The organism is Oceanicaulis sp., assembly GCF_051859625.1.
Lineage (GTDB): Bacteria > Pseudomonadota > Alphaproteobacteria > Caulobacterales > Maricaulaceae > Oceanicaulis.
This window is the reverse complement of sequence record NZ_JBHYFH010000003.1, coordinates 221,401-275,329: the sequence shown is the minus strand read 5'-3', so window position 1 is coordinate 275,329 and position 53,929 is coordinate 221,401. Positions and strand designations below refer to the sequence as shown.

The window sequence follows — 53,929 nt, the reverse complement described above, 5'->3', positions numbered from 1 at the left end:
TTTCGCGGTCAGCCGCGACTGATCATCCACGGTCTCTTCTGACAGCCAGCCATACTCAGGGCGGGCGGCCTTGAGCCGCTCCTGTAGCAGCGCGTCAGAGGCGAGGTCAGCCTCGGTGACCGGATCGCCGGGCAGCTTTTCCCAGTCGCGCATGCCGCGCGCCCTGAACGCGAGCACCAGCTCGCCCGCGGCGCGCGCCGCATCCGCCAGCAGGTCCCGGTCTGCGCGCGGATCGTACATCAGCGTCCGCCGATGGACAGCGCATCCACCAGAACGCTGGGCGCGTTGATCGAGCTGTCAAACTCCAGATCCGAACCCGGGACCAGCCGCGCGAAGATGTCCAGCAGATTGCCCGCCACGGTGATCTCGCTGACGGGACCGCCCAGCTTGCCGTTCTCGATGGCGTAACCCGCCACGCCCACCGACCAGTCGCCAGTGTTGGCGTTCAGCGACGGGCCGAACATTTCACTGACCAGAACGCCGGTTCCGGCGGCCTCGATCAGGCCGTCGCGGTCCAGCTCGCCGGGGCTGAGATGCACGTTGGAGGCGCCGACGCCCGGCGCGCCTCCGAGATTGCGCGACGCGTGCCCGGTCAGCTCCAGCCCCAGCTGGCGCGCGCTCGACGCGTTCAGAAGCCAGCTGGTCAGCACGCCGTCTTCGATCAGGGCGCGCGGCGTGCAGGCGATGCCTTCCGCGTCCACCGCACGGGCGCCGAAGCTCCAGTCGCGCAGCGGATCCTCGATCACGTCCACGCCTTCGCTGAACAGGCGCTCGCCCATCTTGTCGCGCAGGAAAGACGTGCCGCGCGCAATGGCCGGGCCGGAAATCGCGCCCAGAAGCGAGGAGATGAAAGTGGTGGAGACGCGCTTGTCAAAAACGACCGCCATCTTGCCGGTGGCGAGTTTTTCCGCGCCCACACGGCTGACGGCGCGTTCGCCGGCGCTGAGGCCGATCTCCTGCGCCGTCTTGAGGTCCGAGCGGCGGCGGGCGGCGTGGGTGTCGTAATCACGTTCCATCGCACCGGACGCATCTCTGGCGATGGCGGCGACGCCCAGCCCGCAACGCGAGCCCAGACGGGCGCGCTCAAATCCGGTGGAGGTGACGAAGGCCGAGCCGCCGACGCCGGCGCTGGCGCCGCAGCCTGACGTCATCGCCACGCCTTTGACGCCGAGCGCGGCCGCTTCCATCTCAAGCGCTGCGGCTTCGAGCTGCTCGGGGGTGAAGTCCGACGCTTCATAGGTGGCGATGTCAGGCAGGTTGCGCGCCAGTTTGTCAGGCTCGACCAGCCCGCAATAGGGGTCTTCCGGCGCGGCCTTGGCCATGGCCACCGCGCGTTCGACGGCGAGGCTCATCCCCGCTTCGGAGAGGTCTGAGAAGGCGACGCCCGCCTGGCGTTTGCCGATCAGAACGCGCAGGCCCGCGTCGCGGGTCTCGCTGCGTTCGACGGTTTCCAGCTTGCCCTCGCGCACGCCCGCCTCGATGGCGCGCGATTCAGAGAGCAGGGCTTCCGCGTCCTGGGCGCCGGCCGCCTTGGCGCGGTCGACCAGCTCATGAGCCAGGGACAGAAGCGAAGAAGTGTCGGGCGCGCCCAAGCCGGCGCTGGCGTTTTGATCGGTCATACCGATCCCATAACGTCAACACGACCCTTAGCGCAACGCGTCAGAACGGCTAAGGGCTCAGCCCGTGACCGCGTGAAGGATCAGACCGACCGCCAGAACCGCATAAATGGTCATGGTCAACAGGGCGCCCAGAAAGCGGCCGATATTGGGGCCGTCCTGGGTGGCGACGCCCCAGCCATGAATGCCGCGGGCGACGGTCAGGGTCACGCCGATGGCGTGAAGAGCCATGATCGGCGCGCCGATCAGCGCCATCACCACCAGAGCGATCAGAACGCCCGGCGTCCATTCCGCGCCATTGGCGTGCGCGCGGCAGGCGCGTTCAAGCGCCGGGTTCTCGCCCATTCCCAGGCTGGTCTTGGTGCTGACCCGGTAACGGACCACATTGGCCCCCAGGATTAGTAGAATCAGTAGGTTGAGGCCAACATAAAGGCTGACGACTTGAATTGCGGTCATGGAGTTCCCCCTGCGGCGCGCCGGTTATCCGGCGTCGTCATTGTCCTGAGGCAGGCTGGCGGCCTGCCGGATCGCGTCCGCCAGCACCTCGGGCGCTTCCGCGCCGGAGACTGCGAACTGTCCGTTGAAAATAAAGCACGGCACGCCCTGAACGCCTAGCCGCCGGTAGAATTGCTCTTCGTCCAGAACCGCCTGGCGGTCCTGATCGGTTTGCAGCAGCGAGGCGACGATGTCGGCGTCCAGCCCGATCTCACCCGCAAGCTGGGTGAGAACCGCCAGATCGCCAATGTCGAGATGGTCTTCAAAAAACGCCTTGTGCAGACGTTCTGACGCGGCCTCGCCCAGATCCTGGCCCTGCGCCCAGCGGATGACACGATGGGCGTTCAGCGTGTTGGGCCGCATGGGGATGCCGGAAAAGCGGAAAGTGATCCCGGCGGCGGGACCGGCCTGTTCGAGATGCTCGCGCATCATCTTGAAGCGGTCGTCCGGGCCGTCGCCGAACTTCTTTTTCATATAGTCCTGATAGGCGACGCCGCCGGGCGGGACGGCGCCATCTAGCTGGAAGGGGCGATACAGGGTTTCGGTCTGAATCTCGGGCACAAGCGCGCGGGCCTGATCCCAATAGCGCAGGCCCAGCCAGCACCACGGGCACACAACGTCAGAGACGATATCAACGGAAACTTGGGTCATGGCCGGACCCTAGAGCGTTCGCGTCAGCTCGAAAAGATCAAGCGATGCAAACCTGATTGCGGCCGCCTTCCTTGGCGTCGTAGAGGCCGCCGTCAGCGCGTGCGAGCATGTGCTCGCCCGTTGAGTTGAGATCGCCGGGGTTCAGCACGGCGAGCCCCAGAGAGGCGGTGACGGCAATGTGCTGTCCCACATCGTTTTCCACATACATGGCCTGAACGGTCTCGCGCAGGGTTTCGCATGTCTGGCGCGCCTGCTGTTCATCCTGACCGGGCAGAACGACCGCGAACTCCTCGCCGCCCAGCCGGCCCAGCATGGCGGGGGGGCGCAGTTTGGTCTTGAGCTGGCGCACGGTTTCAATCAGCACCCGGTCGCCGCTGGCGTGCCCGTGTACATCGTTGATCTTTTTAAAGAAGTCGAGATCGACCATGGCGACGCTGAAGGGCAGCGCCTGATCGAGCGCTTTCTTGTGTTCGCGCTCCAGCGTGCGCATGAAGATCCGGCGGTTATACGCCCCGGTCAGGGCGTCGGTTTCCGCTTCGTTGCGCATGCGCTGGGTCAGACGCACAATGCGCGATGCGGCGCGCATGCGGGCTTTCAGCTCGTTGGGGTCGAGCGGTTTGGTCAGATAATCGTCGGCGCCCGAATCCAGCGACTCAGCGAGTTTGTCCTCCTGGCCTGACGCGGTCAGCACCATGGTGTGTATATGCTCGGTTTCGGGATTGGCCTTGACCAGCCAGCAGCTCTCAAGTCCTGAGAAATCCGGCAGCTCGATCGCCGTCATGAAGATGTCGGGCGGGGTGTCGGCGAGTTGTTTGAGGCTCTCTTCCGCATGCCCGGACGCGCTGGTGACAAACCCGGCCTCGCCCAGCATGCGGCACAAAATGGCGCGCTGAACCCGGCTGGCCTCGCAGATATGGATATGCAGCCGGTCTTCGCCCGCATCCAGGACGGGCGACGACACGTGGGGTGATGCACCCGCAGTAGGGATGGATTCTGACACAGCCATTTCAGGAACACTAGATGTGAAGCCTTAACGGCTTCCTTTTCATCGGTGCAATTGCTGTGGTCTGGACGAGCGGATTACGCTTTCGCGTCCAGCAACTTACCGATCATCTCGTCGGCCGTGCGGATGACGCTGACGGCGGCGGAGGCCTGGGTTTCAGCTTTGATCATATCGACCATCGCGGTGACATAGTCATCGTCAAAAGAAGAAACGCGCCCGCCGGGTCCGGCGGGTGGTGGGGGGGCGTCGGATCGCCCGGCAGGCGCGTTAGGAGCTGAAGCGCTTTGGGTCAGCGCGGCAGGGATAGTCGATGGGCGAACGCGGTTGACCATGCCTGCCGCAGCATCCAGCCGCGCTGTGGCGGCTTGGAAGGCTTGTACGCCGGATGAGAAAACCGAGTTCATGATCAAACCATGCGCTCAACATCCGGAAATTGCACGCGGAACTGGTAATGTGAGTTACCGGGGCGTTAAGCGGGTGCGCGCGTTCTGTTTCTGATAGTCTTTAGGGGTCAGCCCGGTTTCACGTTTGAACGCCTTGTAGAAGGTGGAGCGTGAATTGAAGCCGACATCGAGGGCGATGGTCAGGACCGAGGCTTCTTTGGCCAGCAATAAGGGCTGGGCCGCTTGAACGCGCCATCGCGCCACATAATCAAAAAATGTCGTACCCAGATGCCCGTTCAGGGTTTGGGAGACATGATTGTGGGGTGCGGCCACATGCTTGGCCAGTTTTTGTAGCGACAGCGTGGGGTCCAGATAGAGCGCCTCGGCTCGCATGGCCGTTTCGAGCTTGCGGGCGATGAGTTCAGTGCGTTCGGATGATAACGCCGAGCGGGCGTACTTGTCAGGCTCCGGGGGAAGTGCAGGCGGGATGTCTTGGGCGGGCATTTGTCCGGTGGCGAAGACCACAAGCATCAGCACGGCCAGGCCGACAGTGAAAACAATCCCTTCAGCCGGCACGATCAAACCAGGCCCCAGATTGTCACTGATCACTGAGAGGCCTGAGAGGCCCCAGCTGATGACGAGCATGAGGATGAACCCATCCATCCAGCGCAGCTCGAACGCTTCGGTATTGGAAAAGAGGGCTTTGAGCCGGGCCCGGTAGCGCGACAGGTGTTTCACGATCACGGCCAGGTAAATCAGGGACGTCACGGCCCAGATCAGAATGAGCGCAAAGGTTGTCAGCGCGAGCAGGGCCGGGAACCAGCCCGCTGGCAGATCGCCTTCGATCAGCAGGGTTCGCCGGACCGGCCCGGGCAGGGCCCAGTAGCCGATCATGACAATCACGCCGATGAACGGGAGCCCCAGATGCCGACGCCGCCAGGGCCTGTGGTCGATGGCGTCAATCCGCTCTGTGACATACCGGAAAAGACAGGCCGGCAAGAGCATGAGACAGGGCAAGAGCGCGGGCAGGTACAGATCATACACGGGTCTGGCGAAACGCGCGATCAGCGGCAGTGCGGCCAGACCCAGAAACAATCCGAACACGACGATCAGCGTATGGCGACCGGGCGCCGGTGCAGACCCGCGCAAGGTCATGACTACGCCGGTCAGGGAAATGCCGACCAGTACGGAAGAGATCACGAGCAGTGCGTCAGTTTGCATGGCTTGGGTCTAGTTCAGCGCATTGCCCCGTTCAATCGCTATCCCTGCCTGATTGTGTCCTCGCCCTCACGCGCGGACGACGTTTGGCCGTCTCGCCTCCTATGCCGATGAGACATATGCGCGGCGTTCGCGCGGACACGTCATGGAAGTGCGGGATGATGACTGAGCCTGATCTGTTGGGGACCGCCCATTTTGGAGTGGGATGTGTGGCCGTGTTGGCTGGGCTGGCGGCCTTGTCATCTCGCAAAGGGCAGGTCTGGCACCGTGCCTCGGGGGCCATATTTGTGATCGCCATGCTGATCCTGGCGCTCAGCGGTCTCTGGCTCAGTCTGGCGCGAGACATTCTGTTCACGGTGTTTCTGTCGGGCATAGCGGGACATGCCGTCTTGACCAGTTGGGCTGCGGCCCGACGACAGGCCTGGCTCTCGATCTTTCTGGCGCGATGGTCCGGCCTTGTTTCAGGCGGGCTGTGTCTGGGGGCTGTGTCGGGCGGGCTGATTGCCGCGTCTTCCCCAGAGGGAATGCTCAATGACCTCCCCCCGGCAGCCTTCTACCTGCTTGCGGGGGTGAGTTTCGGGCTGTTCGTGCTGGATCTGTTTTATGCCCGACACACGACGCCGCAGCGCGTGAGCTGGCTCAGTCGTCATCTCTGGCGGATGGGTTTCGCCTTCTTCCTGGCCACAGGGATCTTTTTCTTTGGCAATAACCATGTGCTGCCCGAAGCGCTTCGCACTCCGCTTGTTCTGTCTGTCCCGGTTCTGACCGTGATCGGTTGGACCCTGGTCTTCGGGGTGAAAGTCAGACTCGAAGCCGGTGGAATGCAGCGCTGATGTCCACGCCGTCACGCGGACACACATGGCAAGCCTCAACGGGCTAGACCGAGTTCAAACTGACTTTGAAGGAAGGGAAGACGGATGTTTCAACGTCTCGGTGGAGTGGCCGCAATCGCGGCGGGCCTGACCTACGTGATCGGGTTCTGGGTCTATTTCAGCATATTGGGGCCGGTTCAGTATGGCAGCCTGTCCGTGCCTGCGGAGCAGCATGTGGGGTTCCTGGTTGAAAATGCGACTCTGATGTCAGCCTGGAATCTGGTGATCTATGTGCTCAACGCCGTGCTCATGGTGGTGTTGGTCATCGCCGTGCATCAACGGGTGAAAGCGGCTGCGAATGGATTGGTGCAAACCGCGACGGCGTTCGGACTGATCTGGGCGGGATTGATCCTGGCCACGGGCATGTTGACCAATGTGGCCACCAGCCAGATCGTCCAGCTTGCCGAAACCGATATGGCCGCCGCCGCATCCTTGTGGCGGAGCACGGTCGTGGTGGCGGCCGGACTGGGCGGCGGGAATGAGATCACCGGCGGGATGTGGATCGTTCTGCTGAGCCTGGCCGGTTTTCAGTCCCGGACCCTCCCCATGCCGGTCAATCTGTTGGGACTCGTGGTGGGCGGCGCGGGCATTGTGTCCACAATCCCCGTGCTCTCGGACGCCGCCATGATTTTCGGTCTGGGCTTTATTGCGTGGTTCTTTGTGGTGGGTGTGGCGCTGATGGTGATGAAACCGGAACCGGCGACGGCCTAAGCTGTTGCACCGGGCGCTGGGGCCTAGTCCAGCCCCAGCTCGCTCCACATCGCGTCCACGCGATCAATCACATCCTGCTCCATATAGAGCTTCTCGCCCCATTCGCGGTTGGTCTCGCCCGGCCATTTATTGGTGGCGTCGAGACCGATCTTCGAGCCGAGGCCTGACACCGGCGAGGCGAAGTCGAGATAGTCGATGGGGGTGTTCTCGATCGGGGTGATGTCGCGCACCGGGTCCATGCGGGTGGAGATCGCCCACATCACATCCTTCCAGTCGCGCGCATTGATGTCGTCATCCACGACGATCACCCATTTGGTGTACATAAACTGGCGCAGATAGGACCACGCGCCCATCATCACCCGCTTGGCGTGGCCCGAATAGGCTTTCTTCATCGAGATGACGGCGATGCGGTAGCTGCAGCCTTCGGGCGGCAGCCAGAAATCGACGATCTCGGGGAATTGCTGGCGCACCAGCGGGATGAACACCTCGTTCAGCGCCTCCCCCAGCACGGACGGCTCGTCCGGCGGACGGCCGGTGAAAGTGGTCAGATAGATCGGGTCCTTGCGCATGGTGATGGCGCTGATCTTGAAGACCGGGAATTTCTCGACCGAGTTGTAATAGCCGGTGTGATCGCCATATGGGCCTTCATCCTCGTACTCGTCCAGCATCACATGGCCTTCGAGCACGATCTCGGCCTCGGCGGGCACTTTCAGCGGCACGGTCTTGCAGTCCACCAGCTCGGCTTTCTGACCGCGCAGCAGCCCTGCGAACTGGTATTCGCTCAGCGTGTCTGGCACGGGCGTGACGGCGGCGAGGATGGTGCCGGGATCGGCGCCCAGCACGCAGGCCACGGGCAGGGGCTCGGGCTTTTCGTTCTTCCAGCGCTGGAAATGCTGGGCGCCGCCGCGATGCTTGAGCCAGCGCATGATCGCGCGGTCCTTGCCCAGCTTCTGCATCCGGTAGATGCCGAGGTTGAAGTCGTCCTGCTTGTCGTCGGACGGGCCCTTGGTCACCACGAGCGGCCAGGTGATCAGCGGATCGGGCTCGCCCGGCCAGCAGCCCTGGATCGGCAGGCGATCAAGATCAATATCCTCGCCTTGCAGCACGACTTCCTGGCACGGCGCCTTGCGCACATTGGCGGGGCGCATGCTCATCACGGTCTTGGCCAGCGGCAGCATGCCAAGCGCATCTTTGAGGCCGCGCGGCGGTTCGGGCTGACGCAGGAAGGCCAAGAGCTCGCCCACTTCGCGCAGGTCAGACGCCGTCTTGCGCGGCTCGCCGCCCAGGGTCACCGCGCGGGCGACGCGGCCCACCGTGCCGAACAGGTTGGCGAGCGCCGGCATTTCGCTGGGGCGGCCGTCTTCATGCACCGGATTTTCAAACAGGACCGCCGGACCGCCGGTTTTCAGAAGCCGGGTCTGGATCTCGGTCATTTCCAGATGGGTGGAGACCGGGCGGGAGACGCGCTTGAGCTCACCCTCCGCTTCCAGCAAAGCGATGAAGTCGCGCAGAGATTTGTACGCCATCCGGCCCTCCTGTCAGATGGAGTGCAAACTAGGCCCGCCCGGCAGGCGGGCCAAGCGCGAAGCTGCGTTGTGCAGCGAGGCATGAGAGATAACTTGCCCAATTTTGCAATTAATTCTTATAAGCGCGGCTGGGCGGGCGGCCGCTGCGCGGCGGACTGACGCACCACGACAGATGAGGATGACGGCGGGCGTAGCACTCCCATCGACACACCGGGGAACAGCATGAAAATCCGTAGCATCATCTTCTGGCTCCATCTGATCGTGGGCATGAGCCTGGGCATGTTCATCCTGCTCATGTCGGTGACGGGCGTGCTGCTGACCTATGAGCGTCAGATGATCCGCATGGCGCAGAACAGCGCCATCACTGCGCCCGCCGACGCCGAACCGCTCAGCTATCAGGGCTTGGCGGACGCGGCGATTGCGGCGGGCGGCGCGCCGGGGCATGTGATGACAGTTCCGAACGGTCGCGAGGGCGCGGTCAGCGTCTCGGCGGGGCGTCGCAACAGCTTTCTGATGAACCCTTATACGGGCGAGCGCCTGGACGGGGCGGGCGAGGGCGCGACCGCCTTCTTCCGCCGGGTGATGTATATCCACCGCTGGCTGGCCTTTACCGGAGGCCGCAATGAGGTGGGCGCCCAGATCAATGGCGTGTCCAACCTGTTCTTCACCCTGCTCTGCCTGACGGGGATGTATCTGTGGCTGCCGAAACTCTGGCGCTGGGCGTTTTTGAAGCCGCGCCTGACGCTGATGGCGCGTCACCCCAACGCCAAGGCGCGCCATTTCAACTGGCACCATGCGCTGGGCCTGTGGTTCGCACTGCCGCTGGTCGCGATCACACTGACGGGCGCGGTGTTCTCCTATGGCTGGGCGGGGGACTTTGTGAGCTGGGTCTTTGGCGGCGCGCAAGGACAAGGCGGGCAGCAGGCTGAGGTCGTTGCGGAAGAGCCTGAGCGTCTCACCGGCCAGACTGTCTCACTCGATGCGCTGGTCGCTGCGGTGCAGGCCCAGTCCGGACGCGAAGGGCGTCGGGTGCAGATCACCTTGCCTGAAGCAGACGCCGCCAAAGTTCTTGTTGCGATAGATTCGGGCAATGGCGTCGAGCCGGGCGCGATCCGAAGTTTCGAGGTCGCACGGGACGGGCAGGCGATTGAGCGCCTTGACCCGCGCGCGGACATGCCGCTGGCGCGCAAGGCGCGGATTTTCATCCGCTTCCTGCATACGGGCGAGGTGTTCGGCCTGATCGGCCAGACGATCGCCGGGATCGCTTCCGCGGTGGCGGTGCTGCTGGTCTATACCGGCTTGTGCCTGGGCAGCTCGCGCCTGTGGATGCTGTATCAGAAGCGCCGTCGCAAGCGCGCGGCGGGCTGAAGCTCAGCTTAAGACACTTGCAACCTTTCGGGCGCCTGCGCATTTGTGATGCATGAGGTTCGTATATCAAACACTGGGGTTCTTGCTGATCGCGCTCGGCCTCCCGCTCTTCTGGACGCCTTTGCCGTTCGGGCTGGTGCTGATCGCCATCGGCGCCGCGCTGGTCCTGTCCAATTCAGACAGCGCGCGGAACCATGTGCGCGGCTGGCGCGAGCGCCATCCCAAATTCAACGCCTTCATGGTTCAGGCCGAACGGGTGACGCCCCACCCGTTCGACCGCATCCTTCAACGCACCGAGATCAACGAACCCTCAACCTAATCGGCGGTGCTGGAGCGGAAAATTTCTTCGCCGTTGCGGGTGCTGATCAGATAATTCGGGCCATCGCCCCACTGAATCTGTAGCTCATCCAACGGGATGCTGGGGATGGGACCCTCGACCCAGGTCTGGGTCTGTTCGTGCGTCCAGAAATCAAGACGGCAGAACAGGTAAGAGCCTTCGGAACTATAGGCGACAACGGTATAGCGGTTTGCATCTGAAAGCGGGAAGGCGTGGGCAAACCCGTACTCGCCGCAATTGATGCGCGTCGAGCGCCACTCGCCTTCGTCCCTGCTGATCATGACCGCGTTCTGAGAGAGATCCCGACGGATGCCGGCCAGGGCGGCATCGCCCTTGCGCATCACCCAGAATTCACCGCGATCAAAAGCGCCCTGAGAGGCGCGGATCGCGAGATTGGACCCGACAAGACTATCCTCGCCCCGATGCCGGACGAACAGATCGCCATTGTTCCAGGACATCCCGCATAACCGACTGTCTGTACCCAGAGGGGCGATCGCCGCGCCATAATAGGCGCACGGATACTGGTCGACGGTTTGCTCTTCCCGAGCTTCGGCGCCCTGAAAGTCCCCGGACTCCACATACGCTTGATGAAAGGTCACGCTGAGAAGCGCTGCCAGCGCCAGTGTAGACATTTTATGGTTCTCCCTCGATGTCCGTGGTGTTGATCATTGGCGCGGGTTCCTGCTTCGCCGCGATCACCGCACGCGCGAAGTCCGGCGCGCCGCCATCGCTGCCCAAAGTCGCTCCCATGCGCAGAATGATCAGATCTTCGGACGGGATCACGAAGGTCCATTGCTGCTGGAAGCCCCGCATCACCACGGTGTCAGAGGGCAGTCCGGGAATGTTCAGCCAGAAGCCCGCGCCATATTGCTCGTCGGAGGTGACGGTGGGCGTGCCCACATAGGACAGCCAGTTGGGCGGGATGATCTGTTGCTCGCCCACGCGTCCATTATTGAGATAAAGCTCGCCCATGCGCGCCCAGTCGCGGGCGCTGGCGTACATATAGCTCGACCATTGCAGGGTGCCGGACTGATCAGGCTCCAGCACGGAATGGTTCATCCCCAGCGGTTCAAACAGCCAGTCGCGCAGCGTCGTGATTTCATCCACCACCGTCTCGCCCATCTGCGTCTCCATGGCGGAGCCGGCGAGGATGGTGTTGCCGCTTTGATAATCCCAGTACTCGCCCGGCGGGTGCAGGACATTGCGGTTGGCGGCGTAGTGCGCCATGTCCGGGGCTGTGAACAGCATTTCCGAATTGGGATCGGTGCCGTCATTGGTCTCGAACCCGTCCAGACCGCCGCTCATGCGCAACATGTCGTCGATGGTGATCTCAGGGCGTCCGACCTCCACAAGCGCGGGAATGGCGCCCTCGGCGCGGATATCGAGAAGTCCGCGTTGCACCAGCACGCCGGCGAAGGTGGCGGCGGTGGATTTGGTCATCGACCAGCCGTGCAGCGGCGTGGTTTCGTTCACGCCCTCCGCATAGCGCTCGGCCACCAGATGACCGTCATGGATGACCAGCGCCGCCAGCGTATTGCGACCGTCATCGGTGAAAACCTGATCGAGGGCCGCGTTCAGAGCCTCTGCATCAAACTGCGCATCGCGCCAATCGGCGTCGAGCGACATCGGGTCGGGACCGTTTGCAAGCGGCAGGCTGGCGTTGGCGTCAAAGGCGTCAAAATCATGCACCAGCGTGCAGCCGATCCCGTCGCGATAGACCGCCGTCTGTTTGAAGAACAGACCCAGCACCGAGCTGGTCACGCGCGCTTCGTCGCGGTCCAGCTCGACCGAGATCAGTGATCCGGCGCCGCCCAGAAGCGGATTGATATAAAGATCCGCCGCCCGGTCCGGGGCCAGGCCAGAGACAAAGGTCAGCGAACAGGTTTGCTTGGCGGTGATCCCCGTGCCGGACGGCAGATAGACCCGGCCCAGCGTGGACTGACTGACATACAGCCAGCCGCCCACCACAAGTGCGGCGATCAGGGCGATCACCCAGACAAGACGGCGCATTGAAAACCCTCCCTTTTTTTCAGAGGGTCCGCGCGCTTCAGGGCAGGGTCAAGCGGCTTGTGAGGAAATATATTCGGTGAAATCGTTCACTAACTAAATTTAAACAAGTAGGGGGCTAGATTGAAATCATAATCTCCCCTGTGAGCACTCACTAGATCGGGCGGACCTGTGGTCCGCCCGTTTTTCTATGTGTTTTCAGGATTTTGTGATGGGCTCCAGCACATCGTGCCAGTCCGGGGTCTTGTTGATCTGGGCCTTGGCGAACGGGCAGAGCGGGATGATCTGAACGCTGCGAGCGCGGGCGTCTTCCACCGCGCGTTGAACCAGCGCCTTTCCCACGCCCATGCCGCGCCACTCATCGGGCACGCCGGTATGATCAATGATGATCATGTGATCATTGGCGATGGAATAGGTCAGCTCGGCGTCGGGCTTGCCCGCGGCCGTGGCCACATAGCGGCCCTTGGATGGGGAACGTTCTTCGGTAATCGTGAAGTCGGTCATGATCAGCCTCGGTCCTTGCGTTTCAAGGAACCCTAAGCCAGAGGCTGTCATGCGTCTGTGTCGAACTTGGAAAGGCAGGCTTTCCAGACTTCAGCCCGCGCTCAGCTTCCGAGCCTTGAGATGCTGATAGGCGGGCGCACAGTCTGCGACGACCTCGGACAGATGCTCTGGCAGGTCGTGCGGGCTCGAGCGGGGGGCTTCAAAACCGGTGGAGGCTTCAACGCGCGCATACCAGTACGGCGCCCAGGGGCCGTCGGTCGCTCGCCGGCCGGGCGGCCAGCTCAGCATGGCGTCGGTATAGGCGATGTCCACGGCGTCGCAGACCGCTTCGAGCATGCCGGCGGGGTTCACCAGCACGTCCGCGCCCTCGATCACAGGCCAGGCGCGCCCGGTCAGATCGCAAATCTCGTCATACAGGCGCGCCTGCCGGATCGCGCCCAGATCTTCGGCGCAGGCGCGCTTCATGGTGGCGTGATAACTGGCGGCGACTTCGGCGGGATCGCGAATAAGAAAGATATGGCGGCAGGCTTGGGTCCAGCTCAGATCCAGCCCGTCCAGCATGTGCTGGCACATATGCTTCTGGAAGAACTCAGCCTGGCCCTGCGGCGCGGGCCCGGCGCAGGCGCGGGCGATCTCTTCCGGGTCGGTCGGCCAGGCTGCGAGCGTCGGCTCCCGGCCCGGATGATCAAGCCCGGTCTGTTTGAGATAATAGCCGTAGAACGGCTCATCCCAGACGGCGCAGTTCCCGCGCGCCTCAAAGCTGCGCATGGTGGCGGTGGAGATGTTGCGCGGCCCCGACCACAGGCACAGGCGAACGGGCGCGTCGGTCATTCCGCGCTCTCTCGGGTGATCTTTTGCAGATAGAGCTGCTGTAGGCGCTCCACCATCGGGCCGCGTCCCTCGCACAGAAGCCGACCGTCCACGGTGGAGACCGGCGCGACGCCCGCAAAGGTGCCCGTGACGAACGCCTCGTCGGCGCCATAGACCTGCGTCAGGGAGAAATTCTTCTCAAAGACGGGAATGCCCGCCTCCTTGCAGATCTCGATCACCACGCCGCGGGTGATCCCGTCCAAGCAGTAATCGCCGCTCGAGGTCCAGACCTCGCCCTTGCGGACGATGAAGAAATGGGTGGAGTTGCAGGTCGCCACAAAGCCGTGCGGGTCCAGCATCAGCGCTTCATCCGCGCCCGCTTTTGCGGCCTGGATGCAGGCGGTGATGCAATTGAGCTTGGAATGCGAGTTCAGCTTGGGGTCCTGCACATCGGGATAGCCGCGGCGCACATGGACGGTGAACAGGTTGAGGCCCTTGGTGGCGGTTTCGGGCTTGGGCGTCTTCCACTCGGGAATGATCACCACGGTGGCGGGGGTGATGGTGACGCGGGGGTCCTGATACGGCGTCGCCTTGATCCCGCGGGTCACCATGAGGCGGATATGCACGCCGTCCCCGCTCATCTCATTGGCCTTGAGCGTGTCGTATAGCGCTTGCGTCAGAGCCTGAGGGCTGAGGCCGATCTCCATGTCGATCGCTTTCGCGCCTTCATAGAGCCGGTCGAGATGCCTCTGGAGAAAAGCGATCTTGCCCTCATGGACCCGCAGGCCTTCCCAGACGCCATCCCCCAGAATGAAGCCGGAATCAAAGACGGAGACCTTGGCGTCCTCGCGCGCGAACAGCTCTCCATTGATCCAGATCCGGATGGCGGCGTTCCTGGGATCATCGACGTATTCGTGGCTGCCCTTGGCCATCTCGCCTATCCGAACTTTGAGAAGTCTGGCGCCCGGCGCTCCATGAAGGCCGTCACGGCTTCCTTGAACTCATCGGTGCGCAATTGCTCGGCGAACAGGCCGCCCTCGCGAACGATGCGGTCCTTGATGTCCTCGGGCGGCAGGTTGATCAGCATTTTGGCGGTTTTCACCGCGCCCGGCGCCAGCTGGGTGATCTGCTGGGCGATGTCCATCACCGCCGCGTCAAAGCCGTCCGTAGGAAGGACTGCGTTGATCAGGTTTTTCGCTTCGGCCTTCTTGGCGTCCCATTTCGCGCCCAGCAGCAGCATTTCGCTGGCCACGGCCCGACCGACAATGCCGGGCAGGATCTGGGAGGAGCCATATTCCGGCGCCAGCGCCAGATTGACGAAGGGCGTGGTGAACAGCGCCCGCTCGGTGGCGTAAACGAGATCACAGTGCAGCAACAGCGTCGTGCCGATTCCGACCGCCAACCCGTCCACCGCGGCGATGACAGGTTTCTCGCACATCATCAGCGCCATCATGAAGCGCTCGACGGGCGGGGTTTCGCCGCCGCCGATATGGGGCGGGGCTTCCATGAAATCCATCAGGTCGTTGCCGGCGGAGAAACAGCCTTCGCAGCCTGCGATGACCACGACGCGAATGTCAGAGCGGGTGTTGGCCTCTTCAAGGCCGTCCGCCATCGCGGCGTACATGGCGCGCGTGATGGCGTTCTTCTTGTCAGCGCGGTCAAAGCGCAGGGTGCGAACGCCATTCGCGTCGCTCACACGGATCAGGTCGGTCATTACGCCATCCTTGGAATCTTGAGGTCTTAGTTGGCCATATAGGGGCAGACGAGGACGTGGGAATCAAACACCGCCCCCAGCAAAAGCTGATCGCCGACACGGGTCGCCACGGAGGTTGAATCGATCGCCTCGCCAGAATCCGCGAACACCGTGGTCCAGTCTCCCGTCTCCGGATCGACGCGAACCGCCTGGGACGGGGCGTTCGCCTCTGGGTCTTTCTGATGCGCCAGGAAATCAAAGATGCTGACATTGCCCGCGATATAGAGCGCGCCGTCCGAACCGACCTCGATATTATCAAGGCCCAGCGGAACGGGATGCCGCGCCATGCGTGTCAGCTCGGCTGTGTCTGCATCCCGGTCAAAGACATGAACCGTGCGCCCGATAAAGCCCGAGGCGTACAGCTCCGAGCCGTCGGCGTTGATGTTGATCCCGTTGGCGTAGGCGAGGCCTTCGGCGACGATGCGGCCCTCCTGGCCGTCATAATAGCTGATCGAACCCAGCGGCAAGCCCAGGAACGCTTCGAGATAACCCATCGGCGTGTCGCCGAAATAGACGTCATTGGTGGCGTAGAACTGCTCTGGTCCGACCCCGACAATGTCATTGGGCGAGCGCAGGGCGTCATGGCTGACGGTCTGAAGGTGAGACAGCGCGCCATCCTCGGCCACGTCATAGATCAGCACCTGATGGCCGCTATAGGGGTGGCTGATCACGAACAGGCGGGCGAGGGGCTCGCCGCTCTCGCTCTCCCCACGCCACAGGCTGATGCCGTGAGGGCGGAAGTCGGCGGGCGCATCAATGGAGACCAGCCGCACGCTCTCGGGGTCTGCAGGGTCAAACACGTAGATGCCGTTACGCGGATGCATCTCGCCGGAGCGGCGCTCGGCTGCGGACACGAAGGCCAGCCCGCTCACAGCGTCATAGGTCACGTCTTCAGTGCCCGGCGCGATCTCGACCGGCGTGCAGGCGGCGTTGTCGGTGTACTCAGGATGGCTCAGCGCCCCGCTGGCGCGGGTGACCACATAGCCGATGCGCACTAGGCCCAACACCAGGGCGACGCCCAGAATCCCCAAAATCAATCGAAACATGTCCCGTCCTCCCCAACTCATCTTTTCTGGGAAGGAAGGCTACGCCGCAGCGTGAACGTCGTCCAGAAATTGAACGCGGGCGGTTTGATTATTCGTCGCGATCAATCGCCAGCCGGGTCAGGGCGTCATAGACCACAGCCGCGTCGTGCTCGCCCAGCTTGTCGTCAAGCTCGGTGTTGAATCCGCGCAAGACCTGGTCAGCACGTTCGGCCGCGCGACGGCCTGCCTCGGTCAGATCCACGAGGGCGCCGCGCTTATCGCTGGAATCCTTGCGTTTGATCACCAGCCCGGCGGCCTCCATCCGGTTGATCAGGCCCGTCACCGCGGGCGCGCCAAGCGCCAGCATGTCGCCGATGGAGCCCAGGCGTCGTTCGCCGCGCCTTAACAGCAAGAACAGGACGGCGGATTGGCTGGCGCTGACATTGGCTTCCGCGCGCAACCGCGCATCCGCTTCCCGGCTCAGACGCCGGGCGGCGATTTCGATCAGCAAGAAGAGTCGCCGGTCAACGGCGCGAACGCGGGCCATGCCGAAGTGTTGCCGCGATTCATTCGGGTGTGAAAGACTTTCCCGGCTTCTGGTCAGGGACAGAGCCTGAAAAATAAAGCAAAACCCTCTTCCCTCCGCCCGCCTTTGCTGCTTGCTTAAGCGCTTATTGAATGAAGGAGCGCGATCATGACGTCCGTCACCCAACTCTTTGACCTCACCGGCAAGACCGCCGTCGTCACAGGCGGCACGCGCGGCATTGGCGAGATGATCGCCACCGGCCTGCTCCAGCAAGGCGCGCGGGTGTTCATCACCTCGCGCAAGCCTGATGCGGTGAAAGCCGCTCAGGAGCGGCTATCGGAGTTTGGCGAGGTTCACGCCATCCCCTCTGACCTGTCGACCAATGAAGGCGGGCAGGCCTTCGCCAAATGGCTGTCTGAGCAGACGGACGCCATCGACATTCTGGTCAACAACGCCGGGGCGACCTGGGGCGCGGCGCTGGAAGAGTTTCCCGAAGACGGCTGGGACCGGGTGATGGATCTGAACGTCAAATCCATCTTCTTCCTGACCCAGGCTTTGCTGCCCCAGCTTCAGGCGGCGTCAAAAGCGGCGGGCCGGGGCCGGATCATCAATATCGGCTCCATCGAGGGGCTCGCCGTGCCGATGATGGAAGACACCTACGCCTATCCCGCCAGCAAGGCGGCGGTGCACCATCTGACCAAGGTGATGGCGCGGCGTCTGGCGCGCGACAAGATCACCGTGAACGCCATCGCGCCGGGGCCGTTTGAAAGCAAGATGACCGCGTTCGCCTTGGGTAATCCTGAAGGCCGCGACGCTGTCGCCGCGCATATTCCGCTGGGCCGGATCGGGGCGCCGGATGACATGATCGGCCTGTCCGCGTTTCTGGCGTCGCCGGCGTCTGATTATGTGACCGGGCAGATCATTGCGCTCGACGGCGGGTACGCCAATCTGCGCTAGTCCATTTCGGGCAGGCCGCGGGGCTCGGCGTGAAAGCGCCAGACCCGCGCCGCGCCCACATCCTGGTCTTCCAGATCGCCCGCTTTCGGCGCCTCGAACCGGGCCATGACGCTCAGCTTGTCCTTCGGCAGATAGGCGCGGCCCGGATCACCGATCAGCACGGTCGCGCCCCGGTCATGCAGGCTTTCAAGCCAGTCCGTGATCGCGGCGCCCGCGTCGGTCTCGTAAAACACATCGCCCGCCAGAACCACGTCCCAGCCATCGTCACAGCCCACCAGATCGGCGTGCAGCACCTGCATGTCGGCGTCATTGAGACGAGCATTGGCGCGGGCGGCGTGAACCGCGAAGGTGTCAATCTCGGTCCCGGTCACAAGGTCCGCCCCGGCCTTGGCGGCTGCGATCCCGGCGACGCCGCATCCACAGGCGAAGTCCAGAACGCGCTTGTCGCGCACCAGCGTGGGTTGCTCCATCACCAGCCGCGCCAGCGCCTGCCCGCCGCCCCAGGCGAACGCCCAGAAGGGCGAGGGCAGGCCCCGGGCGATCAAGGCCTCTTCCTCCTGCCGCCACAGATCGCTCGCCGGATCGGCAAGATGAAAGCGTAGCTCAGGCGTCAGCGGCGCGGAGCCGATGCGGGTGTGGTCGCGCAGGACGAGGTCGGGCGTTAGCGGTTCAGCGGGCTTTGCCGATGGCGCTGGCGGCCTGGATTTCGGTGAGCTTTCCGGTGTCGACATCATACATGAAGCCGTAAATCGGAATGCGGCCCGGCACCAGCGGGTGATCGCGCACGCGTTTCACATCATCGGTGACGGCGTCGGCAGCGTCCTTGAAGGTCAGCCAGTCCACATCCTTGCCGGCGTCAGAGCCGTCTGTTCCGCCCGGATCACTCCAGCCGTCCGGTCCGGGCGTCGCGGTGTTCAGGCTGGAGGCCAGCAGACGCTCCATGGTCTCTTGATCAAACAAGGCCATGCCGCAATCGGTGTGGTGGATCACGAAGAACTCTTTCGTGCCCAGAAGCTTGTGGGAAATCACCAGGGACCGGATCGCGTCGTCGCTGGCGCGGCCGCCCGCATTGCGGATCACATGCACATCGCCCAGCTCGTATCCCAGGGCTTCGGCCGGGATGATGCGCGCGTCCATGCAGGTCAGGATCGCGGCCTGCTTGGCGGGCGGGATGGGTTTGCCGCCGCGATCAAACCCCGCAGCGTACTCGGCGTTGGCGCGTGTCACGTGGGTGTAATTGTCGTCGCTCATCGTCAGATCCTTTCAGGGCAATTCGGTCAGGCGCTGTCAGGTCGCGGCACGAAGTTCAGGGCGACGCCGTTATTACACCAGCGCTGGCGCGTCGGGCGGGGGCCGTCGTTAAAGACATGGCCCTGATGACCTTCGCAGCGGGCGCAATGATACTCTGTGCGCGGCGTCCACAAACGATAATCGTTCTTTGTCGCCACCGCGCCGCGGATCGGCGCCCAGAAGCTGGGCCAGCCGGTGCCGCTTTCATACTTGGCTTCAGACGAGAACAGCGGCAGGGCGCAGCCGGCGCAGACATAGATGCCGTCGCGATGCTCGCGGTTGAGCGGGCTGGTTCCAGCGCGTTCGGTGCCTTCCTGGCGCAGCACGCGGAATTGTTCGCCATTCAGGCGCTCAAGCCATTGATCGCGGCTGAGGTTCATGAAGTCGATATCCGTCGCGCCCCAGGGCGTGATGCCCGGATGGTCAAACAGCGCGACCTCCAGCCCGTCCTGATCGCTCTGCCCGAAAGCGGGGCTGGCGACGGCGGCGAGGCCGGTGGCGAGAAACAGGCGGCGGCTGAGCGTGGTCATGATGAGGCCTCCTCTTGGCGTCACCTCACACAGTTATGCCGGATCCGCCGCATGGCCAGTCACATGCTGGTGAAGCCCGCGTGTTCGCTCACAGAGCGCCCAGCAGAAAGGCGCCTGCCAGCAGCAGGCCGGTGATCTGGTTCGCCTTGAAGCGCCGTAGGCATTCGCGCCCGTCTTCAGGGTCGAGCTTGCGGGTCTGAAGCAGCAGGTGCGCGGCGAAGACGGCGAAGGCGGGCGCGAACATCAGCCCGGCGCCCGCGACCAGCCCGGCCAGCGCGGCCAGCGCCGCCGCCAGAAGATAAAACACCAGGACGCCGAAGCTGATCTGGCCGCCGAGCGCGCGGGCGGAGGATTTCACGCCGACCATGGCGTCGTCCTCCATATCCTGACAGGCGTAGATGGTGTCATAACCCAGCGTCCAGAACAGGTTCGCCGCGTACAGAAGCAGGATTTCCGGCGCGAAAGGCGTGCCCAGCGCCGCTGCGCCCGCCACCGGAACGCCCCAGTTGAAGGTCAGACCCAGCCAGGCCTGCGGCCACCAGGTGATGCGCTTCATGAAGGGATAGCCCGCCACCAGCGCCAGCGCGCCGAGCCCGGTGAGGATTGCGGGCAGGGGCAGCTGGATCAGCACCAGAAGACCCACAAGGCATTGCGCGATCAGAAAGGCCCAGGCCTGTTTCAGGCTGACCGTGCCGGCCGCCAGCGGACGATCGGCGGTGCGGGCGACTTTCGCGTCGATATCGCGGTCGATGATGTCGTTATAGGTGCATCCGGCGCCGCGCATCGCAATAGCGCCGACGCCGAACAGGATCGCCCAGTACAGATCAAGCCAGTCCAGGCCTGAGCTGATGCTGGCGATCGCCAGACCCTGCCAGCATGGAATCGCCAGCAGCCAGAAGCCCACAGGCCGGTCATAGCGCGCCAGCCGCAGATAGGGGCGGAGAGAAGACGGCGCGTGATCCACCCAGGAGGTGGGCACGGAGTCAGCGACGCGGCGATCAGGGGCGATGGTCATCGTGCATCGATAGCGCGCCGCGCGCCGGTTCGAAAGAGCCCGATGGTCGCAAGGCGGGCAGATTTTCCACCCGCCCCGCGCGCAGGCTCTAGTCGAGTCCTGTGATGGCGATGGTCTTGGGGTTGGTGAAGGCGAGAAGCCCGTCGCGCGCCAGTTCGCGGCCATAGCCGGACTTTTTCACGCCGCCAAAAGGCAGACGCGGGTCGGACGCCACCATCTGGTTCACATAGGTCGACCCCGCCTCCAGATCGGTGCAGGCGGTTTCGATCTCGGATTTGTCTTTCGACCAGAAGGACGAGCCGAGGCCATAGGGGTGAGTGTTGGCGATGGCGATGGCGTGATCCACATCCTCGGCCTTGAACATCAGGGCCACGGGCGCAAAGATTTCAGAGTCATGGCCCGGCGTGCCGCGCGGAATGTCCGCCAGAACGCCCGGCGTGAGAAAGGCGTGATCCTTGCGCTCGGAGGCGAGCAGCACCTTCGCGCCGCCATCAATCGTCTGCCGGACCAGGTCAAAGACCTCATCGGCGGCGTCAGCACTTGAGAGCGGGCCGATATCGGTGCTGTCGTCCATCGGGTCGCCGATTTTCAGCGCCTTCATGGATTGCACGAATTTGGCGGTGAATTCCTCATAGACGTCCTGGTGGATGATGAAGCGCTTGGCCGCGATGCAGGACTGGCCATTGTTTTGGGTGCGCGCGGTGACGGCGGTCTCCACCGCCTTGTCGAGATCGGCGCTGGGCATGACGATGAAGGCGTCAGAGCCCCCAAGCTCCATGACTGACGGCTTGATCGCCTTGCCCGCCAGCGAGGCGACGGCGGAGCCCGCGCCTTCAGAGCCGGTCAGGGTGACGCCGCGAATGCGATCATCGGTGATGATGGTTTCGGTCTTGTCCGACCCGATCAGCAGGGTCTGGAACGCGCCTTCGGGAAAGCCCGCCTTGTCCAGCACTTCGGCGATCTTCAGCGCGCTGCCCGGCACGGCGGAGGCGTGCTTCAAGAGTCCGGGATTGCCAACGGCGAGATTGGGCGCGGCGAACCGGAAGACCTGCCAGAACGGAAAATTCCACGGCATCACGGCGAAGACCGGCCCGATGGGCAGGTGATGAAGGCTGCAATCGCCTTTTTCGGGCGCCTTGATCGGATCGGGCTTCAGCATGTCCGGCGCTTCATCGGCGTAATACCGGCACACCCAGGCGCATTTCTCGACCTCTGCGCGGGCCTGCTTGATCGGTTTGCCCATTTCGCGCGTCATCAGTTCGGCGATGGCGTCGCGCTGGTCGTCCAGGATGTCTGCGGCGCGCCGCAAGGCGTCGAGCCGGGCGTCCATGCCCATGGCCTTGAGCTTTTGCACGGCGTTCACCGCACGGGTCAGCGCGGCTTCAATGGCGGCCTGTCCATGCGTTTCCGCTTCAAAGACGGTGTCGCCGGTATAGGGATTGATGGACTTCATGGCGGGCTCCTTTGGCCGGGGCGGTTTCAAGGGCGGTTGATGGACGCGAGGGGACGCGCAAGACAGAGGTTGAACGTGGGCGCCGGACCGCTAGAACGCAATTCATGAGTGTCGAACCACGTCTTTTTGTCGATGCGCCGCTGACCGACGGCGCCCTTCTGGACCTTGATCGGGACCAGGCCCACTATCTCGTCAACGTCATGCGCCGCAAACCGGGCGATGGCGTGCGGCTGTTCAATGGCCGCGACGGCGAGTGGCGCGCCGAAGTTGCAAGCGCTGACAGGAAACGCGCCAGCCTGCAAATCGTTCAACAGCGCCGCAGCCAGAGCGCGGCGCCGGACATGGCGCTGTTCTTCGCGCCGGTGAAAAAGGCGCGCACCGATTTCATCGTCGAGAAAGCGACCGAACTGGGCGTGTCTTCGATCACGCCGGTGATCACCCAACGCACCCAGTCAGAGCGGGTGCGCACCGACCGGCTGCAGGCGCTGGCGCGCGAAGCGGCCGAGCAGACCGAGCGACTGGACATCCCGCAGATTTCAGAGCCCGTGAGCCTCAGCCAGATGCTCAGGGACTGGGAGCCGGACCGCACCTTGATGTTCGCCGATGAAAGCGGGGACAGCCAGACCGAGCCCTGGGGCGGCGAGCATGGCCGGGCCTTGCCGATTCACACGGCGTTGTCGGGGCGGGAGCGCGGCGGCAAATGGGCGCTCGTGACCGGGCCTGAAGGCGGGTTTTCCATCGAGGAACGCACGCTGTTGCACGCTCAACCCTCCGTGCTGCCGGTCAGCCTGGGGCCGCGCATTCTGCGCGCCGACACCGCCGTCGCTGCGGCCTTGTCCGTCTGGCAATCCATGCTCGGCGATTGGTGAAACCGCTTCGGCGCCCTCACACGCTTGTGACCGAAAACCCGTTTCCCTGCTTGCCGTAGGGAGATCGGCCCCCTAACTGTGCGGCACACTGATTTGCCTTGGCGGGGAGACCACCACCCATGAGCGGCACCTATAACGCAGGCGGCGAAGGCCCCCGGATCGAGACCAAATCCCAGCTCATCGGCCATATCGCCGCGGGCGAAAAGCCTGAAGATCAATGGCGCATCGGCACCGAGCATGAAAAGTTCGGCTTCGCGCTGAAAGACCATGCCCCGCTGCCTTATGAGAGCGACGGCCCCAGCGTGCGCAAGCTGCTGGAAGGCCTGACGCGCTTTGGCTGGGAGACGGTCGAGGAGAACGGCAAGCCGGTGGCGCTCAAGCGCGACGGCGGGTCCATCACCCTCGAGCCGGGCGGACAGTTCGAGCTGTCGGGCGCGCCGCTTGAAACCCTGCACGAGACCTGCCGCGAGGTGAACGGGCATTTGCGCGAAGTGCGCGAAGTGGCCGACGAAGTGGGCGCGGGCTTTCTGGGCCTTGGCTTCTCGCCGAAATGGTCTCTGGAAGAGACCCCGATGATGCCCAAGGACCGCTACAACATCATGAAAGCCTACATGCCCAAAGTGGGCACGATGGGCCATCAGATGATGTTCCGCTCCTGCACGGTGCAGACCAATCTCGATTTCAGCTCCGAAGCGGACATGGTCAAGAAGATGCGCGTCTCGCTGGCGCTGCAGCCTATCGCCACCGCATTGTTCGCCAATTCGCCCTTCGGCGACGGCAAGCCCAACGGCTTTCTCAGCTATCGCGCCCATGTGTGGACCGATACGGACAATAACCGCACCGGCATGCTGCCCTTCGCCTTCGAAGAGGGCTTTGGCTACGAGCAATATGTGGATTGGGCGCTCGATGCGCCGATGTATTTCGTCAAGCGCAACTCGGTCTATCAGGACGCGTCGGGCCTCAGCTTCCGCGATTTCCTGAAAGGCGAGCTGCCGATCCTGCCCGGCGAGTTGCCGGTGATTTCAGACTGGGAAGATCATCTGTCGACGCTGTTTCCCGAAGTGCGCCTGAAAACCTTCCTTGAACAGCGCGGCGCCGACGGCGGGCCGTGGAACCGCCTCTGCGCGCTGCCCGCCTTCTGGGTGGGGTTGCTCTATGATCAGAGCGCGCTCGACGCCGCCTGGGATCTGGTGAAGGACTGGACCGCGGACGAGCGTGACGCCATGCGCCTGGGCGCGGCGAAGACCGCGCTGAAAACCCCGTTCCGCAACACCACCTTGCAAGACATCGCCCAGCAAGCGCTCGCCATCTCCCGCGCCGGCCTGAAAGCGCGCCAGCGCCTGAACGCCCATGGCGAGAACGAAGCGCTGTTCCTCGATGATCTCGACGAGATCGCCAAAACCGGGATCAGCCCCGCCGAACGCCTTCTCGAGCGCTATCACACCGCCTGGGGCGAAAGCGTCGAGCCGATCTTTGACGAGGCGGCGTATTAGGGGCTGAGCCGGGCGGCAGGTGTCTTGGTTACTTGAACTCCGGCTCGGCTTCGATCACGTCGCCCAGTTCGTATCTTATTGACAGCTTCGTGCCTGACAGGATGATCCTGAGACCATCAAGCTCGACATGCAGACTGTTTTTATCGGTCCGGAGGTTCGGAGAGCCAAGGATGAGTTCGCCATCCTGGTCGAAAATGGGGGTCGCGTGACCGGTAATTTCGACCCGCTCTATGCCTGAAATAATGATTTGACCAGAAAGCCATATGCGTCGGCCCTCTCTTTCGAGACGGTTATGGTCCACCCATTCGCCGTTCATAGAGAACTGTGTGGCGCCAAGTTCCACCCCGGTCACGAAGCTGTCCTCAAGCCATAGATCGTGGTTCAGGTGTGCAAGTTGTGCGTCAATCATGAAGATAGCATAGGCAATTCTGCGCGCAGACACATATGTTTCTTATCGCCTTTTCCGGTTTGTTACCCCGGACGCGCAGCGATCCGGGATCGACCGGAACCACTCTGTTTTGATCATAGAGACGCCTGCAGTGGATCCCGGATCAAGTCCGGGATGACGAAGTTTGTTCTAACCTGTCTCAGACTGTCATTCACCGGTTTAGCCGGTGAATCCATGCCGTGATCTGTGATCGAACCACCCGGCATGGGTCCCCCGGACAAGCCGGGGGATGACATGTATTGTGAGATCGAGCGCCAACCTCTTCCCTCCACCCTCAGGGAGGCAAGAGTTCGCCCCCCAATACCCCCACTGCCGCAAGGCCCTTGCGACTCCGCGTCTCGCGTGGTGTTTTGCGCGGTAGTATTTTCTTCATGAAGTTGATCACGGCCCTTTATTCACTGGCGCATGAGGGGCGTCGGGCCGTGATGGGGAGGACCTCAGCACATGAATATCGTCGTTCTGGCGGGGATCGTGATCACGATCGCCACCGCCATTCCGGTCTTTCTGGAAATGCGAAAGCATCCCAAGGGCCTGCACATTCTCTTCTTCGCCGAGATGTGGGAGCGGTTTTCCTATTACGGGATGCGCGGCCTGCTGATCTTCTACCTCACCCAGCACTTCCTGTTTAACGACAGCCTCGCCAGCGCCCAGTACGGCGCCTACACCGCGCTCGTCTATCTGCTGCCGCTTCTGGGCGGGTATCTGGCCGACCGGTATCTTGGCAACCGCAAGGCGATCGCCTTCGGCGCGCTGCTGCTGGTGGCCGGTCACGCCACCATGGGCATTGAAGGCGAGCCCGCGACCCAACAGCTGAGCTATCAGGGCCAGCAATACGAGCTGGTGGCCGAAGGCCGCGGCTCCATGCGTGAAGTCGGGCTGGACGTGGATGGCGAGCTCTATCAGTTCACCGCCAATTCCGAGGGTGATTTCCTGATCGCGGATCTGCCGGCGTCGGCCTCGATCCCGTCGGTTCTGCCTCAGGGCGAGTTCGAGATTCTGGAAGCCGAGCGTGATCGCACCTTCCTGAACATCTTCTACTTCGCGCTGGCGCTGATCATTGTGGGCGTGGGCTTTCTGAAGGCCAACATCTCCTCCATCGTCGGCCAGCTCTATGAAGAGAACGATCCGCGCCGCGATGGCGGGTTCACCCTTTACTATTACGGCATCAATCTGGGCTCGTTCTGGGCGGCCATTCTGTGCGGCCTGCTGGGTGAGACTGTGGGCTGGTGGGCCGGCTTCGGCCTGGCCGGCATCGGCATGGCGCTGGGCTTTGTCGTGTTCGTCCGCGGCCGCGCCCTGTTCTTCCTGCCGGGCAAGAACCTGATCGATCATGTGGGCAATCCGCCGAGCCGCGAAAAACTCAAAGCCAAGGCGTTCGGCCCGCTCAACACCGAATGGCTGCTCTATGGCGTCGGTCTGGTCACCGTGGTCGTGGTCTGGTTCATGGTTCAGGCGCACACGATCCGCTTCACCCTGCCGGGCATGGGCGAACAGGATTTGCTGGCGCTCTTCTTGCTGATCGGCGGCCTGGGCTTCCTGGGCTACATGTGCGTCTACATGGTCAAGAATTGCACCAAGGTGGAGGCGCAACGCCTGATCCTGGCGCTGATCCTGATCCTGGTCTCGGTCGTGTTCTGGGCGCTCTTTGAGCAGGCGGGCTCCTCCATGAACCTGTTCGCGGCGCGCAACACCGATCTGTCAGTGGGCCCGTTCGAGATCACCGCATCGCAGACGCAGTCGTTCAACGCCGGCTTCATCTTGCTGTTCGCACCGGCGTTCGCAGCCCTGTGGGCGTTCCTCGCCAAGCTACAGAAGAACCCCAATACCCCGCTGAAATTCGGCCTCGCGCTGGTTCAGGTGGGTCTGGGCTTCATGGTGCTGGTCTGGGGCGTTCAGTTCGCAGGCGATGATTATCGCGTGCCGCTGATCTTCCTCGCCGGCGCGTATCTGCTGCACACCACCGGCGAGCTGTGCCTGAGCCCCGTGGGTCTGTCGGCCATCACCAAGCTCAGCCCGGCGGCGGTCGTGTCCACCATGATGGCGGGCTGGTTCCTGTCCTCGGCGTTCGCGCAGTATGTGGCGGGGATCATCGCCACCTTCACCGCCACCGACACCGTGGCGGGTCAGGTGCTGGACCCTGAACGGGCGCTCAACGGCTATGCCTCCGTGTTCGGTTCGATCGGTCTGTTCGCGATCATTCTCGGCGTTGTGTTCGGCGTGCTCAGCTTCTGGCTGAAAGGGCTGGGCCATGGCCGTGCGGAAGACCAGATCAGCGCCAAGGCGGAAGCCGCCGGCCCGGATCAGGACGCTCGCGACCTGCTGTAAGCGCAAGTCCTTGCGCCAAGAGAAAAGCCCCGGAGCCTGGCTCCGGGGCTTTTTTTAATGGCTCAGCTGGGCGCGCCGCCCGCCGCGGCAGCGCCAGCGCTCGGGCCCTGGGTCAATCTGGGCCTGGCCGGTCTGGAAATCGATGGTCAGGCTGGTGCTTTGCAACAGGTCGAGCCCGACGATCATGGCGGGTTGGTCGTCCCAGCCCATGGCGTGGAACACGTCCAGATCCGCTTCGCTCACCGCCATGCTTCGCAGACAAACACCGCCCATGCGGAACCGGCTGAGCACGACCCTGTCTTCTGTCTCGACGACTTCAGGAATACGCGACACGCTGCCGACATTCACGATGCTCAGCGGCCTGCGTTGCTTGAGCTGACGCGCCAGAGCCGGATTGACGAGCGTGACGGGCGAGCCTGTGTCGATCAGCACAGCAATATCATCGTCGACCCGGCGCGCTTGCGCCGCGCCGACAAGCACGTGGCGCACCGGATCAATCCGCGCGTCCGCATGGCGGGGCGGGGCGCTGTCCACCTCCATCAGCGCGCGCGGATAGTCGAGCGTGATGGCGCGGCCGGTAAAGGCGTTGCTGCCCAGAAGGCCGAACAGCTCCAGCTGAAGCTCGGGCGCGGTGGGGGTGACCACCGTGTCGATCTCACCCAGGGGCAGAGACCCCAGACTCAGGTCGACCAGAACATGGCGTTCGGCCTGAACCTCCGCCGTCAGGGTCTGAACCGCGTCCAGCCGCTCGCGCGTGCTGATGAAGCCATGGGCTTCTGCCAGTGTCTGGGCGATGGCGGTGTGACTGGCTCCGGTGTCGGGCGCGAACGGATAGGGCCCGTCAGGCCCGATAAAAACCGGCGCGACGAAATAGCCTGACAGGGTGCGCTCAAGCTCAATAATTGTGGGTTCAGCGTAGGCGCTGGCGGCGAGTCCCAAGGACAGCGCCGCCGCTGTGAACGCCTCTATGACGCGGCTCATGACGACCTCCTCCCAGCAGGTTCGCCCGATCGCACGCATCGCCCGGCGTTTCGCCCTGCTGTTATAAGCCTATCAGATTGTCCGCCGCGCCGGGATTACAATTCAGACGCGTCAGAAGGCGCCGCGCACGCTGAGGAAGATCTGCGGGCCGTGGTCGAAATATCGTTGCTGGTGCAGGCGTTCGACACCGTCAGCACGGGACCCGTCATACAGGATGCGGTCTTGCTTGTCGGTGGTGTCGAGAATGAAGTTCGCCCCCAGACGCGTGGTCAGGCCCCACCAGCGCGTGGTCTCCACATAGACATCCAGATCGCCGGCCGGGTTCTGGATGTTGGTGAAGCGGCTGACCCGGTAGGTCGAACGGTCAGACAGGTAGAAATAGTCCCAGCCCCAGGCCATCTGGCGCTCTGGGAAGGTCTGGCGGAAATCGAAGCTCACCTCCCATTCCGCAGTGCCGGACCAGGAGCGCTCCACGCCCGTGACCGGATCATCGACATTGCTGTCATACCATTCCACGAAGCCGTCCAGGGTCGCGTTCTGAAGCCCCAACCAGCCCAGCGGGCTGGTCCATTCCAGCGTCGCACGATTGAGCGCGCCGTCGCCGATATTGCCCGGCGCGTCAAACACCTCAGTCGGGGTGATGAAGGCGATATAGTCGTCCAGATCCTGCACCCAGACGCGGCCCAGCGTCAGCGTCACCGAGGCGTCCTCGTTGAAGCGCTGCTCGAACTCCGCTTCCAGCGTCCAGTCTGTCTGGGGGCGGTAATCGGGATTGCCCACATCGACCTGATCGGAGTTGAGGTCCACCGAGCTGGCGAAATTTCCGAAATCAAGCTGGTCCACATTGCGCTCGAAACCGATGCGGATGCGGCGCTGGTCGCCGGGGCGCCAGGTGAAACTGCCGCGCGGCTTGAGATAGGTGAAGGTGCGTGACTGACCGGCGGGGCCGGATTGGGAAATTTCGCTGTATTCGTAGCGCAGGCCGCCTTCCAGGGAGACCGTGTCATTGATCACCCAGACGGCGTCGGCGAACGCTTCGCCGCGGACTTCTTCAACGCGCGTGTCGGCGACCGGCAGGGGGATTTCCTCAAAGCCTGATCCCAGGTCTTCAAACAGGGCCAGGCTGGCGTCGAGCGCATTGAACGCGGCCTCGGCGCCGAAGGTCAGCGAGTGGGCCTCCGTCAGCGTCCAGTCAAAACTCTGCCGCAGCGCGGTTTCCTCTTCGGCGTCCTGATAGAAGACCTGAACGCGCTCGATGCCGTTTGAGAACGTGTTGACGCTTTCCACTTCAGGACCGTTATCGGTGTCAGACCGGGTCAGCAGGAAGGTCGTGGTCGAGTTCAGTCCGTCCGACCAGCGATGCTCGAGCGTGGATGACAGGCCCGCTTGCCAGCTGCGCTCATCGTTTTTCTGTTCCACATAGGCGGCCGGAACCGGCGCATCATTCACGTAGTCATAGGCGAAGCCGGAAATGATCCGCCGCCAGGCGACAAACTCGGCGTTCGCATTGACGCGCACCTGGGTGTTCTCGCCCAAAGGCCCCGCATAGCTGATCGAGGGTTCGATCTCGCGATAGCGTCTTTGATCATTGTAATGCTCACGTGACAGCCGCACGCCGTCAGGACGGCTCGTTTCAACCGTGCGGTCATTGGCCGGGCCCCAGGTTTCCCAGTTCAGCCCCAGGGTCAGCTCGCCCGATCCGATAGGGCGCGTGACGGCGCTTTGGAATTCCGACGCCAGCCTGGACGAGTTATTCAGGGTCAGGGTGTGATCAAAGCTGGCGCGCGTGCCAGCGCCTTCGACCAGAATGACATTGGCGAGCTGGCTGAAGCCGCGCATTTCATATTCGGGCAGGGGTTCGCGGATCAGCTCGATGCGCACCACTTGAGCTGCTGGAATGCGTTGCAGGACCGTGCCCAGACCCAGCGTCTTGTCTGAGGGGCGCACGCCGTTGATCAGCAGATTGCCGAACGCGTCCGCCAGGCCGCGCCGGTTGGTGTCGCCGTCAGACAGGGAAAAGCCGGGCAGGCGATTGACCATGTCGCGCGCGGTCACCGGGCTAAACTCGGTGAAGAAGCTGGCCGGATAGGCGAGAATGGCGCCGTCTGCTTCACCTTCTGCGACCACAGGCTCTGGCGCGTCATCGGCCAGCGCGGGTGCGGTCATCACCAAAAGGAAAGCGAGCGGCGCCGTTCGAAAAGTCATTCTGTATCCAGCCTTGCAAATCAAAATCAGGCGCAAGCTAGAGGGCATTGCGTGAAATTTCTTATTACAAGGCGGTAAGTGACTACTTTGTAAGATGGGTTAACCGAAAACCGCCCGGTGTTAACCCGCCCCGCCGACCGTCAGGCCGTCAATGCGAAGCGTGGGTTGTCCGACGCCGACCGGCACGCCCTGACCGGCCTTGCCGCAGGTCCCGACGCCGGGATCAAGTTCGAGGTCGTTGCCGACCATGGAGATCTTGGTCAGCGCGGTCGGGCCGTCCCCGATCAGGGTCGCGCCCTTGATCGGCTCGCAAATCTTGCCGTCCCGCACGCGATAGGCCTCGGTGCAGCGGAAGACGAACTTGCCTGAGGTGATGTCCACCTGGCCGCCGCCGAAATTCTTGGCGTAGACACCGTCTTTCAGGCTTTCCAGAATTTCGCCCGGATCGGTCTCGCCCGCTTCCATGATGGTGTTGGTCATACGCGGCATGGGCGGGTGGGCGTAGCTCTCGCGCCGACCATTGCCCGTGGGCTCCACGCCCATCAGGCGGGCGTTCTGGCGATCCTGCATATAGCCTTTGAGCACGCCATCCTCGATCAGGACCGTACGGCCTGTCGGCGTGCCTTCATCGTCAAAGCTCAAAGAGCCGCGGCGATCGGGGATCGTGCCGTCATCAACGACCGTCACGCCCTTGGACGCCACTTGCTGGCCGACCTTGCCGGAAAAGGCGGAGCTGCCCTTGCGGTTGAAATCGCCTTCAAGGCCATGGCCCACCGCTTCGTGCAGCAAGATCGCCGGCCAGCCCGGTCCAAGCACGACCTGCCACTCGCCCGCGGGGGCGTCGACGGCTTCAAGATTGACCTTCGCCACCCGCAGCGCTTCGTCCGCCAGGTTTTTCCACGCGCCCGGCGCGATCCATTGATCAAAGGCGGCGCGACCGCCCGCGCCGGCGGAGCCGGTTTCGCGGCGGCCATTGCGTTCGCAGGTGACAGAGACGTTCACGCGCACCAGCGGGCGCACTTCGGTGCGCACATCGCCGCCGGTTCGCACAATGCCGATCACCCGGCGCGAGGCGGAGACCGAGGCGGACACCTGCACCACTTCAGGATCGCTGGCGCGGCAATACGCGTCGATCTCGGCCAGCAGCGCTGACTTGGCTTCAAAGCCCGGCTGAGCGATGACGTCCACATCCTTATAGAGGGTCTGGTTGGCGCGGGACGGAGAGGGCGCCATGACCGCATCGCGGCCCTGACGGGCGGCGCTGGCGGTTTCGCCGGCGCGCTTGAGCGCGGCCAGGGTCGGATCAGAGGAGTGCGCGAAGCCGGAGGCTTCGCCAAAAACGCCGCGCAGGCCAAAGCCGCGCTCGGCGTCAAAATTTGCGACTTTCAGGCGGCCATCGTCAAAGGCGAGGCTTTCCGAGGCGGAGGTTTCCAGAAACAACTCGCCGTCGTCCGCGCCTACCAGCGCCTCATCGAGCACGCGGCCCGCATCATCGGCGTCAAATTCGAAAGCGGAAAACGGATCTGTGGTCATGACGGCTCCTGCGCGTGGCGGTACGCCGTCATACATAGCCCTTGCGATGTGCGAGTGCGAGGGGCGCGGGCAGGTCGGTGCGGCGCGATCAGCCCTGATGCCAGATGAAGCGGCCGGGCTGGGCGGCCAGGGTCATGTTTTCGGGATCTTGCTGGGCGGCCTGGTTATAGGCGGCGTATGCGTCTTCAAACCGGCCCAGGGTCTCCAGCGCGATCGCCGTGTTGAAAGCGGCGAGCGCGGGGCTGGCGCCAAGCTGTCCGGCCTGGCGCGCCGTCTCGATCGCCTGCTGGGCGGAGCCGGTCGTGATTTGCGCTGCAGAAAGATTCAGCCAGGCTTCCGCCAGTTCCGGCGCCAGCTCGACCGCTTCTTCAAGGTCCGAGCGCGCCTGGACGTTCTGGCCGCGGGCCAAGAGCATGACAGCGCGATTGGTCAGCACGCGGGCGCGCGTCTCTCCGCTGACGGAGGCGTCGCGAAGCAGAAGATCGCAAGCGCCCAGAGCGCGTCCTGTCGCGCCGGACTCGCGCGCGCCAGCCTCGCACTCATAACGCGCGTCAGCGCCGTAGGCCGGATTTTCAGGCGCTTGCCCCAAGGCGCGGCCGGAAAAGGCGAAAGAGATCGCGAAGGCCAACAGGGCCGCCATGGCCAGACCGAAAACGCCGCCAGTGATCGCCTGTACGAGCGGCTTGTTTTGGCGGGTTTGAAAACTGTGTGTCGACATCAATCTGGCCCCCTCAGACTTCATAATGAGCAACGAGGTTAGCAAAGCCTAAATCAACCGGCCAGACTTTCATACGCACAAGGAGGTGGAAAAAGGGCGCCAACTGCGACAAAAAGGCGCTTAAGCTCGATTGGCTCGCTTGTCATTGCAGTCTATATCGTGCGCAACGAGCACTGTGGCGACGAGTCGCCGCATCTGGCGTTTGAGCGTATTTCGCAAGACGTCGCCAATTGGACGATAGAACCAGGACTTTGGGGAAATTATGCGATTCTCGGCCATGCTGGGCGCCTTCGCCGCCCTTTGTTTAACGACAGCCGGCGCCTCGGCGACCGTGATCGGCGCGCCGATCGACGGTAATATGGGGCTGCAGGAAGCTGTCACCCCGGTGAAAGAAAACATCGAGGTCTTCCACGCCATGGTGTTGTGGATCATCACCGCAATCACGCTGGTCGTTCTGGGCCTGCTGATCTGGGTGATGGTGCGCTACAACAGCAAGCGGAGCCCCGAAGCCAAGAAATTCAGCCACAACACGCTGGTTGAAGTGATCTGGACGGGCATTCCGATCCTGATCCTGGTGGTGATCGCGGTGCCGTCCTTCAAATTGCTGTATCTGCAAGACGTCATCCCCGAAGCCGATTTCACCATCAAGGCCACCGGCAACCAGTGGAACTGGACCTACACCTATCCAGACCATGGCGGATTTGATTACGTCGCCAACATGCTGGCGGACGAAGACATTGCGGGTCACCCCTATGCGGCGCTTCGCAATCTGAGCACCGACCTGCCTGTGGTGGTGCCGACCGGCGCGACCGTCCGTGTTGAAGTGACCGCGTCCGACGTGATCCACAACTGGGCGATGCCCGCCTTCGGCATCAAGATGGACGCCATTCCGGGCCGCCTGAACGAAACCTGGTTCGAAGTTGACGAGCCGGGCATCTATTACGGCCAGTGCTCCGAGCTGTGCGGCTTGCGCCACGCCTTCATGCCGATCGAAGTTCATGTGGTGCCCGAAGAGGTGTTCACCGCCTGGATCGACGCGGCCAATAACGACCCCTATACGGCGCCGGATGTCCTGGCCGCCTATTATGACGACGTGCGTGGCGGGGCTCGCCTCGCTTCCGTCCAGTAAGGAGAGATCAGATGTCAGACGCTGCTGCGCATCACGACGATCACACCCCCAGCATCTGGGACTGGAAGCGCTGGGTGTATTCCACCAACCACAAGGACATCGGCACGATGTACCTGATCTTCGCGATCTTCGCGGGGGTTGTGGGCGGCGCCATGTCCGGCCTTATCCGTTGGGAGCTCGCCGAGCCGGGCCTTCAGGTCTTCAACAACGGCTTCTGGGGCAACGAGCATAACTACAACGTCATCACGACCATGCACGGTCTGATCATGATCTTCTTCATGGTCATGCCCGCCATGATCGGCGGTTTCGGCAACTGGTTCGTGCCGCTGATGATCGGCGCGCCGGACATGGCCTTCCCGCGGATGAACAACATCTCGTTCTGGCTGCTGCCCTTCTCCTTCATCATGCTGTTCGCATCGATGTTCGTGCCGGGCGCAGGCGGTGACAACGGCTTTGGCGGCGGCTGGGTGATGTACCCGCCCTTGTCGACGTCCGGGCATAACGGCCCCGCCTTCGACATGGTGATCTTCTCGCTGCACATCGCGGGCATCAGCTCGCTTCTGGGCTCGATCAACTTCATCACCACGATCTTCAACATGCGCGCGCCTGGCATGACCATGCACAAGATGCCGCTGTTCGCCTGGTCCGTGCTGGTGACGGCGTTCCTGCTGCTGCTGTCGGTTCCGGTTCTGGCCGGCGCCCTGACCATGCTGCTGACGGATCGTAACTTCGGCACGACCTTCTTTGATCCCGCCGGCGGCGGCGACCCGATCATGTACCAGCACCTGTTCTGGTTCTTCGGTCACCCGGAAGTGTACATCCTGATCCTGCCCGGCTTCGGCATGATCTCTCACATCGTGTCCACCTTCTCGCGCAAGCCGGTCTTTGGCTATCTGGGCATGGCCTACGCCATGGTCGCCATCGGCTTCATCGGCTTCATCGTGTGGGCGCACCACATGTACACCGTGGGCCTGAACGTGAACCTGAAAGCCTATTTCGTGGCCGCCACGATGATCATTGCAGTGCCGACCGGCATCAAGATCTTCTCGTGGATCGCCACCATGTGGGGCGGCTCTATCCAGTTCCGCACCCCGATGATCTGGGCGATCGGCTTCATCTTCCTGTTCACCGTGGGCGGCGTGACTGGCGTGATGCTGTCAAACGCCGGCATCGACCAGTCCCTGCACGACACCTATTACGTGGTGGCGCACTTCCACTATGTGTTGTCGCTGGGCGCGGTGTTCTCGATCTTCGCCGGGTTCTACTACTGGTATGAGAAGATTTTCGGCATCAAGTTCAACGAGACGCTGGCGAACATCCAGTTCTTCTTCTTCTTCGTGGGCGCCAACCTGATCTTCTTCCCGCAGCACTTCCTGGGTCTGCAGGGCATGCCGCGCCGGTATGTGGATTACGCAGACGGCTTCGCGACGTGGAACATGGTCTCCTCCATGGGCTATGTGGTGATGCTGTTCGGCATGGTCGCGTTCTTCCTGGTGCTGATCGAGTCGATCATGCGTCGCCGCCCGGCCGAGGCCAATCCGTGGGGCGAAGGCGCAACCACGCTGGAGTGGACGCTGTCCTCTCCTCCGCCCTTCCACCAGTTCAACGAACTGCCGCGCATCAAGTAGCGGTTGGTTGATCGATTTGACGGAACCGGAAACGAACACCGTGACCGACCTCTCCGCTGATCTTCGCAAGGGCGGCGCTGCTGATGCAGCGCCGCCCAGCGATCCTTCGGACGCCGCCAAGCTGGCGTCCTGGCGAGACTATGTCTCGCTGATGAAGCCGCGCGTCATGACCCTGGTGGTGTTCACCGGTCTGGCGGGGTTCGCGGCTGCGCCTGTGAGCGTGAATTTCTTGACCGCCGCCATCGCCATGCTGTGCATCGCCGTGGGCGCTGGCGCGGCGGGCGCGTTCAACATGGCCTATGACGCCGATATCGACGCCATCATGAAGCGCACCCGGCGCCGTCCGGTGCCCACAGGACGCGTGCCCGCCAGCGAGGCCTATGTCTTCTCCGGCGTGATGGCGATGGCGTCCGTCTTGTTGATGGCGCTGGCGACCAATTATGTCGCGGCCGGCCTTCTGGCCTTCTCGATCTTTTTCTACACGGTGATCTACACCATGTGGCTGAAGCGCTCGACGCCGCAGAATATCGTCATCGGCGGCGCCGCCGGCGCCTTTCCGCCGATGATCGGCTGGGCCGCCGCCACCGGCGATGTCAGCCTCAATGCGGTGCTGCTCTTCTTGATCATCTTCCTGTGGACGCCGCCCCATTCCTGGGCGCTGGCGCTCTACAAATCGGGTGATTATTCCGCCGCCGGCGTTCCGATGATGCCGGTCGCCAAGGGCGCGAAATCCACCCGGATCCAGATTCTCATCTACACCGGGCTCTATCTGGCGGCGACGGCTGCGCCGATCGTCACCGGGCTTGGCGGCTGGATTTACGCCGGGGCCGTGGGGCTGGGCGGGGCGCTGTTCGCGCTTCTGGCCGTGCGGGTTTTCCTGTCGCGCGCCGGCGACGCCAACGCGGCCGAGGATGAGCTGTATGCGGTGCGCGCCGGCGACAAGGCCGCGCGGGATTTGTTCGCTTACTCCATCGCGCATCTCACCTTGCTGTTCGCCGCCTTGCTCGTCGAGCATGGCGCGGGCGCCTACAAGCCTGTTCTGGCCCTTTTGGGAGGTCTGTCATGAGCGAGACCGACACCACGCCGAAGCCTGAACAGCCCGAGGCGACGGATGCGCAGAGCGACACCGTCGTTCTGACCGATGAGCAGCTCAAGGCCCGACATAATCGCAACCGTGCGATTGCTCTGGGCCTGTTCGCCTTCGTGGGGCTGATCCTGGTGACGACGATGGTCCGTCTCGCCACCAATTATAATATGGGAGGCTGATCGCTGATGTTCTCCAGGCTCGACAAGAACACCAAGGTTTTCGCCCTCTGCGGCGCGATCATCGTGGGCATGGTCGGCATGGCGTATGCGGCGGTGCCGATCTATGACCTCTTCTGCCGGGTGACCGGCTATGGCGGAACGACCCAGCTGGTTCAGTATGATCCCGGACAGGTTCTGGATCGCGAAGTGACGGTGCGATTCGACGCGTCGCGCTCGCGCGACTTCCCCTGGGAGTTCGAACCGCTGCAAAACGAAATGCGTGTAAATGTCGGCGAGACGGCCTTGGCCTTCTATCGCGCCACGAACACGTCTGACCGCCCCGTGACGGGCATCGCCAGCTATAATGTGACCCCGTTCAAGATGGGGCCGTATTTTTCCAAGCTGGAATGCTTCTGTTTCACCGAGCAGACGCTCGATCCGGGGCAATCCATGGATATGCCGGTGATCTTCTTCGTAGATCCCCTTATGGACGAAGATGACCGGCTGGACGATATCCGCACGATGACGCTCTCCTATACGTTCTGGGAAAGCGGCGACGAGCGGGTCTATGAAACCGCAGAGGCGTCCGGTTCGGACGCTGAAGCCCAGTAGCGCGCAAGCGTGTGATGAATTGAATACCGGGACGGGCGCCCTTATAGAAGCGCTTGGAAATTGACCCGGAACTTACTGGCGGGAGACTCTCATGGCCGGCGCAGCCGTTAAACACGATTACCACCTCGTCGATCCCAGCCCGTGGCCGTTCGTCGCCTCTCTTGGCGCGTTCGTGCTGACGTTTGGCGCGGTCGTCTTCATGAAGGGTCTGTCGACCAACGAAGAGTCGATCTTCTACTTCTTCCTGCAACAGGGATCTCCGATCCTGATGATGCTGGGCTTCGCGATCATCATCTATGTGATGTTCGGCTGGTGGGGCGACGTCATCAAGGAAGGCCAGAAGGGCGATCACACCCCGGTCGTGGATCTGGGCCTGCGCTATGGCATGCTCCTGTTCATCGTCTCCGAAGTGATGTTCTTCGGCGCCTGGTTCTGGATGTTCTTCGACATGGCGCTGTTCCATGGCGACCGGGCTGGCGCAGGCTGGACCGGTGAAGTCCTGGGCATTGACTATTCAGGTTGGGAAGCCGGCATTCCGGGCATCCAGACCTTTGATCCCTTCCACCTGCCGCTGATCAACACGCTGGTTCTGCTGCTGTCGGGCACCACGGTGACCTGGGCGCACCACGCGCTGCAGCATGGTGATCGCAAGGGCGCCAAGCTGGGCACCCTGCTCACCGTGATCCTCGGGGTCTGCTTCACGGCGCTTCAGGCGTATGAATACTCGCACGCCGCCTTCGGCATTTCGGGCAGCCTGTATGGCGCGACCTTCTTCATGGCGACGGGCTTCCACGGCGCGCACGTGATCATCGGCACCATCTTCCTGGCGGTCTGCCTGATCCGTCTGATGATGGGTCACTGGACCAAGGAGAAGCATTTCGGCTTTGAAGCGGCGGCCTGGTACTGGCACTTCGTGGACGTGGTTTGGCTGTTCCTGTTCGCCTTCGTCTATGTGGCCTTCGCAGGCCTTGGCACCGCACACGGGGTTGGCCATTAATGACTGAAACGAGCCCCTTTCTCGCCGGCCTGCTCGGGCGTTGTCCGCGATGTGGCAAAGGGGCTCTGTTTCGCAGTTATCTCAAGGTCGCGGACGCCTGCGGCGTCTGCGGCCTTGATTTCTCCAACGAAGACTCCGGCGACGGCCCCGCCGTTTTCGTGATGTCCATTGTCGGATTTATCGTCGTGCCAGCCGCCCTGGCGCTGGAGCTGGCGGCTTCGCCCCCGGTCTGGCTTCACATGCTGATCTGGCTGCCTCTGGCGACGCTCCTGACCTTGCTGATCCTGCCGCCGTTCAAGGCGACCTTGTTCGCCCTGCAGTGGAAGCATAACGCCCATGAGGCCCAGCTGGATCTCGACCCGGTCGAGGGGGCAAGCGAGGCTGACAAGGCGGAGACGGCCCGCAGCGACACCGACGCGGCGTAACGTCATGGCGAGTTTTCGCCCCTATCCCGTTCTGACCCTTCTCATGCTGCCTGCACTGGCCTTGCTGTTATGGCTGGGCAGTTGGCAGTTGGATCGGCGCGCCTGGAAGGTGGATTTGCTGGCGCAGTACGCCGCGACGGCGCAAGCGCCGCCCATCACTCTGTCTGAGGGTATTTGCCAGGGCGGAGCCGAAACCGGCCGCCGGGTGATGCATCCTGACTTGGGGGAGGCGGCGGTCAGCGTCCGCGTCTCCGGGCGCAATAGGCAAGGCGCGCCGGGCTGGCGTCTGTTCTCGGCTGTCCCGGCCTGTGGCGGCGCCGAACAGGTGCTGGTGGAAACCGGGTTTGAAGGGCTGCAAACCGCCACGCGCGCCGATGACGGCGCGGCTCCAGAGATCTCAGAAAACCTGTCGCTGCGCTTTGAAGCGCCTTTGGGCACGGGGGTTTTCACCCCACCCTCCGACGTCGCGGCGAACATGTTCTACGGGTTTGATCCAGTGGGCATGGCGTCCGTGCTGGGGATCGAAGCGGAGACGCTGAACAACCAATACTGGCTGGCCCTGAGCACGGGCGAGCCGCCGGCTTATCTGACCCAGACCCCGCCTGAACGGCATCTGGCGTATGCAATTACCTGGTTCGCCATGACACTGGCTTTGCTGGCTGTTTACTTCGCGTATCATATACAGGCCGGCCGCCTGAAATGGCGCGGTGCGTAAGCTGACGGCGAAGGACAACCCAGATGGCGCTCTGGCGAGAAGACATGCAAGAGACGGTTCTGTGGTCTGAAGGGCTCAGACTGCGCCATCCCCAGTTGGAAGATTACGAGGCGTGGGCCAAGCTTCGCTCCGCCAGCCGCGCACATACCGAACCGTTTGAACCGGCCTGGGCGGAGGATGAACTGAGCAAGTCCGCCTTCAAGCGCCGGCTGCGCCGCTATCAGACCGATATCGAGAACGGCACGGGCTATCCGTTTTTCATTTTCCGGGCGTCAGATGATGTGCTGGTCGGCGCGTGCAATCTCAACAATGTGCGACGCGGCGTGCTGCAGGCCGCCGATATCGGCTACTGGATTGGCTCGCCCTATGTGCGCAAGGGCTATGCGCGGGCGGCCGTCCGGCGGGTTCTGGGCCATGCCTTCTCCACCTTGCGCCTGCATCGTGTCGAGGCCGCGACGCGGCTCGATAATGACGCGTCGCGACTGTTGCTGACATCAGTCGGCTTCACCCCGGAAGGGGTGGCGCGCGGGTATCTGAAAATCTACGGTGAATGGCGCGACCATTTGAAGTTCGCGATTTTGAAGACGGACCCCATCCGATGACCGATCCCGCCGCGCTTGGACCCTATCAAGATGCGGTGGCGGCGGCCGGAGCCTTGGCGGTGGAGATCGGGTTTCTCGATGACTCCCTGCATCTGGGGGGAGAGGCCCTGTCGCTGGGATTGGGCGCGTTAAGCGCCGAAGGCGGCTTCAGCAAGCTTCGCAACAGACTGGCGCCGGCGGACCAGCCGCGCCTGGACGTGTTGAGGCGCGCCGGACCGTGCGATGTGCGCCTGCGATTGCTCGGGGATGATCATCAGGTGCGCTATGTCCGGCTGATCGGACAGGGCGACGGGTTGAACTGGCGTGGTCTGATGCTGCCCGCAGGCGGCTCGGCGGGCGTGCGCGCCGACATGGATATGGAGACTGCGCTGGCGGAGGCGTTGCAGGCAGGGGATGTCTGCGCCTTCTACCAGCCTGTGGTCGACCTTAAGACGCGCGCCCTGGCGGGGTTTGAAGCGCTGGCCCGCTGGGACCGTCCCGGCGTGGGCATATTGGGCGCGGAAGAGTTCATGCCGCTGGCGCAGTCGCATGGCTATATCGAAGCGGTGGGTGAGAGCGTTCGCGCCATGGCGGCGCTGGACCTGTCCGCCTGGCATGCCGCGTATAGCGGCGCCCTGGACTTGTTCGTCACCGCCAACGCCACTGCGACCGAAGTCAGCGCGCCTTATTTCGCCGATCGCCTGTTGGAGGCGGTGCGCGCTGCGCGATTGCCCGCGGGCGGCTTCAAGCTGGAAGTCAATGAAACCGACGTGATGCTGGACCCGGACGCCGCCGAACGCACACTGAACGCTGTGCGCGATCAGGGCGTGCCGATTGTTCTGGATGATTTCGGGACCGGCTATTCCTCGCTGGCGCGGCTCGACCGGTTCGCCTTCGATGTGGTCAAGCTCGACCAGTATTTCATCCGCGCCGCTCTGACGGACGGATCCGCCCGCTCCATTATTTCATCGGTGGTCCGGATTGCGGAAAGCTATGGCATGCTTGTGGTCGCAGAAGGCGTGGAGACCGAAGCGGCCCAGGCGCTGTGTCTCGATCTTGGCTGTGATTACGGTCAGGGCTTTTTATATGCCCAGGCGCTCGCCCCGCAGGATGCGGCTCAGGCTGTGACAGAGGGGTTGAAAACCCGCTTTCATCCCGCCCGGAGAACGCAAGCCTGAGCTTGCTGAATCACCTGACATGGAACCTAGAAATACCACAGCGCATTGACGGAGCCTGACGTCAGGGCGAGCGGAAACAGCACGACGGCCAAGCCCAGAACACCCAGCACAAAGGCTTTCGCAACAGTATTGCGAGCCCGGGTGAAGCGAACAGATCGCTTGCGGTGTCTTTGCAGGGACATGCGATCACCAAAACACGTCAGAGGGGAATTCTTCATTCATTGAACGCAAATCCGGCGCCAAGTCAACGGTGAATATGGCGATGCGGAAACATTAGGCGTTGCCGCTGGACGCGGTCAGAAATTCCGGCGTCACGCCCAGCTTGCTGAGCGCGCGCGTCCATTTGTCTTCGGGCTTGTCGTCGAAGATCAGGCTGTGGTCTGCATCCGCGACCAGCCAGGCGTTCAGGCTGATTTCGTCTTCAAGCTGGCCCGCGGCCCAGCCCGCATAGCCGAGCGCCATCAGGGCGCGCGCCGGCGCGGCGTCAGAGGCCAGGGCGTTGAGGATCTCTTGGGTGGCGGTCAGCCCCAGATCCTCGCCCACGCGCTCGGTCGCGGGGCCGCAGGCCACATCCAGCGTATGCAGAACAAAGCCGCGATCGCGATCCACAGGCCCGCCTTCCAGAACGGGGGCGTCCGCCGTCTGCGCGCCGCCCGCCACGTCCAGCTGGTCCAGAAGGTCGGGCAGGCGGAAACCGGTCATGGGACGGTTGAGAATAATCCCCATGGCGGTCTCGGAATCATGCGCGCACATATAGATCACCGTGCGGTCAAAGCGGGGATCGCCGATCAAGGGGCTGGCGATCAACAGCTTTCCGCCCAGATATCCAGATTGGGTATGAGGCTGTGGCGCGTCCATGGACACAGCTTTTCCCCAAGCGAGGCGATTGTCCAGTCCCGCCGGCGCTCGCGCTGTCTTGTCGCGGGGCGGGGGGCGTCTTAAGTCTTGGCGGAGTTCATTGTCCTTTTCGGAGCCTCCCCATGACCCTTAAAGTCGGCGACACCCTGCCTGACGTCACCTTCATGACCATGACCGCAGACGGCCCCCAGCCGATGAGCACGGATGACGTGTTCGCCGGCAAGCGCGTGGCGCTGTTCGCCGTGCCCGGCGCCTACACCCCGACCTGTTCGGCCAAGCACCTGCCGGGCTTCATCGAGAAAGCATCCCAGCTTCAGGCCAAGGGCGTGGACCGGATCGCCTGCACCTCGGTCAATGACGTCTTCGTCATGGGCGCCTGGGGCAAGGATCAGGGCGCGGGCGACGCTGTCTTGATGCTCGCAGACGGCAATGGCGATTTCGCCTCTGCGCTCGGTCTTGAGATGGACGGTTCGGCGTTCGGCATGGGAAAACGGTCCCAACGCTATGCGCTGGTGGTCAACGACAAGGTGATTGAACACCTCTTCGTGGACGAGCCGGGCAATTTCGAAGTTTCTTCCGCCGAGCACGTGCTGAGCGCGCTTTAAGGCGTCAGACGATGGACATCCGGCCTGGCGCAGCGCCGGGCCGGGGTCTTATCTGTCAGACAGGGTCGAGATCGCGTCGCGCGCCAGCTGGTCGGCGCGTTCGTTCTCGGGGTGGCCGGCATGCCCCTTCACCCACTCCCATTGCACGTCATGCTTTGAGGCGATGGCGTCGAGCCGCTTCCACAGGTCATCATTCTTGACCGGTTTCTTGGCGGCGGTTTTCCAGCCATTGCGCTTCCAGCCATGAATCCATTTGGTCACGCCGTCGCGCACATAGGTGCTGTCGGTGACCAGCCGCACTTTCGAGCGGCGTTTCAGCGCTTCGAGCGAGGCGATCGCCGCCATCAGCTCCATGCGGTTATTGGTGGTGTCCGCCTCGGCGCCGGACAATTCCTTCTCATGGCCGTTCCAGTGCAGGATCGCGCCCCAGCCGCCGGGACCGGGATTGCCGGAACAGGCGCCGTCGGTATGGATGAGAATGGTGTTGTCGGCCAAGGCGTCCTCGCGAACTCTAACTGGGCGTGACGGGCCATTTGCGGCCCAGATCATCGAGCCCGGATTGAATGAGTTCGCTCAGAACGTCCAGATCAACATCCGCCAGCTTTGACACATACAGACAGCTTTTGCCCATCTTGTGCTTGCCGAGCCGGTCCAGCAGGGATGAGTAATCGGCATAGCCGGGCATGATGTAGATCGACAGGTTTGACTTGCGCGGGCTGAACCCGGTGGCGAGGAAATCGCCTTCGCGGCCGCTGTCATAGCGATAATGATAAGAGCCGTAGCCGATCATGCTCGGCCCCCACATCACCGGCGACCAGCCCGTAACGCGCTGGAACAGGGCGTTGAGCGCCTGGCCGTCCTCACGCCGGCGTTCAGGTTCGACAGCGCCGAGAAACGTGTCGACGTCAACGGGCGTGGCTTGGGTCTTGTTCTGGGTCATCTGCGCCTCCGGACGCAGAGCTTACGCGACTTCCTTGGGCAGTTTGAAGACCACGTTTTCCTCCGCCACCCGGATCTCGCGAATATGCAGGGTGTAGCGGCGGGCGAGGGCGGACAGCAAACCCTCCACAAGTTCTTCCGGCGCGCTGGCGCCGGCGGAGACGCCCAGACGCTCGACGCCGTCCAGCCAGGCCCAGTCGATCTCCTCGGCCTTCTGGACCAGATGCGCAGCCTTGGCGCCCGCGCGTTCGGCCACTTCCACCAGCCGCACCGAGTTGGACGAGTTCGGCGCGCCGACGACCAGGACCAGGTCCGCGCCTTCACCGATGGCCTTCACCGCCGCCTGGCGGTTGGTGGTGGCGTAGCAGATGTCTTCCTTGTGCGGCGCGGCGATCTTCGGGAAGCGCTTTTGCAGAGCCGCGACGATGTCGGCCGTGTCGTCGACCGACAAAGTGGTCTGGGTGACGAAGGCGATATTGTCAGGGTCTTTCGGCTCAAAGCGTTCGGCGTCTTCCACCGTTTCGATCAAATGCATCACGCCGTCAGGCAGCTGGCCCATGGTCCCGATCACCTCGGGGTGGCCGGCATGGCCGATCAGCAAAATCTCCTGACCCGATTTGTGGTGACGCTGCGCCTCCACATGCACCTTGCTGACCAGCGGGCAGGTGGCGTCCACATACAGCATGTCGCGGCGGGCCGCTTCATTGGGGACGCGCTGGGGCACGCCATGGGCGGAGAACACCACCGGGCGGTCATCGGGGCATTCGTCGAGCTCCTTGACGAACACCGCGCCCATGGCCTCCAGCCGATTGACCACATGCTTGTTGTGAACAATCTCATGGCGCACGAAAACCGGTGCGCCATAGCGCTCGAGCGCTTTCTCCACAATCTGAATCGCCCGGTCCACACCGGCGCAAAAACCGCGGGGAGAGGCCAGCTGGACGGTCAAAACGGGTTTGTCGGTCATGGATTTCCTCTGCGGGGAAAGGCGGCGGGGCGTTGCCCTGTCCGCGCGCGCGTCGTACAGACTGCTCTAGCAGACACCGTGCGCCCCGCGAAGGGGGGCATGCCGTCCTCTGAGATGGTTCGCCATCCGAACGCCTTGAGGTTATTCATGCGCCTGTCCGTTCTGAGCCTGTCCGTCGCTGCTCTGGTCCTGTCCGGGTGCTCCACCCTGCGGGACACCATCGCGGAGCCGGATCCCAATCCGGGGCCCTGCCCGAACGCGCTGGCGCTGTATGACGCCCACCGACTGGTGGAGATCAATGGCGAAAACCCTGTGTACGAGAATGTGGGGTTCACAGGCGAAGTTCTCAATGTCGCCAGCAATTGCCGCTACACCGACCGCAACGCCGATCCCATCGAGATGGAAATGGCGGTGCGCCTGGGCTTTGGACGCGGACCTGCGGCGCAGGGCATGACCAAGACCTATGAGATGTTCGTCGCCGTCACGCGGACCGACCGCGTGGTGATCGACCGTCAGGTTTATCCGATCACCGTCACGTTCGAGCCGGGCGAAGACCGGGTGGAAGTGATCGAGGAGTTCAACTCCATAGCCATCCCGCGCGTCTCGCCGACCACGTCTGGCTCGAACTTCGAAATTCTGGTGGGGTTTGAGCTGACCGATGAACAGCTCGACTTCAATCGCGGCGGCCTGCGCTTCCGTGTCCGGGCCGGACAAGACGATTAAAACATTCAGGACGTCATGACTTCGATTGTCGAACAACTGACCAGCGCCGTCGGCGCTGCGTTCGAGGCCGTTGGCCTTTCCGCCGATCTGGGAACGGTGTTTGAATCCGACCGCCCCGATCTTGCGCCCTATCAGTGCAATGGCGCCATGGCGGCGGCCAAGCAGGCCAAGAAAGCGCCGCGCGCGGTCGCTGAAGACGTGAAGGCGGAGCTCAACGCCCAGCACCCGGAGCTGGAGATCGAGATCGCCGGACCCGGTTTTCTCAACATCACGCCGGCGAGCCCTGTTTATGCGATCCGCGCCAATGGACTGGCGGACGATGCGCGCGTGGGCGGTCGTCAGAGCGCAGCCCCCAAGCGGGTGATGATTGATTTCGGCGGTCCCAATGTGGCCAAGCCCATGCATGTGGGCCATTTGCGCTCGTCGGTGATCGGCGACAGCCTGCAGCGCCTGATGCGCTTTCGCGGTCATGACGTCACCTCCGACATCCACCTCGGGGATTGGGGCCTGCAGATGGGTCATCTGGTCACCGAACTGCAGGACGAGCAGCCGGACCTGATCTATTACGACGCTGATTTCAGCGGCCCGTATCCTGACGAGCCGCCGGTGACGATCGACGATCTGGCGCGGCTCTATCCGCAAGCCTCCGCCAAGGCCAAGGACGATCCCGAACGCAATGCCCGCTCGCGCAAGGCGACGGCCGAATTGCAAGCCGGACGTCCGGGCTATCGCGCGCTGCTGCGCCATTTCATCAATGTGTCGATTGCGGCGTTGAAAGATGATTTCGGCGCGCTGGGCGTGCATTTCGACCTCTGGAAGGGCGAAAGCGACGTCAATGATCTGATCCCGGGGCTGGTCGAGGACTTCAAGGCGCGCGGCGTGGCCGAGGAGAGCGACGGCGCCTGGATCGTGCGCGTCGCACGTGAGGACGACAAGAAAGAGCTGGCGCCGCTGATCCTGGTCTCAAGTCAGGGCTCGGCGCTTTATGCGACCACCGATCTCGCGACCATTCTGGATCGCAAACAGCAGCAAAATCCCGAACTGACGCTTTATGTGGTCGATCTGGGCCAGTCTGACCATTTCGAGCAGGTTTTCCGCGCCGCCTACAAGGCTGGTCTCGCGGAAGAAGGCGCGCTGGAGCACGTGAAGTTCGGCACGGTGAACGGGACCGACGGCAAGCGTCTGCGCACGCGCGCCGGCGGCACCTTCCGTCTGGCCGATCTGATCAGTGAAGCGCGTGAGCGGGCGCGGGCGCGTCTGAACGAGGCGGGGCTGGGCGCGCAGCTGACCGAAGACGAGTTTGAGACTGTGGCGCGCGCCGTGGGCAACGCCGCGATCAAGTTCTCTGATCTGCAGAATGTGCGCACCACCAACTACATCTTTGATCTTGATCGTTTTGTCAGCTTTGAAGGCAAGACCGGGCCGTATCTTCAGTATCAGGCCGTGCGCATCAAATCCTTGCTCAAGAAAGCCGGCGAGCAGGGGATCGAGCCTGGCGCCGTGACGATTTCGGACAAGGCCGAGGCGGCGTTGATCCGCCGTCTGGATGCGTTTGACAGCGCGCTCAACCGTGCTGAGCGCGACCGGGCGCCGAACGTTCTGTGCGAGCACGCCTATGGGCTGGCGCAAGCGTTTTCGGGCTTTTACGCCGCCTGTCCGATCCTGCCGGAAAAGGACGAGGCCATTCGCGCGTCGCGCCTGACTCTGGCCGGGACCACGCTCAAACAGCTCGAGATCGTACTGGGCCTGATCGGGATTGACGTGCCCGAGCGGATGTAGCGGCGTTTCACTTTGCTGCAGCGCCCAATCGCGATTGACTCAAATCCGTCAAACGCTAGGTTTGCGCGTCGGTGCAGACCCGCCGGGAGGCGCGCTGCAGCGGGGATACATGAGGTCACTTGCGGGAGAGACCGGCCGAAGACGCCGGCGCCGAAGGCGCAACCGCCCCGGAAACGCTCAGGCTAACGGACCGCAAGCCTAAGACCTAACGCTGGAAAGCGGGCGCTGACGTTCAGACGCCCCACCGAAGGAGCAATGCGCGCGCCCGTATGTGAAGGCGCGACGCGGGAATCTCTCAGGTCTTCAAGACAGCGGGGGCGATTCGGAGCCGGCATGAGCCGCGCGACGCACGCAACCCGCATGCTTGAGGCCAGACATGACCGACACGCTCAACCGCACGCCGCTTTATGATCTTCACGTTGAACTGGGCGCCAAAATGGTGCCGTTCGCCGGCTATGAGATGCCCGTCCAGTATGACGGCGTCATGGCCGAGCATAATCACACGCGTGAAGCCGCAGGCCTGTTTGACGTCTCCCATATGGGCCAGGCGCGTCTGATCGGCGATGAAAGCGCGTTTGAGACGCTGATCACAGCCGATCTTGCTGCGCTGCCGCAGGGCGAACAGAAATACACGCTGCTCCTGAACCCTGAAGGCGGGGTCAAGGACGACCTGATGGTCTCCCGCCCTGATGATGAAGGGCTGTTCCTGGTGGTGAACGCCGCCTGCAAGCGCTCTGATTTTGACTACATCATCGAAGCAACGAAGGGCGTCGCCGAGCTGGTCGAGCTGGACGGCCGCGCGCTGCTGGCGCTGCAGGGCCCGCAGGCGGGCGCCGTGATGGCGGATATCTGCCCTGAGGCTGCGAAGATGGTGTTCATGCAGGCGGGCTGGTTTGAAATCGACGGCCTGCGCCTGATGATTTCGCGCTCGGGCTATACCGGCGAGGACGGGTTTGAAATCTCCGTCGCCAATGAACACGCCAGCGATTTCGCCCGCAAGCTTCTGAGCGATGAGCGGGTGAAGCCCATCGGTCTGGGCGCGCGGGACTCCCTGCGTCTGGAAGCCGGTCTGTGCCTGTACGGCCATGACATGGACGAGACGACCTCGCCCATCGAGGCCGGTCTGATCTGGGCGGTGGCCAAATCGCGCCGCGAGCGCGCCGATTTCCCTGGCGCCGCGCGCATTCTCAAGGATATCGCCGACAAGCCCGCCAAAAAGCGTGTGGGTCTGGCGTTGAAAGACCGCGCCCCGGCGCGTGAAGGCACCGAGATCGCCGTCAATGGCGAGATTGTCGGCGTCGTCACCTCGGGCGGATTTGGTCCGACCGTCGGCGCGCCCATCGCCATGGGCTTTGTGCGCACCGATTTGTCGGCGCCCGGCACGCAGCTTGATTTGATGGTGCGCGGCAAGGCGCGCCCGGCTGAAGTGGTGAAAACGCCCTTCGCGCCGCATCGTTTTTATCGCGGTTGATCCCGCACGATTTCGCTCTGGAGGAGACGTCTGATGAGCACCCGATTTACCAAAGACCATGAATGGATCCGTGTTGACGGCGAAGAAGGCGTCGTGGGCATCACCGCCTACGCCGCCGAACAGCTGGGCGATGTGGTGTTCGTTGAATTGCCTGAAGTCGGCAAGACCGTCTCGGCGGGCGATGAGCTGGCCGTGGTGGAAAGCGTGAAAGCCGCGTCTGAAGTCTATGCGCCGGTGTCGGGCGAGGTCATCGCCGTCAACGAGCTGCTGGAAGGCGAGCCCGCCAAGGTCAATGAGGCGCCGGACGGCGAAGGCTGGTTCGTGAAGATCAAGCTGTCTGACAAGACCCAGCTCGATGCCATGATGGATGACGCGGCTTACGCCGAACACATCAAGTAAGGACGGCGGATGCATCCGGCTCAGGCTTTCAACATCGCAACGCAGGACCGGGCGCTGGACTATGTTCGCGCCTATCCCTTCGCGGTTTTGACGGTCTGGGACGGCGGACGCCTTCGGACAGCACAGCTGCCATTGATCCCGGTTTTCGGGCCGGCAGATGAGCTGGTCGCCTTTGAGGGACATATCGCCCGGTCCAATGTCCTGGCGCAGGTGCTCTCAGGGCGGACTGAAGCCGTACCCGGTCAGGCTGTGTTTTGCGGACCTGACGCCTATGTTTCTGCAAATGCGTACCCGTCCAAGGCCATTGATGGCCGGGCGGTGCCGACTTGGAACTATATCGCCGTGGAGGCGGAGGGGGTGTTGAGCCTGACGTCTCCCTCTCAGACCCGCGCCATTCTGGAGCGCCAGACGGCGGTGTTCGAGGCGGGCGAGGCGCAACCTTGGTCCATGGGCGACGCGGATGCGGCGTATTTGGACCGGCTGGAAGCGGCGATCATCGGGCTGACACTGGATGTGACGCGTTTCGAAGGCACGGAGAAACTCAGTCAGAACAAGGCTGAGGCGGATTTTGGCGGCGTACTGAACGCACTTGAAGCGCGTCAGGAGCCGGGCGCGGCCGCCCTGGCCGCTCGGATGAAGACCCTGAATAGAGGCTAACGCCATGCGATACCTGCCCCTGACCGATGAAGACCGGGCGACAATGCTCGAGACGATCGGAGTGGATTCTGTCGACGCCTTGTTTGAGGACGTGCCCGAAAAGGTGCGCCTGGACGGGCCGGTGGACCTGCCGCTCCACAAGAGCGAGATGGAGGTCGAGCGCCTTCTGACAAAGATGTCGCGCAAGAACATCGCCGCGTCTGAAGCGCCTTTCTTCGTCGGGGCGGGCGCATACAAGCACCACATTCCCGCCAGCGTGGATCATTTGATCCAGCGCTCGGAATACCTCACCAGCTACACGCCCTATCAGCCTGAAATCAGCCAGGGCACGCTGCAGACCCTGTTTGAGTTTCAGACCCAGGTCGCGCTCCTGACCGGCATGGAAGTGGCGAACGCCTCCATGTATGACGGCTCGACCGCTTGCGGCGAGGCTGTGCTGATGGCGTGCCGGATCACCAAGCGCTCCAAGGCGATCCTCAGCGGCAATCTGCATCCTCACTATGCGGCGGCGACCCATACGCTCGCCAAATACATGGATATCGACATACGCGACGATGCGGCGAAGCCCGGCGGGCTGGACGATATCGCCGCCGATATCCCTGATGATGTGGCGTGCGTCGTGGTGCAGAACCCCGACGTGTTCGGCCAGGTCCATGATCTTGAGCCCATCGCCAAGGCCGCCCACGAGAAAGGCGCGCTGCTGATCGCGGTGTTCACCGAGGCTGTCTCGCTGGGCCTGATGAAAACGCCCGGCGCAATGGGCGCGGACATCGTCGTCGGCGAAGGCCAGTCCATCGGCGTCGGCCTGCAGTTCGGCGGCCCGCATGTGGGTCTGTTCGCCTGCCGCGGCGATCGCAATTTCATCCGCAACCTGCCCGGCCGTCTGGCGGGGGAGACCGTAGATGCGGACGGACGCCGGGGCTATGTGCTGACGCTGTCCACCCGCGAACAGCATATCCGCCGCGACAAGGCGACCTCCAACATCTGCACCAATTCCGGCCTGATGACGCTCGCCTGGACGATCCACATGTCGCTTCTGGGCGATACCGGGCTTCGCACCATGGCCCAGCTGAGCCATGAGAAAGCCTGCGAGCTGGCGGACCGTCTGAGCGCGATTTCCGGCGTCGAGCTGGTCACCGACGCCTTCTTCAACGAGTTCACCCTGCGCCTGCCCAAGAAGGCGGCTGACGTGGTGGAAGCGCTGGCGGACAAAGGCGTGCTGGGCGGGGTTCCCGCCAGCCGGCTGTATCCGGGCGAGGGCTATGATGATCTGCTGATCGTCGCGGCCACTGAAACCAACACCGAAAGCGATCTCGACGCATTCGAAGCGGCTCTGAAAGAGGTGCTGTAATCATGGCGATGAATACTCAAGGCCGTCCGTCCCGTCCGCTGCATACTCCCGATCCCGGCGCCTACGAGGACACGTTCTCGGGCTCCAAAGGGCTTGATCAGGCGGAACCGCTGATCTTTGAGCGGCAGACCTATGACAAGACCGGCGTCGATTTCGAGGCCCCCAAGGGCAAGCCGTCACGTCTGGGCGCGCTGGAGCGCGAGGGCGATCTCGGTCTGCCGGGCCTGTCCGAGCCTGAAGCCATGCGCCATTATGTGCGCCTGAGCCGGAAGAATTACGCCATTGATATCGGGCTCTACCCGCTCGGCTCATGCACGATGAAGCACAATCCCCGTTTGAACGAGAAGCTGGCGCGCCTGCCGGGCTTCTCCGACATTCACCCGCTGCAGCCGCAATCCACTGTGCAGGGCGCGTTCGAGCTGATCGGCGAACTGGCCCATTGGCTGATGACGCTGACCAACATGCCCACCGTCGCGATGAGCCCGAAAGCGGGCGCCCATGGCGAGCTGTGCGGCATGATGGCGATCCGCGCGGCGCTCGACGCCCGCGGCGAAAGCCACCGCCGGCGCGTGCTGGTGCCTGAAAGCGCGCACGGCACCAACCCGGCCACTGCGGTCCAGTGCGGTTTCCATTGCGATGAGATCCCCGCCGGCCCTGATGGCCGTGTGGACATGGAGGCGTTCAAGGCCAAGCTTGGGGACGATGTGGCGGCGATCATGCTGACCAACCCCAACACCTGCGGCCTGTTTGAGCGCGACATCCGCGAGATCGCCGACCTGATGCATGAGGCGGGCGGCTATTTCTATTGCGACGGCGCGAACTTCAACGCCATTTCCGGCCGGGTGCGCCCGGGCGATCTGGGCGTCGACGCCATGCACTTCAACCTGCACAAGACCTATTCCACGCCCCATGGCGGCGGCGGTCCCGGCTCCGGCCCGACCGTGCTGTCTGACGCCTTGTCCAAATTCGCGCCGCTACCCTTCGTCATCAAGGATGGCGACAGCTGGCGCATGGTCGAGGACGAGGCGAACGCCAAGGCCCAGGGTGCAGACCCGTTCGGCCGCATGGTCGCCTTCCACGGCCAGATGGGCATGTTCACCCGCGCCATGAGCTATATGCTCAGCCATGGAGCCGATGGCCTGAAAATGGCCAGCGAGGATGCGGTGCTGAACGCCAACTACGTGTTGGCGCGCCTCAAAAGCGTCATGACGCCGTCCTTTGATGGTCTGTGCATGCACGAAGCGTTGTTTGACGATCGCTTCCTGAAGGACACCGGCGTCACCACGCTCGACTTTGCGAAAGCCATGATCGATGAGGGGTATCACCCCATGACCATGTATTTCCCGCTGGTCGTGCATGGCGCCATGCTGATCGAGCCGACCGAGTCTGAATCCAAGGCGAGCGTGGACCGGTTCTGCGACACGCTGGAAGCTCTGGCCGGGGCCGCCAAGGCGGGGGAAACCGAGCGTTTCACCGCCGCGCCGCGGTTCGCCCCGACCAAGCGTCTGGACGAGACCCGGGCCGCCCGCCAGCCGGTCCTGCGGTGGACGCCGCCCGCTTCGGACGCGCAAGCGGCGGAATAAGACCTATGTCGATATGAGGGCATTGCGCCACACTGCCCTGAAATCGACATTTCCAGCTGCAAGAATGTGAGAGTCGCCATCCGGTACGGGTTGAACCGGATGGCGGCCGCCTCGACATTAGCGTACGAGGTATGGATCGAGCGTGGAAAACGACAAGGTAAAACCCAAGGTGGCGATGAACGACACCCCGAACGGTTGGGCGCGCAACGGCGTCAACGGCGTGACCAGCGTCTTGCTGGTGGTGTTGCGAGCGATTGCCGTGGCCTTGGCGATCTTCCTGCTGGCGATCTCCATCCCGCTGTTTTTCCTGCCTATTCCGCTTGGTCTGCCGCTAGCGATCATTGGCCTGATCCTGCTGGCGATGACGTCCAAACGCGCCCACACCTTCATCACCGACTGGCTGAAACGTCATCCGGGTGTCTGGGAACGGGTCAAACACATCTTCGACCGGTTCCATAAGGACTAGGACCTATGGGCTTTGCCGGCTTGCGGCTGGTGAGGTCGCTTGACGATTTTCCACTCTCTTTGAAGGCCGGGCCTGACTTCGTCATACGGCCTCTCGATTTTGATACGGAAACCGGCGCTGCTCGGGCCTTGCTCAATCACGCCTATCGCGGCGGAGAGGGCGAGCGTCTGGAGGCTGAAGAATGGCGCCAGTCGATCCAGAGCGACGCAGAGTTTGATCCTGAGTTATGCCTGCTCGCGCTCGACAGGCGCTCTGAAACGCTCGTGGGCGTCATACAGGCGTGGTCCACAGGGTTCATCAAGGATCTGGCTGTCGATGACGCCTGGCGCACACAAGGCGTTGGCGCGGCCCTGGTGGCCGAGATTGGCGAGCGCTTGGCGGCGAGGGGGCTAGATGAGATCAGCCTCAAGGTCGTGCCGGGAAACTTGGGCGCGATTGCATTTTATGAGGCGCTGGGCTTTGAACGAAGCCAGGTTCAAGGCTGAGTATTCGGTCAACGGCGCCTCTGGACCGGTGAGCGGCGGCGGCGTTCTGTAAGGGTTGGGTTTAGACTGGGTCTTGTATCGTCTCGTTCAGAATCCCAGTGGAGCCCGTAATGACTGTCCTCATCCCCCTCGTCCTCGGCATGGCCGTGCTCCCTTCATCTCAGACGCCGGACCTTGTCCAGAGCTGGGTGGAGGAGACAGTTTTCAATGGCGTTATTCGTATCGAGACGGGCGATGGAGAGGGACAGGCCTGGAGCTGGGGGCTGGCCGACCCCGCGACAGAGCGACCTCTGACGACAGACACCCGATTTCAGACGGGTTCGGTCGAGAAATACTTCGCCTCCATCGCGGTCTTCGCTCTGCTGGATGAAGGCGTGCTGAGCCTTGATGAGCCCATCAGCAGCTATTTGCCTGCATACCGCCGCGACACCGGCGCCCGACTGACCTTGCGTACGATCCTGAGCAATACGTCCGGACTGCCCAATGATCTGCGCATCGCGATGGGACGGATCGC

At 63.1% G+C, this 53,929-nt stretch carries 60 protein-coding genes and 1 riboswitch (2 of these 61 running past the window's edge); of the genes, 29 read left to right on the top strand and 31 right to left on the bottom strand.

Annotated features, from left to right (window positions below; genetic code table 11):
• From ACTIGF_RS14560 to ACTIGF_RS14530, 7 genes are all read right to left on the bottom strand, one after another.
• Positions 1 to 240: the start of a 3'(2'),5'-bisphosphate nucleotidase CysQ gene (locus ACTIGF_RS14560; RefSeq protein WP_439637560.1), read on the bottom strand. Its footprint begins 534 nt before the window's first position; 240 of the gene's 774 nt are visible here — the first part of the coding sequence; its start codon is at positions 238 to 240; its stop codon lies beyond the left edge, outside the window.
• On the bottom strand, positions 240 to 1,619 hold the full coding sequence (locus ACTIGF_RS14555; RefSeq protein WP_439637559.1) for a TldD/PmbA family protein: 1,380 nt from the start codon (positions 1,617 to 1,619) through the stop codon (positions 240 to 242). The genes ACTIGF_RS14560 and ACTIGF_RS14555 overlap by 1 nt, the downstream gene beginning before the upstream one ends.
• A 57-nt stretch (positions 1,620 to 1,676) precedes the next feature.
• Positions 1,677 to 2,072: an MAPEG family protein gene (locus tag ACTIGF_RS14550; RefSeq protein ID WP_439637558.1), complete on the bottom strand. Its 396-nt coding sequence runs from the start codon at positions 2,070 to 2,072 to the stop codon at positions 1,677 to 1,679.
• A gap of 24 nt (positions 2,073 to 2,096) precedes the next feature.
• Positions 2,097 to 2,762: a DsbA family oxidoreductase gene (locus ACTIGF_RS14545; protein ID WP_439637557.1), complete on the bottom strand. Its 666-nt coding sequence runs from the start codon at positions 2,760 to 2,762 to the stop codon at positions 2,097 to 2,099.
• Positions 2,763 to 2,799: 37 nt separating this feature from the next.
• Complete coding sequence (locus ACTIGF_RS14540) at positions 2,800 to 3,723, bottom strand: GGDEF domain-containing response regulator (protein ID WP_439637556.1); 924 nt, start codon at positions 3,721 to 3,723, stop codon at positions 2,800 to 2,802.
• Positions 3,724 to 3,842: 119 nt separating this feature from the next.
• Positions 3,843 to 4,169: a flagellar basal body rod C-terminal domain-containing protein gene (locus ACTIGF_RS14535; protein WP_439637555.1), complete on the bottom strand. Its 327-nt coding sequence runs from the start codon at positions 4,167 to 4,169 to the stop codon at positions 3,843 to 3,845.
• 54 nt (positions 4,170 to 4,223) lie between these two features.
• Positions 4,224 to 5,369 (bottom strand): helix-turn-helix domain-containing protein, encoded by a 1,146-nt coding sequence (locus ACTIGF_RS14530; RefSeq protein ID WP_439637554.1) that lies wholly within the window; start codon positions 5,367 to 5,369, stop codon positions 4,224 to 4,226.
• Between the two features lie 101 nt (positions 5,370 to 5,470).
• Between ACTIGF_RS14530 and ACTIGF_RS14525 the strand changes: the two genes are divergently transcribed.
• Positions 5,471 to 6,199, top strand: a complete 729-nt coding sequence (locus ACTIGF_RS14525) for a DUF2306 domain-containing protein (protein ID WP_439637553.1) — start codon at positions 5,471 to 5,473, stop codon at positions 6,197 to 6,199.
• A gap of 84 nt (positions 6,200 to 6,283) precedes the next feature.
• A complete protein-coding gene (locus tag ACTIGF_RS14520) occupies positions 6,284 to 6,949 on the top strand; it encodes a DUF4386 family protein (RefSeq protein WP_439637552.1) in 666 nt (221 codons plus the stop codon).
• Positions 6,950 to 6,972: 23 nt separating this feature from the next.
• On the opposite strand, the gene ACTIGF_RS14515 is transcribed toward ACTIGF_RS14520, so the two are convergent.
• Complete coding sequence (locus tag ACTIGF_RS14515; RefSeq protein ID WP_160092145.1) at positions 6,973 to 8,475, bottom strand: UbiD family decarboxylase; 1,503 nt, start codon at positions 8,473 to 8,475, stop codon at positions 6,973 to 6,975.
• A 222-nt stretch (positions 8,476 to 8,697) separates the two neighbouring features.
• Between ACTIGF_RS14515 and ACTIGF_RS14510 the strand changes: the two genes are divergently transcribed.
• Together ACTIGF_RS14510 and ACTIGF_RS14505 are read left to right on the top strand one after the other, a co-directional pair.
• Complete coding sequence (locus ACTIGF_RS14510; protein WP_439637551.1) at positions 8,698 to 9,843, top strand: PepSY-associated TM helix domain-containing protein; 1,146 nt, start codon at positions 8,698 to 8,700, stop codon at positions 9,841 to 9,843.
• A gap of 52 nt (positions 9,844 to 9,895) precedes the next feature.
• Positions 9,896 to 10,162, top strand: a complete 267-nt coding sequence (locus ACTIGF_RS14505) for a hypothetical protein (RefSeq protein WP_439637550.1) — start codon at positions 9,896 to 9,898, stop codon at positions 10,160 to 10,162.
• Here the strand turns inward: ACTIGF_RS14505 and ACTIGF_RS14500 are convergent.
• The 8 genes from ACTIGF_RS14500 to ACTIGF_RS14465 form a co-directional block, all read right to left on the bottom strand.
• On the bottom strand, positions 10,159 to 10,812 hold the full coding sequence (locus tag ACTIGF_RS14500; RefSeq protein ID WP_439637549.1) for a hypothetical protein: 654 nt from the start codon (positions 10,810 to 10,812) through the stop codon (positions 10,159 to 10,161). The two genes, ACTIGF_RS14505 and ACTIGF_RS14500, sit on opposite strands and share 4 nt — an antisense overlap.
• Position 10,813: 1 nt before the next feature.
• Entirely contained in the window at positions 10,814 to 12,190 is a 1,377-nt protein-coding gene (locus tag ACTIGF_RS14495) for a serine hydrolase domain-containing protein (RefSeq protein WP_439637548.1), read from the bottom strand.
• Between the two features lie 195 nt (positions 12,191 to 12,385).
• Positions 12,386 to 12,691: a GNAT family N-acetyltransferase gene (locus ACTIGF_RS14490; protein ID WP_439637547.1), complete on the bottom strand. Its 306-nt coding sequence runs from the start codon at positions 12,689 to 12,691 to the stop codon at positions 12,386 to 12,388.
• A 90-nt stretch (positions 12,692 to 12,781) separates the two neighbouring features.
• Complete coding sequence (locus ACTIGF_RS14485) at positions 12,782 to 13,522, bottom strand: HAD family hydrolase (RefSeq protein ID WP_439637546.1); 741 nt, start codon at positions 13,520 to 13,522, stop codon at positions 12,782 to 12,784.
• Entirely contained in the window at positions 13,519 to 14,433 is a 915-nt protein-coding gene (locus ACTIGF_RS14480) for an aminotransferase class IV (RefSeq protein WP_439637545.1), read from the bottom strand. The genes ACTIGF_RS14485 and ACTIGF_RS14480 overlap by 4 nt, the downstream gene beginning before the upstream one ends.
• 5 nt (positions 14,434 to 14,438) lie before the next feature.
• Positions 14,439 to 15,215, bottom strand: coding sequence for an enoyl-CoA hydratase (locus ACTIGF_RS14475; RefSeq protein WP_439637544.1), 777 nt, complete (start codon positions 15,213 to 15,215; stop codon positions 14,439 to 14,441).
• A gap of 26 nt (positions 15,216 to 15,241) precedes the next feature.
• The gene (locus ACTIGF_RS14470; RefSeq protein WP_439637543.1) at positions 15,242 to 16,300 is read right to left on the bottom strand and encodes a strictosidine synthase family protein; all 1,059 of its coding nucleotides are present in this window, start codon (positions 16,298 to 16,300) and stop codon (positions 15,242 to 15,244) included.
• Positions 16,301 to 16,388: 88 nt separating this feature from the next.
• On the bottom strand, positions 16,389 to 16,826 hold the full coding sequence (locus tag ACTIGF_RS14465) for a MarR family winged helix-turn-helix transcriptional regulator (protein WP_439637542.1): 438 nt from the start codon (positions 16,824 to 16,826) through the stop codon (positions 16,389 to 16,391).
• Between the two features lie 147 nt (positions 16,827 to 16,973).
• Here ACTIGF_RS14465 and ACTIGF_RS14460 point away from each other — a divergent pair, with 147 nt between their 5' ends.
• Positions 16,974 to 17,762 (top strand): glucose 1-dehydrogenase, encoded by a 789-nt coding sequence (locus ACTIGF_RS14460; RefSeq protein WP_439637541.1) that lies wholly within the window; start codon positions 16,974 to 16,976, stop codon positions 17,760 to 17,762.
• Here ACTIGF_RS14460 and ACTIGF_RS14455 read toward each other — a convergent pair.
• From ACTIGF_RS14455 to ACTIGF_RS14435, 5 genes are all read right to left on the bottom strand, one after another.
• Positions 17,759 to 18,496, bottom strand: coding sequence for a class I SAM-dependent methyltransferase (locus tag ACTIGF_RS14455; protein WP_439637540.1), 738 nt, complete (start codon positions 18,494 to 18,496; stop codon positions 17,759 to 17,761). The two genes, ACTIGF_RS14460 and ACTIGF_RS14455, sit on opposite strands and share 4 nt — an antisense overlap.
• Positions 18,432 to 19,013 (bottom strand): beta-class carbonic anhydrase, encoded by a 582-nt coding sequence (locus ACTIGF_RS14450; RefSeq protein WP_439637539.1) that lies wholly within the window; start codon positions 19,011 to 19,013, stop codon positions 18,432 to 18,434. The genes ACTIGF_RS14455 and ACTIGF_RS14450 overlap by 65 nt, the downstream gene beginning before the upstream one ends.
• 26 nt (positions 19,014 to 19,039) lie before the next feature.
• Positions 19,040 to 19,582: a peptide-methionine (R)-S-oxide reductase MsrB gene (msrB, locus tag ACTIGF_RS14445; protein ID WP_439637538.1), complete on the bottom strand. Its 543-nt coding sequence runs from the start codon at positions 19,580 to 19,582 to the stop codon at positions 19,040 to 19,042.
• Positions 19,583 to 19,670: 88 nt separating this feature from the next.
• The gene (gene ubiA / locus ACTIGF_RS14440) at positions 19,671 to 20,597 is read right to left on the bottom strand and encodes a 4-hydroxybenzoate octaprenyltransferase (protein ID WP_439637537.1); all 927 of its coding nucleotides are present in this window, start codon (positions 20,595 to 20,597) and stop codon (positions 19,671 to 19,673) included.
• Positions 20,598 to 20,685: 88 nt separating this feature from the next.
• Positions 20,686 to 22,050: an NAD-dependent succinate-semialdehyde dehydrogenase gene (locus ACTIGF_RS14435; RefSeq protein ID WP_439637536.1), complete on the bottom strand. Its 1,365-nt coding sequence runs from the start codon at positions 22,048 to 22,050 to the stop codon at positions 20,686 to 20,688.
• A 104-nt stretch (positions 22,051 to 22,154) separates the two neighbouring features.
• Between ACTIGF_RS14435 and ACTIGF_RS14430 the strand changes: the two genes are divergently transcribed.
• Positions 22,155 to 22,919, top strand: coding sequence for a 16S rRNA (uracil(1498)-N(3))-methyltransferase (locus tag ACTIGF_RS14430; protein ID WP_439637535.1), 765 nt, complete (start codon positions 22,155 to 22,157; stop codon positions 22,917 to 22,919).
• 119 nt (positions 22,920 to 23,038) lie between these two features.
• Entirely contained in the window at positions 23,039 to 24,412 is a 1,374-nt protein-coding gene (locus tag ACTIGF_RS14425; protein WP_439637534.1) for a glutamate--cysteine ligase, read from the top strand.
• Positions 24,413 to 24,440: 28 nt separating this feature from the next.
• Here ACTIGF_RS14425 and ACTIGF_RS14420 read toward each other — a convergent pair whose 3' ends face one another.
• A complete protein-coding gene (locus ACTIGF_RS14420; RefSeq protein WP_439637533.1) occupies positions 24,441 to 24,821 on the bottom strand; it encodes a hypothetical protein in 381 nt (126 codons plus the stop codon).
• Between the two features lie 483 nt (positions 24,822 to 25,304).
• Here ACTIGF_RS14420 and ACTIGF_RS14415 point away from each other — a divergent pair, with 483 nt between their 5' ends.
• Positions 25,305 to 27,185 carry a peptide MFS transporter gene (locus ACTIGF_RS14415; protein ID WP_439637532.1) on the top strand — a complete coding sequence of 627 codons (1,881 nt, stop codon included), beginning with the start codon at positions 25,305 to 25,307 and terminating at the stop codon, positions 27,183 to 27,185.
• A 54-nt stretch (positions 27,186 to 27,239) separates the two neighbouring features.
• On the opposite strand, the gene ACTIGF_RS14410 is transcribed toward ACTIGF_RS14415, so the two are convergent.
• From ACTIGF_RS14410 to ACTIGF_RS14395, 4 genes are all read right to left on the bottom strand, one after another.
• Positions 27,240 to 28,166, bottom strand: coding sequence for a retropepsin-like aspartic protease (locus tag ACTIGF_RS14410; RefSeq protein WP_439637531.1), 927 nt, complete (start codon positions 28,164 to 28,166; stop codon positions 27,240 to 27,242).
• A gap of 111 nt (positions 28,167 to 28,277) precedes the next feature.
• Positions 28,278 to 30,371: a TonB-dependent receptor plug domain-containing protein gene (locus ACTIGF_RS14405; protein WP_439637530.1), complete on the bottom strand. Its 2,094-nt coding sequence runs from the start codon at positions 30,369 to 30,371 to the stop codon at positions 28,278 to 28,280.
• A 120-nt stretch (positions 30,372 to 30,491) separates the two neighbouring features.
• Positions 30,492 to 31,904 (bottom strand): metalloprotease TldD, encoded by a 1,413-nt coding sequence (gene tldD, locus ACTIGF_RS14400; RefSeq protein WP_439637529.1) that lies wholly within the window; start codon positions 31,902 to 31,904, stop codon positions 30,492 to 30,494.
• Between the two features lie 88 nt (positions 31,905 to 31,992).
• Positions 31,993 to 32,622 carry a hypothetical protein gene (locus ACTIGF_RS14395; protein WP_439637528.1) on the bottom strand — a complete coding sequence of 210 codons (630 nt, stop codon included), beginning with the start codon at positions 32,620 to 32,622 and terminating at the stop codon, positions 31,993 to 31,995.
• Between the two features lie 262 nt (positions 32,623 to 32,884).
• Here ACTIGF_RS14395 and coxB point away from each other — a divergent pair, with 262 nt between their 5' ends.
• From coxB to ACTIGF_RS14345, 10 genes are all read left to right on the top strand, one after another.
• Positions 32,885 to 33,751 (top strand): cytochrome c oxidase subunit II, encoded by an 867-nt coding sequence (gene coxB, locus ACTIGF_RS14390; RefSeq protein WP_439637527.1) that lies wholly within the window; start codon positions 32,885 to 32,887, stop codon positions 33,749 to 33,751.
• Positions 33,752 to 33,762: 11 nt separating this feature from the next.
• The gene (ctaD, locus tag ACTIGF_RS14385) at positions 33,763 to 35,379 is read left to right on the top strand and encodes a cytochrome c oxidase subunit I (protein WP_439637526.1); all 1,617 of its coding nucleotides are present in this window, start codon (positions 33,763 to 33,765) and stop codon (positions 35,377 to 35,379) included.
• A gap of 40 nt (positions 35,380 to 35,419) precedes the next feature.
• Positions 35,420 to 36,445: a heme o synthase gene (gene cyoE, locus ACTIGF_RS14380; RefSeq protein WP_439637730.1), complete on the top strand. Its 1,026-nt coding sequence runs from the start codon at positions 35,420 to 35,422 to the stop codon at positions 36,443 to 36,445.
• The gene (locus tag ACTIGF_RS14375; RefSeq protein ID WP_439637525.1) at positions 36,442 to 36,645 is read left to right on the top strand and encodes a hypothetical protein; all 204 of its coding nucleotides are present in this window, start codon (positions 36,442 to 36,444) and stop codon (positions 36,643 to 36,645) included. Before cyoE ends, ACTIGF_RS14375 begins: the two co-directional genes overlap by 4 nt.
• A gap of 6 nt (positions 36,646 to 36,651) precedes the next feature.
• Positions 36,652 to 37,236 carry a cytochrome c oxidase assembly protein gene (locus ACTIGF_RS14370; protein WP_439637524.1) on the top strand — a complete coding sequence of 195 codons (585 nt, stop codon included), beginning with the start codon at positions 36,652 to 36,654 and terminating at the stop codon, positions 37,234 to 37,236.
• 91 nt (positions 37,237 to 37,327) lie between these two features.
• Positions 37,328 to 38,233: a cytochrome c oxidase subunit 3 gene (locus ACTIGF_RS14365; RefSeq protein ID WP_439637523.1), complete on the top strand. Its 906-nt coding sequence runs from the start codon at positions 37,328 to 37,330 to the stop codon at positions 38,231 to 38,233.
• The gene (locus ACTIGF_RS14360; protein ID WP_439637522.1) at positions 38,233 to 38,658 is read left to right on the top strand and encodes a DUF983 domain-containing protein; all 426 of its coding nucleotides are present in this window, start codon (positions 38,233 to 38,235) and stop codon (positions 38,656 to 38,658) included. Before ACTIGF_RS14365 ends, ACTIGF_RS14360 begins: the two co-directional genes overlap by 1 nt.
• A 4-nt stretch (positions 38,659 to 38,662) precedes the next feature.
• Complete coding sequence (locus ACTIGF_RS14355) at positions 38,663 to 39,373, top strand: SURF1 family protein (RefSeq protein ID WP_439637521.1); 711 nt, start codon at positions 38,663 to 38,665, stop codon at positions 39,371 to 39,373.
• A gap of 23 nt (positions 39,374 to 39,396) precedes the next feature.
• Positions 39,397 to 39,975 (top strand): GNAT family N-acetyltransferase, encoded by a 579-nt coding sequence (locus tag ACTIGF_RS14350; protein WP_439637520.1) that lies wholly within the window; start codon positions 39,397 to 39,399, stop codon positions 39,973 to 39,975.
• A complete protein-coding gene (locus ACTIGF_RS14345) occupies positions 39,972 to 41,132 on the top strand; it encodes an EAL domain-containing protein (protein WP_439637519.1) in 1,161 nt (386 codons plus the stop codon). Before ACTIGF_RS14350 ends, ACTIGF_RS14345 begins: the two co-directional genes overlap by 4 nt.
• Positions 41,133 to 41,158: 26 nt before the next feature.
• On the opposite strand, the gene ACTIGF_RS14340 is transcribed toward ACTIGF_RS14345, so the two are convergent.
• Together ACTIGF_RS14340 and ACTIGF_RS14335 are read right to left on the bottom strand one after the other, a co-directional pair.
• Positions 41,159 to 41,314: a hypothetical protein gene (locus ACTIGF_RS14340; RefSeq protein WP_439637518.1), complete on the bottom strand. Its 156-nt coding sequence runs from the start codon at positions 41,312 to 41,314 to the stop codon at positions 41,159 to 41,161.
• Between the two features lie 91 nt (positions 41,315 to 41,405).
• Positions 41,406 to 41,990, bottom strand: coding sequence for a YqgE/AlgH family protein (locus ACTIGF_RS14335; protein ID WP_439637517.1), 585 nt, complete (start codon positions 41,988 to 41,990; stop codon positions 41,406 to 41,408).
• Positions 41,991 to 42,112: 122 nt separating this feature from the next.
• Here ACTIGF_RS14335 and ACTIGF_RS14330 point away from each other — a divergent pair, with 122 nt between their 5' ends.
• The gene (locus tag ACTIGF_RS14330; RefSeq protein WP_439637516.1) at positions 42,113 to 42,595 is read left to right on the top strand and encodes a peroxiredoxin; all 483 of its coding nucleotides are present in this window, start codon (positions 42,113 to 42,115) and stop codon (positions 42,593 to 42,595) included.
• A 48-nt stretch (positions 42,596 to 42,643) separates the two neighbouring features.
• On the opposite strand, the gene rnhA is transcribed toward ACTIGF_RS14330, so the two are convergent.
• The 3 genes from rnhA to ispH are packed head-to-tail and all read right to left on the bottom strand — an operon-like array spanning position 42,644 to position 44,501.
• Positions 42,644 to 43,090, bottom strand: coding sequence for a ribonuclease HI (rnhA, locus tag ACTIGF_RS14325; RefSeq protein WP_439637515.1), 447 nt, complete (start codon positions 43,088 to 43,090; stop codon positions 42,644 to 42,646).
• Positions 43,091 to 43,106: 16 nt separating this feature from the next.
• Positions 43,107 to 43,535 (bottom strand): DUF1801 domain-containing protein, encoded by a 429-nt coding sequence (locus ACTIGF_RS14320; RefSeq protein ID WP_439637514.1) that lies wholly within the window; start codon positions 43,533 to 43,535, stop codon positions 43,107 to 43,109.
• A 21-nt stretch (positions 43,536 to 43,556) separates the two neighbouring features.
• Complete coding sequence (gene ispH, locus ACTIGF_RS14315; RefSeq protein ID WP_439637513.1) at positions 43,557 to 44,501, bottom strand: 4-hydroxy-3-methylbut-2-enyl diphosphate reductase; 945 nt, start codon at positions 44,499 to 44,501, stop codon at positions 43,557 to 43,559.
• Between the two features lie 99 nt (positions 44,502 to 44,600).
• Here ispH and ACTIGF_RS14310 point away from each other — a divergent pair, with 99 nt between their 5' ends.
• The 10 genes from ACTIGF_RS14310 to ACTIGF_RS14265 all read left to right on the top strand — a co-directional run.
• On the top strand, positions 44,601 to 45,224 hold the full coding sequence (locus tag ACTIGF_RS14310; RefSeq protein ID WP_439637512.1) for a hypothetical protein: 624 nt from the start codon (positions 44,601 to 44,603) through the stop codon (positions 45,222 to 45,224).
• Between the two features lie 15 nt (positions 45,225 to 45,239).
• Positions 45,240 to 47,003: an arginine--tRNA ligase gene (argS, locus tag ACTIGF_RS14305; RefSeq protein ID WP_439637511.1), complete on the top strand. Its 1,764-nt coding sequence runs from the start codon at positions 45,240 to 45,242 to the stop codon at positions 47,001 to 47,003.
• Positions 47,004 to 47,115: 112 nt separating this feature from the next.
• A riboswitch (glycine riboswitch) is annotated at positions 47,116 to 47,206 on the top strand.
• 173 nt (positions 47,207 to 47,379) lie between these two features.
• Positions 47,380 to 48,474 (top strand): glycine cleavage system aminomethyltransferase GcvT, encoded by a 1,095-nt coding sequence (gcvT, locus tag ACTIGF_RS14300; protein WP_439637510.1) that lies wholly within the window; start codon positions 47,380 to 47,382, stop codon positions 48,472 to 48,474.
• Positions 48,475 to 48,507: 33 nt separating this feature from the next.
• Positions 48,508 to 48,873 (top strand): glycine cleavage system protein GcvH, encoded by a 366-nt coding sequence (gene gcvH / locus ACTIGF_RS14295; protein WP_439637509.1) that lies wholly within the window; start codon positions 48,508 to 48,510, stop codon positions 48,871 to 48,873.
• Positions 48,874 to 48,882: 9 nt separating this feature from the next.
• Positions 48,883 to 49,530: an FMN-binding negative transcriptional regulator gene (locus ACTIGF_RS14290; RefSeq protein ID WP_439637508.1), complete on the top strand. Its 648-nt coding sequence runs from the start codon at positions 48,883 to 48,885 to the stop codon at positions 49,528 to 49,530.
• A 4-nt stretch (positions 49,531 to 49,534) separates the two neighbouring features.
• Complete coding sequence (gene gcvPA / locus ACTIGF_RS14285) at positions 49,535 to 50,881, top strand: aminomethyl-transferring glycine dehydrogenase subunit GcvPA (protein ID WP_439637507.1); 1,347 nt, start codon at positions 49,535 to 49,537, stop codon at positions 50,879 to 50,881.
• A gap of 2 nt (positions 50,882 to 50,883) precedes the next feature.
• Positions 50,884 to 52,464 carry an aminomethyl-transferring glycine dehydrogenase subunit GcvPB gene (gcvPB, locus tag ACTIGF_RS14280; protein ID WP_439637506.1) on the top strand — a complete coding sequence of 527 codons (1,581 nt, stop codon included), beginning with the start codon at positions 50,884 to 50,886 and terminating at the stop codon, positions 52,462 to 52,464.
• 142 nt (positions 52,465 to 52,606) lie between these two features.
• Positions 52,607 to 52,930, top strand: coding sequence for a hypothetical protein (locus ACTIGF_RS14275; RefSeq protein WP_375549689.1), 324 nt, complete (start codon positions 52,607 to 52,609; stop codon positions 52,928 to 52,930).
• 5 nt (positions 52,931 to 52,935) lie between these two features.
• Positions 52,936 to 53,415, top strand: a complete 480-nt coding sequence (locus tag ACTIGF_RS14270; RefSeq protein ID WP_439637505.1) for a GNAT family N-acetyltransferase — start codon at positions 52,936 to 52,938, stop codon at positions 53,413 to 53,415.
• Positions 53,416 to 53,525: 110 nt separating this feature from the next.
• Positions 53,526 to 53,929, top strand: the 5' end (the start) of a protein-coding gene (locus tag ACTIGF_RS14265; RefSeq protein WP_439637504.1) for a serine hydrolase domain-containing protein. The gene runs 667 nt beyond the window's last position; only the first 404 of its 1,071 coding nucleotides appear in the window; its start codon is at positions 53,526 to 53,528; the stop codon falls past the right edge of the window.

Coding starts and splice junctions, on each gene's coding strand:
- ACTIGF_RS14555 (WP_439637559.1), bottom strand. CDS start 1,619: ATGACCGATCAAAACGCCAGCGCCGGCTTGGGCGCGCCCGACACTTCT.
- ACTIGF_RS14550 (WP_439637558.1), bottom strand. CDS start 2,072: ATGACCGCAATTCAAGTCGTCAGCCTTTATGTTGGCCTCAACCTACTG.
- ACTIGF_RS14545 (WP_439637557.1), bottom strand. CDS start 2,762: ATGACCCAAGTTTCCGTTGATATCGTCTCTGACGTTGTGTGCCCGTGG.
- ACTIGF_RS14535 (WP_439637555.1), bottom strand. CDS start 4,169: ATGAACTCGGTTTTCTCATCCGGCGTACAAGCCTTCCAAGCCGCCACA.
- ACTIGF_RS14530 (WP_439637554.1), bottom strand. CDS start 5,369: ATGCAAACTGACGCACTGCTCGTGATCTCTTCCGTACTGGTCGGCATT.
- ACTIGF_RS14525 (WP_439637553.1), top strand. CDS start 5,471: ATGCCGATGAGACATATGCGCGGCGTTCGCGCGGACACGTCATGGAAG.
- ACTIGF_RS14520 (WP_439637552.1), top strand. CDS start 6,284: ATGTTTCAACGTCTCGGTGGAGTGGCCGCAATCGCGGCGGGCCTGACC.
- ACTIGF_RS14515 (WP_160092145.1), bottom strand. CDS start 8,475: ATGGCGTACAAATCTCTGCGCGACTTCATCGCTTTGCTGGAAGCGGAG.
- ACTIGF_RS14510 (WP_439637551.1), top strand. CDS start 8,698: ATGAAAATCCGTAGCATCATCTTCTGGCTCCATCTGATCGTGGGCATG.
- ACTIGF_RS14505 (WP_439637550.1), top strand. CDS start 9,896: ATGAGGTTCGTATATCAAACACTGGGGTTCTTGCTGATCGCGCTCGGC.
- ACTIGF_RS14500 (WP_439637549.1), bottom strand. CDS start 10,812: ATGTCTACACTGGCGCTGGCAGCGCTTCTCAGCGTGACCTTTCATCAA.
- ACTIGF_RS14495 (WP_439637548.1), bottom strand. CDS start 12,190: ATGCGCCGTCTTGTCTGGGTGATCGCCCTGATCGCCGCACTTGTGGTG.
- ACTIGF_RS14490 (WP_439637547.1), bottom strand. CDS start 12,691: ATGACCGACTTCACGATTACCGAAGAACGTTCCCCATCCAAGGGCCGC.
- ACTIGF_RS14485 (WP_439637546.1), bottom strand. CDS start 13,522: ATGACCGACGCGCCCGTTCGCCTGTGCCTGTGGTCGGGGCCGCGCAAC.
- ACTIGF_RS14480 (WP_439637545.1), bottom strand. CDS start 14,433: ATGGCCAAGGGCAGCCACGAATACGTCGATGATCCCAGGAACGCCGCC.
- ACTIGF_RS14475 (WP_439637544.1), bottom strand. CDS start 15,215: ATGACCGACCTGATCCGTGTGAGCGACGCGAATGGCGTTCGCACCCTG.
- ACTIGF_RS14470 (WP_439637543.1), bottom strand. CDS start 16,300: ATGTTTCGATTGATTTTGGGGATTCTGGGCGTCGCCCTGGTGTTGGGC.
- ACTIGF_RS14465 (WP_439637542.1), bottom strand. CDS start 16,826: ATGGCCCGCGTTCGCGCCGTTGACCGGCGACTCTTCTTGCTGATCGAA.
- ACTIGF_RS14460 (WP_439637541.1), top strand. CDS start 16,974: ATGACGTCCGTCACCCAACTCTTTGACCTCACCGGCAAGACCGCCGTC.
- ACTIGF_RS14455 (WP_439637540.1), bottom strand. CDS start 18,496: ATGATGTCGACACCGGAAAGCTCACCGAAATCCAGGCCGCCAGCGCCA.
- ACTIGF_RS14450 (WP_439637539.1), bottom strand. CDS start 19,013: ATGAGCGACGACAATTACACCCACGTGACACGCGCCAACGCCGAGTAC.
- msrB (WP_439637538.1), bottom strand. CDS start 19,582: ATGACCACGCTCAGCCGCCGCCTGTTTCTCGCCACCGGCCTCGCCGCC.
- ubiA (WP_439637537.1), bottom strand. CDS start 20,597: ATGACCATCGCCCCTGATCGCCGCGTCGCTGACTCCGTGCCCACCTCC.
- ACTIGF_RS14435 (WP_439637536.1), bottom strand. CDS start 22,050: ATGAAGTCCATCAATCCCTATACCGGCGACACCGTCTTTGAAGCGGAA.
- ACTIGF_RS14430 (WP_439637535.1), top strand. CDS start 22,155: ATGAGTGTCGAACCACGTCTTTTTGTCGATGCGCCGCTGACCGACGGC.
- ACTIGF_RS14425 (WP_439637534.1), top strand. CDS start 23,039: ATGAGCGGCACCTATAACGCAGGCGGCGAAGGCCCCCGGATCGAGACC.
- ACTIGF_RS14420 (WP_439637533.1), bottom strand. CDS start 24,821: ATGATTGACGCACAACTTGCACACCTGAACCACGATCTATGGCTTGAG.
- ACTIGF_RS14415 (WP_439637532.1), top strand. CDS start 25,305: ATGAATATCGTCGTTCTGGCGGGGATCGTGATCACGATCGCCACCGCC.
- ACTIGF_RS14410 (WP_439637531.1), bottom strand. CDS start 28,166: ATGAGCCGCGTCATAGAGGCGTTCACAGCGGCGGCGCTGTCCTTGGGA.
- ACTIGF_RS14405 (WP_439637530.1), bottom strand. CDS start 30,371: ATGACTTTTCGAACGGCGCCGCTCGCTTTCCTTTTGGTGATGACCGCA.
- tldD (WP_439637529.1), bottom strand. CDS start 31,904: ATGACCACAGATCCGTTTTCCGCTTTCGAATTTGACGCCGATGATGCG.
- ACTIGF_RS14395 (WP_439637528.1), bottom strand. CDS start 32,622: ATGTCGACACACAGTTTTCAAACCCGCCAAAACAAGCCGCTCGTACAG.
- coxB (WP_439637527.1), top strand. CDS start 32,885: ATGCGATTCTCGGCCATGCTGGGCGCCTTCGCCGCCCTTTGTTTAACG.
- ctaD (WP_439637526.1), top strand. CDS start 33,763: ATGTCAGACGCTGCTGCGCATCACGACGATCACACCCCCAGCATCTGG.
- ACTIGF_RS14375 (WP_439637525.1), top strand. CDS start 36,442: ATGAGCGAGACCGACACCACGCCGAAGCCTGAACAGCCCGAGGCGACG.
- ACTIGF_RS14370 (WP_439637524.1), top strand. CDS start 36,652: ATGTTCTCCAGGCTCGACAAGAACACCAAGGTTTTCGCCCTCTGCGGC.
- ACTIGF_RS14365 (WP_439637523.1), top strand. CDS start 37,328: ATGGCCGGCGCAGCCGTTAAACACGATTACCACCTCGTCGATCCCAGC.
- ACTIGF_RS14360 (WP_439637522.1), top strand. CDS start 38,233: ATGACTGAAACGAGCCCCTTTCTCGCCGGCCTGCTCGGGCGTTGTCCG.
- ACTIGF_RS14355 (WP_439637521.1), top strand. CDS start 38,663: ATGGCGAGTTTTCGCCCCTATCCCGTTCTGACCCTTCTCATGCTGCCT.
- ACTIGF_RS14350 (WP_439637520.1), top strand. CDS start 39,397: ATGGCGCTCTGGCGAGAAGACATGCAAGAGACGGTTCTGTGGTCTGAA.
- ACTIGF_RS14345 (WP_439637519.1), top strand. CDS start 39,972: ATGACCGATCCCGCCGCGCTTGGACCCTATCAAGATGCGGTGGCGGCG.
- ACTIGF_RS14340 (WP_439637518.1), bottom strand. CDS start 41,314: ATGTCCCTGCAAAGACACCGCAAGCGATCTGTTCGCTTCACCCGGGCT.
- ACTIGF_RS14335 (WP_439637517.1), bottom strand. CDS start 41,990: ATGGACGCGCCACAGCCTCATACCCAATCTGGATATCTGGGCGGAAAG.
- ACTIGF_RS14330 (WP_439637516.1), top strand. CDS start 42,113: ATGACCCTTAAAGTCGGCGACACCCTGCCTGACGTCACCTTCATGACC.
- ACTIGF_RS14320 (WP_439637514.1), bottom strand. CDS start 43,535: ATGACCCAGAACAAGACCCAAGCCACGCCCGTTGACGTCGACACGTTT.
- ispH (WP_439637513.1), bottom strand. CDS start 44,501: ATGACCGACAAACCCGTTTTGACCGTCCAGCTGGCCTCTCCCCGCGGT.
- ACTIGF_RS14310 (WP_439637512.1), top strand. CDS start 44,601: ATGCCGTCCTCTGAGATGGTTCGCCATCCGAACGCCTTGAGGTTATTC.
- argS (WP_439637511.1), top strand. CDS start 45,240: ATGACTTCGATTGTCGAACAACTGACCAGCGCCGTCGGCGCTGCGTTC.
- gcvT (WP_439637510.1), top strand. CDS start 47,380: ATGACCGACACGCTCAACCGCACGCCGCTTTATGATCTTCACGTTGAA.
- gcvH (WP_439637509.1), top strand. CDS start 48,508: ATGAGCACCCGATTTACCAAAGACCATGAATGGATCCGTGTTGACGGC.
- ACTIGF_RS14290 (WP_439637508.1), top strand. CDS start 48,883: ATGCATCCGGCTCAGGCTTTCAACATCGCAACGCAGGACCGGGCGCTG.
- gcvPA (WP_439637507.1), top strand. CDS start 49,535: ATGCGATACCTGCCCCTGACCGATGAAGACCGGGCGACAATGCTCGAG.
- gcvPB (WP_439637506.1), top strand. CDS start 50,884: ATGGCGATGAATACTCAAGGCCGTCCGTCCCGTCCGCTGCATACTCCC.
- ACTIGF_RS14270 (WP_439637505.1), top strand. CDS start 52,936: ATGGGCTTTGCCGGCTTGCGGCTGGTGAGGTCGCTTGACGATTTTCCA.